Annotated in this window: 47 protein-coding genes and 1 tRNA gene (2 of these 48 cut by a window edge); 18 read left to right on the forward strand and 30 right to left on the reverse strand. The window is 69.0% G+C overall.

The genetic code is table 11. The features are described from left to right. The 4 genes in view from BLO63_RS17805 to BLO63_RS17820 are tightly spaced (at most 9 nt apart) and all read right to left on the reverse strand, a layout consistent with a single transcriptional unit that may run on beyond the window. On the reverse strand, nt 1–2702 hold the beginning of the coding sequence (locus BLO63_RS17805) for a type I polyketide synthase (protein ID WP_244517952.1). The gene continues 6244 nt to the left of window position 1, outside the view; only the first 2702 of its 8946 coding nucleotides appear in the window; the start codon lies at nt 2700–2702; its stop codon lies beyond the left edge, outside the window. Beyond that, on the reverse strand, nt 2695–4836 hold the full coding sequence (locus BLO63_RS17810; RefSeq protein ID WP_091443402.1) for an AMP-binding protein: 2142 nt from the start codon (nt 4834–4836) through the stop codon (nt 2695–2697). The genes BLO63_RS17805 and BLO63_RS17810 overlap by 8 nt, the downstream gene beginning before the upstream one ends. Continuing rightward, nucleotides 4833–7610, reverse strand: a complete 2778-nt coding sequence (locus BLO63_RS17815) for an ATP-binding cassette domain-containing protein (RefSeq protein ID WP_091443405.1) — start codon at nt 7608–7610, stop codon at nt 4833–4835. The genes BLO63_RS17810 and BLO63_RS17815 overlap by 4 nt, the downstream gene beginning before the upstream one ends. A 9-nt stretch (nt 7611–7619) precedes the next feature. Continuing rightward, nucleotides 7620–8489 carry a thioesterase II family protein gene (locus BLO63_RS17820; RefSeq protein ID WP_091443407.1) on the reverse strand — a complete coding sequence of 290 codons (870 nt, stop codon included), beginning with the start codon at nt 8487–8489 and terminating at the stop codon, nt 7620–7622. 164 nt (nt 8490–8653) lie between these two features. Between BLO63_RS17820 and BLO63_RS17825 the strand changes: the two genes are divergently transcribed. The 8 genes from BLO63_RS17825 to BLO63_RS17860 all read left to right on the forward strand — a co-directional run bounded on the left by BLO63_RS17825 (nt 8654) and on the right by BLO63_RS17860 (nt 27414). Continuing rightward, nucleotides 8654–9520: a phytanoyl-CoA dioxygenase family protein gene (locus BLO63_RS17825; RefSeq protein WP_091443410.1), complete on the forward strand. Its 867-nt coding sequence runs from the start codon at nt 8654–8656 to the stop codon at nt 9518–9520. Nucleotides 9521–10030: 510 nt separating this feature from the next. Then, a complete protein-coding gene (locus BLO63_RS17830) occupies nt 10031–10348 on the forward strand; it encodes an antibiotic biosynthesis monooxygenase family protein (protein ID WP_198291162.1) in 318 nt (105 codons plus the stop codon). 229 nt (nt 10349–10577) lie between these two features. Next, nucleotides 10578–13730, forward strand: coding sequence for a non-ribosomal peptide synthetase (locus tag BLO63_RS17835; RefSeq protein WP_280138070.1), 3153 nt, complete (start codon nt 10578–10580; stop codon nt 13728–13730). Nucleotides 13731–13758: 28 nt separating this feature from the next. Further along, nucleotides 13759–20727 carry a non-ribosomal peptide synthetase gene (locus BLO63_RS17840; RefSeq protein ID WP_091443414.1) on the forward strand — a complete coding sequence of 2323 codons (6969 nt, stop codon included), beginning with the start codon at nt 13759–13761 and terminating at the stop codon, nt 20725–20727. 96 nt (nt 20728–20823) lie between these two features. After that, complete coding sequence (locus tag BLO63_RS17845; protein ID WP_091443417.1) at nt 20824–22410, forward strand: efflux transporter outer membrane subunit; 1587 nt, start codon at nt 20824–20826, stop codon at nt 22408–22410. After that, the gene (locus BLO63_RS17850; protein WP_091443418.1) at nt 22407–23519 is read left to right on the forward strand and encodes an efflux RND transporter periplasmic adaptor subunit; all 1113 of its coding nucleotides are present in this window, start codon (nt 22407–22409) and stop codon (nt 23517–23519) included. Before BLO63_RS17845 ends, BLO63_RS17850 begins: the two co-directional genes overlap by 4 nt. A 12-nt stretch (nt 23520–23531) precedes the next feature. Beyond that, nucleotides 23532–26603 (forward strand): efflux RND transporter permease subunit, encoded by a 3072-nt coding sequence (locus BLO63_RS17855; RefSeq protein WP_091443421.1) that lies wholly within the window; start codon nt 23532–23534, stop codon nt 26601–26603. A gap of 1 nt (nt 26604) precedes the next feature. Continuing rightward, on the forward strand, nt 26605–27414 hold the full coding sequence (locus BLO63_RS17860; RefSeq protein ID WP_091443423.1) for a 4'-phosphopantetheinyl transferase family protein: 810 nt from the start codon (nt 26605–26607) through the stop codon (nt 27412–27414). Nucleotides 27415–27458: 44 nt separating this feature from the next. On the opposite strand, the gene BLO63_RS17865 is transcribed toward BLO63_RS17860, so the two are convergent. The 8 genes from BLO63_RS17865 to soxY form a co-directional block, all read right to left on the reverse strand. Next, nucleotides 27459–27872, reverse strand: coding sequence for a CBS domain-containing protein (locus BLO63_RS17865; RefSeq protein WP_091443426.1), 414 nt, complete (start codon nt 27870–27872; stop codon nt 27459–27461). 62 nt (nt 27873–27934) lie between these two features. Further along, on the reverse strand, nt 27935–29203 hold the full coding sequence (locus BLO63_RS17870; protein ID WP_162841838.1) for an FAD-dependent oxidoreductase: 1269 nt from the start codon (nt 29201–29203) through the stop codon (nt 27935–27937). An 8-nt stretch (nt 29204–29211) separates the two neighbouring features. Continuing rightward, complete coding sequence (locus tag BLO63_RS17875; RefSeq protein ID WP_091443431.1) at nt 29212–29733, reverse strand: DsrE family protein; 522 nt, start codon at nt 29731–29733, stop codon at nt 29212–29214. 52 nt (nt 29734–29785) lie between these two features. After that, nucleotides 29786–30457, reverse strand: a complete 672-nt coding sequence (locus BLO63_RS17880) for a c-type cytochrome (protein WP_091443434.1) — start codon at nt 30455–30457, stop codon at nt 29786–29788. Next, the gene (gene soxC, locus BLO63_RS17885) at nt 30441–31718 is read right to left on the reverse strand and encodes a sulfite dehydrogenase (protein WP_091443437.1); all 1278 of its coding nucleotides are present in this window, start codon (nt 31716–31718) and stop codon (nt 30441–30443) included. Before soxC ends, BLO63_RS17880 begins: the two co-directional genes overlap by 17 nt. Before the next feature lie 75 nt (nt 31719–31793). Beyond that, a complete protein-coding gene (gene soxB, locus BLO63_RS17890) occupies nt 31794–33488 on the reverse strand; it encodes a thiosulfohydrolase SoxB (RefSeq protein ID WP_091443440.1) in 1695 nt (564 codons plus the stop codon). 49 nt (nt 33489–33537) lie between these two features. Next, complete coding sequence (soxZ, locus tag BLO63_RS17895) at nt 33538–33867, reverse strand: thiosulfate oxidation carrier complex protein SoxZ (RefSeq protein WP_091443443.1); 330 nt, start codon at nt 33865–33867, stop codon at nt 33538–33540. Nucleotides 33868–33932: 65 nt separating this feature from the next. Then, nucleotides 33933–34397 carry a thiosulfate oxidation carrier protein SoxY gene (gene soxY / locus BLO63_RS17900; protein WP_091443446.1) on the reverse strand — a complete coding sequence of 155 codons (465 nt, stop codon included), beginning with the start codon at nt 34395–34397 and terminating at the stop codon, nt 33933–33935. 226 nt (nt 34398–34623) lie between these two features. On the opposite strand from soxY, the gene soxA reads away from it, so the two are divergent. Both soxA and soxX read left to right on the forward strand, forming a co-directional pair. After that, nucleotides 34624–35493: a sulfur oxidation c-type cytochrome SoxA gene (soxA, locus tag BLO63_RS17905; RefSeq protein ID WP_091443449.1), complete on the forward strand. Its 870-nt coding sequence runs from the start codon at nt 34624–34626 to the stop codon at nt 35491–35493. A gap of 11 nt (nt 35494–35504) precedes the next feature. After that, nucleotides 35505–36140, forward strand: a complete 636-nt coding sequence (gene soxX / locus BLO63_RS17910) for a sulfur oxidation c-type cytochrome SoxX (RefSeq protein WP_091443453.1) — start codon at nt 35505–35507, stop codon at nt 36138–36140. Here the strand turns inward: soxX and BLO63_RS17915 are convergent, their stop codons facing one another. Beyond that, nucleotides 36141–36698, reverse strand: a complete 558-nt coding sequence (locus BLO63_RS17915) for a SoxW family protein (protein WP_205409358.1) — start codon at nt 36696–36698, stop codon at nt 36141–36143. It lies immediately after the preceding gene. Between the two features lie 25 nt (nt 36699–36723). After that, nucleotides 36724–37449: a cytochrome c biogenesis CcdA family protein gene (locus tag BLO63_RS17920; protein ID WP_091443456.1), complete on the reverse strand. Its 726-nt coding sequence runs from the start codon at nt 37447–37449 to the stop codon at nt 36724–36726. Between the two features lie 36 nt (nt 37450–37485). Here BLO63_RS17920 and BLO63_RS17925 point away from each other — a divergent pair, with 36 nt between their 5' ends. The 3 genes from BLO63_RS17925 to BLO63_RS17935 all read left to right on the forward strand — a co-directional run bounded on the left by BLO63_RS17925 (nt 37486) and on the right by BLO63_RS17935 (nt 39575). Next, complete coding sequence (locus BLO63_RS17925) at nt 37486–37968, forward strand: thioredoxin fold domain-containing protein (protein ID WP_244517946.1); 483 nt, start codon at nt 37486–37488, stop codon at nt 37966–37968. Nucleotides 37969–38021: 53 nt separating this feature from the next. Beyond that, the gene (locus tag BLO63_RS17930; protein WP_091443590.1) at nt 38022–38387 is read left to right on the forward strand and encodes an ArsR/SmtB family transcription factor; all 366 of its coding nucleotides are present in this window, start codon (nt 38022–38024) and stop codon (nt 38385–38387) included. 69 nt (nt 38388–38456) lie between these two features. Then, nucleotides 38457–39575, forward strand: coding sequence for a YeeE/YedE family protein (locus tag BLO63_RS17935; RefSeq protein WP_091443461.1), 1119 nt, complete (start codon nt 38457–38459; stop codon nt 39573–39575). 22 nt (nt 39576–39597) lie between these two features. Here BLO63_RS17935 and BLO63_RS17940 read toward each other — a convergent pair whose 3' ends face one another. The 5 genes from BLO63_RS17940 to BLO63_RS17955 all read right to left on the reverse strand — a co-directional run bounded on the left by BLO63_RS17940 (nt 39598) and on the right by BLO63_RS17955 (nt 42018). After that, a complete protein-coding gene (locus tag BLO63_RS17940) occupies nt 39598–40068 on the reverse strand; it encodes a thioredoxin family protein (RefSeq protein WP_091443464.1) in 471 nt (156 codons plus the stop codon). 32 nt (nt 40069–40100) lie between these two features. Further along, nucleotides 40101–40610, reverse strand: a complete 510-nt coding sequence (locus tag BLO63_RS21210; protein ID WP_244517947.1) for a TlpA family protein disulfide reductase — start codon at nt 40608–40610, stop codon at nt 40101–40103. After that, nucleotides 40523–40882 carry a prolipoprotein diacylglyceryl transferase family protein gene (locus BLO63_RS21500; RefSeq protein WP_342028885.1) on the reverse strand — a complete coding sequence of 120 codons (360 nt, stop codon included), beginning with the start codon at nt 40880–40882 and terminating at the stop codon, nt 40523–40525. Before BLO63_RS21500 ends, BLO63_RS21210 begins: the two co-directional genes overlap by 88 nt. 64 nt (nt 40883–40946) lie before the next feature. Beyond that, a complete protein-coding gene (locus BLO63_RS17950; RefSeq protein ID WP_091443466.1) occupies nt 40947–41360 on the reverse strand; it encodes an ArsR/SmtB family transcription factor in 414 nt (137 codons plus the stop codon). 4 nt (nt 41361–41364) lie between these two features. Further along, on the reverse strand, nt 41365–42018 hold the full coding sequence (locus BLO63_RS17955; RefSeq protein ID WP_091443469.1) for a peroxiredoxin: 654 nt from the start codon (nt 42016–42018) through the stop codon (nt 41365–41367). A 99-nt stretch (nt 42019–42117) separates the two neighbouring features. Between BLO63_RS17955 and BLO63_RS17960 the strand changes: the two genes are divergently transcribed. The 3 genes from BLO63_RS17960 (at nt 42118) to BLO63_RS17970 (ending at nt 45600) form a co-directional block, all read left to right on the forward strand. Continuing rightward, nucleotides 42118–43053 carry an MBL fold metallo-hydrolase gene (locus BLO63_RS17960; protein WP_091443473.1) on the forward strand — a complete coding sequence of 312 codons (936 nt, stop codon included), beginning with the start codon at nt 42118–42120 and terminating at the stop codon, nt 43051–43053. A gap of 70 nt (nt 43054–43123) precedes the next feature. Next, entirely contained in the window at nt 43124–44815 is a 1692-nt protein-coding gene (locus BLO63_RS17965) for a bifunctional protein tyrosine phosphatase family protein/NAD(P)/FAD-dependent oxidoreductase (RefSeq protein ID WP_091443477.1), read from the forward strand. Then, nucleotides 44815–45600: a sulfite exporter TauE/SafE family protein gene (locus tag BLO63_RS17970; RefSeq protein WP_091443480.1), complete on the forward strand. Its 786-nt coding sequence runs from the start codon at nt 44815–44817 to the stop codon at nt 45598–45600. Before BLO63_RS17965 ends, BLO63_RS17970 begins: the two co-directional genes overlap by 1 nt. Before the next feature lie 98 nt (nt 45601–45698). Here BLO63_RS17970 and BLO63_RS17975 read toward each other — a convergent pair. The 10 genes from BLO63_RS17975 to BLO63_RS18020 all read right to left on the reverse strand — a co-directional run bounded on the left by BLO63_RS17975 (nt 45699) and on the right by BLO63_RS18020 (nt 53798). After that, nucleotides 45699–45773 (reverse strand) — tRNA-Gly (locus BLO63_RS17975). Nucleotides 45774–45922: 149 nt separating this feature from the next. Further along, complete coding sequence (locus BLO63_RS17980; protein WP_091443485.1) at nt 45923–46798, reverse strand: Pnap_2097 family protein; 876 nt, start codon at nt 46796–46798, stop codon at nt 45923–45925. Then, nucleotides 46795–48060 carry an MSMEG_0569 family flavin-dependent oxidoreductase gene (locus tag BLO63_RS17985; RefSeq protein ID WP_091443488.1) on the reverse strand — a complete coding sequence of 422 codons (1266 nt, stop codon included), beginning with the start codon at nt 48058–48060 and terminating at the stop codon, nt 46795–46797. Before BLO63_RS17985 ends, BLO63_RS17980 begins: the two co-directional genes overlap by 4 nt. 14 nt (nt 48061–48074) lie before the next feature. Continuing rightward, nucleotides 48075–48362, reverse strand: coding sequence for an MSMEG_0570 family nitrogen starvation response protein (locus BLO63_RS17990; protein ID WP_091443492.1), 288 nt, complete (start codon nt 48360–48362; stop codon nt 48075–48077). After that, nucleotides 48355–49512 carry an MSMEG_0565 family glycosyltransferase gene (locus BLO63_RS17995; protein WP_091443495.1) on the reverse strand — a complete coding sequence of 386 codons (1158 nt, stop codon included), beginning with the start codon at nt 49510–49512 and terminating at the stop codon, nt 48355–48357. Before BLO63_RS17995 ends, BLO63_RS17990 begins: the two co-directional genes overlap by 8 nt. Beyond that, complete coding sequence (locus BLO63_RS18000) at nt 49509–50513, reverse strand: sll0787 family AIR synthase-like protein (protein ID WP_091443498.1); 1005 nt, start codon at nt 50511–50513, stop codon at nt 49509–49511. Before BLO63_RS18000 ends, BLO63_RS17995 begins: the two co-directional genes overlap by 4 nt. 1 nt (nt 50514) lies before the next feature. Next, nucleotides 50515–51057: an MSMEG_0567/Sll0786 family nitrogen starvation N-acetyltransferase gene (locus BLO63_RS18005; protein ID WP_205409360.1), complete on the reverse strand. Its 543-nt coding sequence runs from the start codon at nt 51055–51057 to the stop codon at nt 50515–50517. After that, nucleotides 51054–52241 (reverse strand): MSMEG_0568 family radical SAM protein, encoded by a 1188-nt coding sequence (locus tag BLO63_RS18010; protein WP_091443592.1) that lies wholly within the window; start codon nt 52239–52241, stop codon nt 51054–51056. The genes BLO63_RS18005 and BLO63_RS18010 overlap by 4 nt, the downstream gene beginning before the upstream one ends. Continuing rightward, complete coding sequence (locus tag BLO63_RS18015; protein ID WP_091443506.1) at nt 52219–53235, reverse strand: Nit6803 family nitrilase; 1017 nt, start codon at nt 53233–53235, stop codon at nt 52219–52221. The genes BLO63_RS18010 and BLO63_RS18015 overlap by 23 nt, the downstream gene beginning before the upstream one ends. A gap of 80 nt (nt 53236–53315) precedes the next feature. Next, a complete protein-coding gene (locus tag BLO63_RS18020; protein WP_091443510.1) occupies nt 53316–53798 on the reverse strand; it encodes an MSMEG_0572/Sll0783 family nitrogen starvation response protein in 483 nt (160 codons plus the stop codon). A 398-nt stretch (nt 53799–54196) separates the two neighbouring features. Here BLO63_RS18020 and BLO63_RS18025 point away from each other — a divergent pair, with 398 nt between their 5' ends. Beyond that, entirely contained in the window at nt 54197–55582 is a 1386-nt protein-coding gene (locus tag BLO63_RS18025) for an aminotransferase-like domain-containing protein (RefSeq protein ID WP_091443514.1), read from the forward strand. 125 nt (nt 55583–55707) lie between these two features. Here BLO63_RS18025 and BLO63_RS18030 read toward each other — a convergent pair whose 3' ends face one another. Continuing rightward, nucleotides 55708–56775, reverse strand: a complete 1068-nt coding sequence (locus BLO63_RS18030; RefSeq protein ID WP_091443517.1) for a threonine aldolase family protein — start codon at nt 56773–56775, stop codon at nt 55708–55710. Nucleotides 56776–56912: 137 nt separating this feature from the next. On the opposite strand from BLO63_RS18030, the gene BLO63_RS18035 reads away from it, so the two are divergent. Then, nucleotides 56913–57077, forward strand: the beginning of a protein-coding gene (locus tag BLO63_RS18035) for a bifunctional aminoglycoside phosphotransferase/ATP-binding protein (protein ID WP_091443520.1). The gene runs 1395 nt beyond the window's last position; 165 of the gene's 1560 nt are visible here — the first part of the coding sequence; the start codon lies at nt 56913–56915; its stop codon lies off the right edge, out of view.

Here is a 57077-nt window from a genome sequence, read left to right on the forward strand (position 1 = left end):
AGCGGCGCCACCGGCCGCCGGGAGGGAGCGTCAACCCAGTGGCGTTCGCCGGCGAAGGGATAGGGCGGCAGGTGCGCACGCGGCGCGCCGCTGGCCGGCCATTCCACGTCGAGGCCGGCGACGAACAGGCGGCACAGCGCCAGCGCCAGCGTCTCGCCCGCCGCGCGGTTGCGGCGGAGGGTCGGTGTGAAGCGGACGTCACGGCCCTCGAAGCCGGGGGCGCGCTGGGCGAAGCCGACCAGCGTCGCCGCCGGGCCGATTTCCACCACGACCTGCACGCCCTCGCCCGCCATCGTCTCGAGGCAGGCGCCGAAGCGCACCGGCTGACGGATCTGCCGCCCCCAATAGGCGGGATCGCGAAGATCGGCGGAAAGGTCGCCAGTGACGTTGGAGACCAAGGGCAGGCGCGGCGCCGACAGCGCCGCGCCGCGCACCTTCGCCTCGAACGGCGCCACCACGGAATCCATCAGGTGGGAATGGAAGGCGTGACTGGTGGCGATGCGCTGGCTGCGGATGCCCTGCGCGTCGAGAGCGGCGAGCAGGGCGGCCAGCGCCTCGCTCTCCCCCGACACCACCACCTCTTCCGGCGCGTTGAGCGCGGCGATGTCGAGCCGGGCGTCGTAAGGCTCCAGCAGCGGGGCGAGGCGTTCCCGCGTCGCGAACACGGCCGCCATCTCGCCCATGCGCGGCAGCGCGCCCATCAGCGCGCCCCGCGCCGCCACCAGATCGAGCGCCGCCTCGAAGGGCAGCATGCCGGCGACGCAGGCGGCGGACCATTCGCCCAGGCTGTGGCCGGCGAGCATATCGGGCACGATGCCGAACGCCTTGAGCCGCTCGGCCAGCGCGACTTCCAGCACGAACAGCGCCGGCTGCACCTCGGCGGTGTCGGTCAACGGCTCGCCTGCCGGGTCGAACATGCGCGCGGCGAGATCGACGCCGAGCTGCACGCCGGCCGCATCCACCCTGGCGCGGAAGGCCGGGTCGGCCTCGTAAAGCTCCGCTGCCATGCCGGGCCACTGGCTGCCCTGGCCGGAAAACAGGAAGGCGATTTTCGGTCGCTCGGCCATGGCTTGGCCGGTAGCGCCCAGCGGCGGCGTCTCGCCCTCGGCAATGGCGCGCAGGCCCGCCAGCGCCTCCTCATGGGTGCGCGCCAGCAGCGCGGCGCGATGGGGAAACCGCCCGCGCCCGGCGTTCAGCGCCGCGGCGATGCCGGCCAGCGAGGCCTGCGGATCGGCGGCCAGATGATCGGCCAGCCCGGCGGCCACCCGGCGCAGGGCCTCTGCATCCGGGACGGAGAAGGCAAGGATGGCCGGCAGCGGCGTGTCGTTGGCGGCCGCCTCGACCGGCGGGGCCTGTTCGAGAATGAGATGGGCGTTGGTGCCGGAAAAGCCGAAGCTGCTCACCCCGGCCCGGCGCGTATCGCCGTCGGGCCAGTCCATCGCCCGGTCGACGACGTGCACGGGGAGTTCGTTCCAGGCGATGCGCGGATTGGGCTCAGACTGGTGCAGCGTGGCCGGCAGCCGCCCGGCTTCCAGCGCCAGCACCATCTTGATCAGGCCGGCAATGCCGGCGGCGGCCTCCAGATGGCCGATATTGGTCTTGGCCGAGCCCAGCAGCAGCGGTGCGGCGCGCCCCTCGCCATAGGCGGCGGCGAGCGCCTGCACTTCGATCGGATCGCCCAGCGGCGTGCCGGTGCCATGGCACTCGACAGCCTGCACCTCCCGCGCCGACAGGCCGGCATCGGCCAGCGCGGCGGCGATCACCGCCCGCTGGGCGACGCCATTGGGGGCGGTGAGCGCGCTGGAATGGCCGTCATGATTGATCGCGGAACCACGGATGACGGCGCGGATGGCGTCGCCGTCGCGCAGGGCGTCGGAGAGGCGCTTCAGCACCACCAGCCCGCCGCCCTCGCCGCGCACATAGCCATCGGCGCCCACGTCGAAAGTGCGGCAGGCATGGCCGGGGCCCAGCATGCCGGCGGCGGCGAGCGCGGCGGTGACATCGGCGTCGAGTGTAAGGTTCACCCCGCCGGCCAGAGCGAGGTCGCATTCGTCGCTGCGCAGCGCGCGGCAGGCCGCATGCACCGCCACCAGCGAGGAGGAGCAGGCGGTGTCGATGACGAGGGCCGGGCCGGTGGCATCGAGCCAATGGCTGATGCGCCCTGCGGCGATCGAGCCGGCATTGCCGAGAATGGCGGCGGGCGACAGCGTGTCGGTCGCCTGAAACCGGGCCTCATATTCATTGGCGCCGAGGCCGAGGAAAACCCCGGTGGCGCGCGGCCGCCGGGCGGCATCGGCATAGCCGGCATCTTCCAGCGCCTGGAAGGCCAGCATCAGCGCCAGGCGATGCTGGGGGTCCATGGCCTCGGCCTCCATTGGCCGAAGGCCGAAGAAAGCGGGATCGAAGCGCTCCACCCCCTCGATATAGCCGCCGGGCGGCAATCCTTCGCGCTCCGGCCGGTCGGCGGGAGCGGCACGGACGGCGTCGTGTCCCTCGAACAGCAGCGCGCCATAGGCGGGGGCGGAGGCGGCCTCGGCGAAACGGGCGGCAAGGCCGATGATCGCCACCGGCTGGCGCGCCCGCGCCGTCTTGGCCCGCAGCGCGTCGATGCGCCCTTCCAGCGCCAGCATCAGATCGGTGATCTGTTCGGGGTGCAGCCGGCTCAGCCGGGTCAGCAGGCCCGCGCGCCGATCCTCAGTCATGGCCACGGGCGCCTCCCTCAATCAGCGACAACAGTTCTTCCAGGTCGCCGCCGGCACCCGGCGGCGGGGCTGGTATCGAAGGCGAGGCTTGCGCCGGGCTCGCCGGTGGCACCCCGGTCAGATGCGCCACCATGGCGGCAATGGTCGGGTGGTCGAAGGCGAGGGTCTGCGGCAGGGCACGGCCGAGATGGGTGCCGAGCGCCCCGGCGAGGTCGACCGCATCGAGCGAGGTGAGGCCGAGCTCGCCGACGCCGCGATCCACCGGCACGGCGGAGGCCGGCAGGGCAAGCCGGCCCGCCAGCCAGTCGCGCAGCCAGTGCTCCAGCGCCGGCGCCTCCATCGCAAGGGCCCTTGCCGGGGCGGCCGGCTGGGGTTCTCGCGCCGCGTCGAGAGCTTCTTGCCGCGCGCTGCGCCATTCGGCGATGACGGGCAGCGCGCCCTCGCGCCAGGCCTGCCGGTTGGCGGCGCGCTGGATCTTGCCGCTGGAGGTGCGCAGCACCGCGCCGGGTTCCACCAGCACGATGCGGGAGAGCTGGAGCTCCAGTGTCTGCCACACCGCCGCGCTGATGGCGCCGAACAGCGGCGCCGGGTCGGTGCGGCGCTGGGTGCGCTCCAACTCCTGCACCAGCACCACCTGCTCCCCGCCGGCCTCGCCGACCAGACCGAAGGCCGCGCCGCCGCCCGCGCGCAGCGCCGGATGCGCGCCCTGCGCCACCCGCTCGATATCCTGCGGGTAGTGATTGGCGCCGGAGAGGATGATGAGGTCCTTGATGCGGCCGGTGACGCACAGCTCGCCGTCGATCAGCGCCCCGAGGTCGCCGGTGCGCAGATATCCGGTCGGTTCGTCCTCGTCGGCCACCCGCACGCCAAAGGTGGCGGCGCTCTCCTCCGGCCGGCGCCAATAGCCGCCCGCGATGGTGGGGCCGCCGAGCCAGATCTCGCCCACCCGGTCGGGCGGCTGGCGGCGCCCGGTCTCAGGATCGACGATGGCGACCGCCACATCCGGCAGCGGCGCGCCGCTGCCCGGGATCAGGTGGCGCCGGGATGCCGCGCCCGCCTCGGCGATGCGCCCCGCCTCTAGCGCGGCGGCATCGAGGGGAAACAGCCGGGGCGCCACGCCCACGGGGCTGGCGGTGACGGCCAGCGTCGATTCGGCCAGCCCATAGGCGGGGGCGAACGTCTCGCGGCGAAAGCCGTGCGGGCCGAAGGCGGTAATGAAATCCTCCATCACCTGCGGATCGATCGGTTCGGCCGCGTTCATCGCCATGACGAGGGAGGCGAGGTCGAGCCCGGCGCGCGCCTCGGGCGGGATGCGGCGGGCGCACAGATCATAAGCGAAGCTGGGCGCCGCCGTGTGGGTGCCGCGGAAGCGGCTGATCGCCTCCAGCCACAGCAGCGGGCGCTGCAGGAAGCTGTTCGGCGCCATCTGCACGACCGGGCAGCCGGAATACAGCGTCTGCAGCAACCCGAAGATCAGGCCGAGATCATGGAAGGCCGGCAGCCATGTCACCATGGTGCTCGCCGGCGACAGGCCCCACGCTTCTTCCATCCGCGCCATGTCGGCCATGAGATTGGCGTGGCTCACCTCAACCCCCTTGGGCAGGGCGGTGGAGCCTGACGTGTACTGGATGAAGCAGGTGGCGGTGGGGTCTACCGCGCGCAGGGGAGTGGCCTGCGCCGGATCGCTGTCGATGTCGCCGACATCCTGCCAGCGGATCGCCGCCAGCTCAGGACTATCGGCCTGCCAGAGCGCGGACTGCTCGGCCACCCCGCCGCCGGTCAGGGCAATGGCGGCGCCGCTGTCGGTGGCCACCGCCTGCAGGCGCTGGATCAGCCGGTGCCGGCGCGGCGGGTTGATCGGCACGGCGAGGCGCCCCGACCACTGACAGGCGAGGAACGCCACCAGGAAGTCGACGCAGGGCTGAAACACCAGCAGCACCGGCGCGCCGGGTGCGCTCTCGCGCTCCAGAAAGCCGGCGACGCGGGCGGCCCGCGCCGCCAGTTCCGCCGCGCCGCAGCGCTCGAACACCGCGCCATGGCTGTCGAGGAAAGTGATGGACCAGCGGTCCTCGGGGCTCTCGGCCAGCGCCGCCAGCCGGGTGGCGATGGTACCAGCGGGAAGGACAGCGTTCATAGCGTCGGCACCTGCAGCTTCAGCCAGGCATAGTGCTTCATCATCGCCTCGTAGCGCGGTGTGAAGGTGGACACGATCCGCTGCTCGATCTCCGGATGGGCGGCCAGCAGCCCGCGCAGCGTGGCGTGGTCGATGGTCAGCAGATGACAGGGCTTGCGCGTGACCACGCGGGTGAACTCCTCGGCGTTCTCCAGTGCCGCGTTTTCACCCAGCGCATCGCCGGCCTCCAACACCTCTACCGACATGAAGGTGCCGTCGGGCAGGCGCACGCTCTGCTGCGCCTCGCCTTGGGTGATGAAGATCAGCCGGTTGGCCGGCTGGCCATCCTCGATCAGCACCGTGTCGGGGCCCACCGTTTCCACCGTCATGCGGGCGAGCAGGCGTTCAAGGAACTCGGCCGGCACACCCTGCAGCAGGGGGCGCTTGCGCAGCCGGTCGAGCAGCTGCTCGCGCGGCACGGCGCCTTCCGCCCCGGCGATCACACTGCGCTGCCACAGATCGGCATAGACGCCATCGGCGTCGAGCAGCGACTGGTGGGTGCCGCTCTCCACCACCCGGCCCGCCTTCACCACATAGACGAGATCGGCTTGCTCGCACTGGGTCAGGTCATGGGTGACGGCAACCACGGTGCGCCCCTGCGTGACCTTGCGCAGCGTCTCCTCCACCGCCACGCGGCTGGCCGGATCGAGTGCCGAGGTCGCTTCGTCGAGCAGCATAATCTGCGGGTCATGCAGGATGGCGCGGGCGATGGCGATGCGCTGGCGCTGCCCGCCCGAGAGCTTGCTGCCGCCCTCGCCGACATCGGTGTCGTAGCCGTCGGGCAGGGACATGATGATGGGATGGATGTCGGCGGCCTTGGCGGCAGCCTCGACCTCGGCATCGCTGGCGTCGAGCTTGCCCATGCGGATGTTCTCCCGCACCGAGGTCTGGAACAGGATGGTCTCCTGCGGCACCAGTGAGATAAGCGAGCGCACCTGCTCCTCCCCCAGAAGGCGCATGTCGACCCCGTTCACCCGGACATGGCCGCTGCCGGGCGAGAACTGGTTCTCGATCAGCCGCAGGATGGTGGACTTGCCCGAGCCGGACGGCCCGACCACCATCACCCGTCGCGGGCACTCGATGGTCAGCGACACCTTGTCGAGCGTCGGGGCGCTGCCGTCATAGCTGAAGCTCACCTCGTCGAAGCGCAGCGAATTCACCTTGCCGCCGATGGATTCCGGCCGCTCGGGATCGGGGGCGGCGTCGGGCTTGCCGAGCAGCGCCTGCACCCGCTCCAGCCCGCCGACGCCCTGGATCAGCAGCGGCAGCTGGGCGCCGATGAAGCCGGCGGCGCCGCCGATGGTGAGCAGAAGCGTGATGAAGGCGACGATCGTGCCCGAGGACACCTCGCCCTCGACCGACTGCATGGCGCCGAGGCCGATGACCAGCAGCTGCGCCGCGCTGACGCCGAAGCTGGTCATGCGGCCCACAAGGCCGGACGAGAAATACTGGTGGTAGCTCGCCTTGAACAGCCGGCCCAGTTGCCCGGTGAAGAGCTTGGCCTGCAGCTCGCGCAGGCCGAAGATGCGGATCACCCGCTGCATCAGCAGGGTTTCCTTGACCACATGGGCGACCTTGGCGTCCTCGGCGCCGCGCTCGTAATTGTAGCGCACGGCGCGCTTGCTGAAGCCCCTCGGCAGCCAGAACGCGATCAGCAGCGAGACCAGGGTGGCGATGGCGAGCTGGGTGTCCAGCGAGAAGGCCACCACCACCGAGCCGATCAGCATCAGCCCCTTGGAGAACAGGCCGGGCACCGCCCAGATCACCGCCTTCTCCACCACGGTGATGTCGTTGGAGAAATCGGCGATGATCTCGTCGGTGTCGGAACTGGCAAGCTCGCGCGCATCCATGTTGTTGATCTTGGCGAACATGCGCGCGCGCAGGTCATTGAGGATGCGCGGGCCGAGCTTGGCCACGGTGTAGTCGAGGATCACGCCGAAGAACGACGCCGCCAGGAAGCCCCAGGTCAGATAGGCGAGATAGGTGCGGATGACCGCGACATTGCTGGGCTTGATGCCCTCGTCGAACAGCGCCTGCAGCCAGAGCGGCACATAGACGGCATAGAGAATCTGCACCGCATTGGCGAGCAGGAACCAGAACAGCAGCAGCTTGTGCCGTGCCGCCGCCTTCGCCACCCACGCCAGCAAATGGGTCGGGCCCCTCTCGGGCGTGCCGGCGCGAATGGCGTCCTGCCATTTCAGCTCCAGCGCCCCGGCGGAGATGCCGGCCACGGCCAGGCTTGCGGCGTCCACATTGCCATTGGCGCCCATCTTGCGCCCGAACTTGATGAAGCCGCGCGGCCCCTTGGACTGCAGCAGATATTCGACGAAGGCCGCCGCCCGGCGCACATCCTTCTGGTCCACATCCGGCAGCAGCAGCCGGCTCGCCAGACCGTTGAGGTCATGCGCCTCGGTGCGCGGAATCCGCACCGGCGCGGGCTTCTTGCCATCCTCGCGCGCCACTTCCAGCAGCACCGAATGCAGCAGGCCGAGCCCCAGCAGGCCCCAGGCGCCGGTAGGCATCGCCAGCTTGTAGGTGAACAGGTGATGCGCCAGCCGCCGCACCGGGTCACGCCGGGCCTCTTCCGGATTGGCGGCCATGGCGGCGGCGATGAAGCCGCTGTCCGGCTTCATCGCCAGCCGGTCGCAGGCAAGCCCGTAGAGGCGCTGCAGCTTATGCTGCACCTCATCCTCGGTCTCGTGTTTCTTGAACCAGTCGAAATGCCGGTTGGACATGGCGGCTCTTTATGATTCGCGTGCGGGCAGGAAGAGGGCGGAGCGCCCGGCGAGCGTGTAGACCTCAGCGGCCGGGCGCGCGGAGGCGACCAGTTCACTGACGAGGCGGGCGAAGGCGGCGGTGGCGCCGCTCCAGGGAAAATGGCCGGCGTCCAGAGCGTGGAAGCCGACGGGCCCGGCGCACACCTCGCGCCACGCCTCGCATTCGGCGACGGACACCGAGGGGTCGGCGGTGAGGCGGATGACGGACGCCGCGCAGCGCAGCGGGGCTGCGTCGCCCAGCCGATAAGTCTCGCACGCTTCGAGATCCGCCCGCAGGGCCGTCTCTTCGCGCGCGCCGATGAGGTCGCCGAGGTCCGGCCCAATAGCGCCGAAGCACTCGCGCAGCTCGGCCAGCAGCACCGCCCGCGGGAGACGATGCAGCGGCGCCTCAAAGGGTGGGCGGCTTGGCGAGCGGAAGCCGGAGACGACCAGACGCAGCCGGGGCGCGCGGGCGGCATCGCCCCGCTCCAGCGCCAGCGCCGTCTCGAAGGCCAGCAGGGCGCCGAAACTGTTGCCCAGCAATGTGAGCCCCGCCCCTTGCGGCGCGAGGTCGGTTCCAAGCTCGGCGGCAATCTCCTCGGCGACGCGGGCCGCGAGATGGCGGGCGTCCGCCACCGGCGCTCCGGGAACATCGGGCGCGTGGCCGGGCAGCGCCACCGTGGCGATGGCGAGATGAGCGGGCAGGGCGGCGGCGAGGCCGAGGCAGGACAGGACGCTGCCGCCGGCATGGGGAAAGCAGATGAGCACCGGCGCCCCTGCCGGCCGGCGGACCCAGCGCAGCAAGGCGGGGGCAGCGGCTTCCGGTTGGGCCCGGCGGCTCGTCGGGATCAGATTCATGACAAAATTCGCCAATGGACAGCACCCACCGATGTGCCGCACCGTGGCCGCGCGGTGACCCATGACCGCTCCGTTGCACGGCTCGCCCTTCGCGCGGCGGGCGCTGCCCCACGGGGGAGTGTCCCGGGAAGACGGCTCAGCCGCACACATGTCCAGGAGGATTCATGCCGAACGACACCTCTCCCATCGACGAGGCCCTGATAGAGACCCTCGACCGCGACGGGGCCATCTGCCTCAGGGGCGCCTTCGGGCCGGAATGGGTCGATCTCGCGGCGGAGGGCATAAGGCGCAACATCGAGAGCCCCGGCGCCCTGTTCCAGAGCTTCTCGCCCAATGACAAGGGCGCGTTCTATTCCGACATCTGGTCGCGCCGGCACATTCCCGAGCTCGAAACCTTCGCGCTCGAATCGCCGTCCGCCGCCATCGCCGCCCGCTGCCTGCGCACGCCGGCCGTGCGGCTGCTGCAGGACACCTGGTTCTACAAGAGCCCCGGCACTCAGGCCCGCACGCCCTGGCACCACGACAATGTCGTGCTCGGCCCGTTCTGCTCCATCTGGGTCGCGCTCGACCCCATCCCGCGCGAAGCGGCGCTGGAGTTCGTCCGCGGCTCCCACCGCTGGAACAAGCTGTTCATGCCGGCGAACTTCTTCGAGGGCGAACAGGAGGCGCTGCCGGCGGTGGAGGAGTTCTACGCCCGCTATCACGGCGAATTCGACATTTCCGCCAGCGACACCTTCTCCCGCGTGCCCGACATCCAGGGCCACCGCGAGGAATACGACATTCTGAGCTGGGACATGGAGCCGGGCGACTGCCTCGTCTTCCACGCCCGCACGCTGCACGGCTCGCCGGGCAACACGCTCGACCATGACACACGCCGCATGGTGACGCGCTGGGTCGACGAGACGGCGGTACTGGCGCCGCACGGCCGGACCGTGGTCGACCGGTTGGTGGCCGAGGGCTTCGAAGTCGATCTCGCGGTCGGCGCGCCCATTCGTGGAAACCTCTTCCCGGTCCTCTCGCCCCTCGGCTGAGCGGCCAAGCGGCCGACGCGCGCCATATCCAAAGGGCGCCGCGCCCGGTCGGGCCGGCCGCCGGCTGCACCGACCGTCGCGATCCGTTGCGCAGCCGGCATCGTTCCGTGCAGGGACCAACAGGTGTGCGCCCTCGCCTCGGCGCGGATCGTGGCCTACTTCCTCTACGGAATCCATCAGCAGATACCCATCATCGCCCATGCAGCGCCGACACCCGAGCCGGCGACCGGCGCGGCCCGTCGCCCGGTGCCGACCGCGACGGCCGGCCTCGCGACAAGACCGTCGTCCTCGCTACACGCGGGGATTGATGTGTCGATGGAGACGAACTCGAAGTCGACTGAGCTAGACATGATACTCTGGTTGTGTGGAGCATTCGTGAATTGCTAGAACCTTATTGTTCGCCTTGCGAGAAAATACTGAGAACGGAACAAAAATAGACAGTTGCCGATCCCCCCTCCTCACTGTATGCCATCATTCGCAACTCTGGCTGGAGAAGATCCTGTGGCAAGTATGTTTATGACGATCTCTCGTTGTCACGTTAAGGCGGGTAGCGAGCAGGATGCGCGCGCGCTTCTCGAGAAGGAAATGCTCCCCAACGACGGCAAGAAGCCGGGCGACGTCATCGAAGGTCTGGTCGGTTTTGGACTTATGAAGTCCAAGAAGGACCCGTCCATGTATGGCATCGCGACTGTGTGGGAAAGCGAAGCTGCTTTCGACAAGATGGCAGCCAATCCCCGCGCCAAGGACGGCGGTGGCATCGTCGAGAAGCTGCAGAAGCTTTGCGACGGCGACATCAAGGGTGAAGGCTTCTACATCGAAAGCCTCTGATACTTCCGGCGGCGGCCACGGCCGCCGCCGGCTTCCTGCGTCGCCCGAGCTGGTGACGCAAGCATAGATTGTAGATTCTGGGTCATTTCGTGCATGGCAGGCACGGCTCGGCGCCTGCAGGCCCGGCGGTCTTTCGACGGCATACGGAATGAACGCCGAAAAGCAAATCCCGCGGCGTCTACATTTTGACGAACGCGCGGCACTGCACTTTTCTTCAAAAGGTTGTGATGTGGCCCGAGGTCCGATCGACGACATCTATGGCCTGACCGATCTGCAACGCGCGATACTGGTGCGATGCGTAAGTTATCCTGACCAACCACTCTTCATGGGCCAGTGGTGGGCCGTGCTGGCCGGCCCGCTCGACGCCGACGCCTTCGCTGCCGCCTGGTCCGCTGTCGTCCAGCGCCACAGCGCGCTGCGCTCGGGTTTTCACTGGGAGCTGAAGGGCGTGCCGGCCCAGGTGGTGGTCGCCGCACCCGCCTTCGAGGTCGAGCGTCTCGACTGGAGCATGCGCCATGACTGGCGCGCCGCCCTCGACGCGCTTCTGGACGAGGACCGAGCCACCCCGTTCGACCTGCGCCGCCCGCCGCTGATGCGGATACGCCTCGTCACCCTGGCACCCCACGGCCCTGCGCCGTGCCATCTTCTGGTGTGGACGCGCCATCACCTCGCGGTGGATGGCTGGTCGTTGGGTGAGATTCTGGACGAGGTGCTGGCCCTGTATCGCGGCGACACGCTGCCGCCGGCCCTCTCCTTCCGCCGCTATGTCGAATGGTGGCAAGGCCGCGACGACGCCGCGGCGCGGCGCCACTGGAGCGCAGCGCTTGCCGGCCACACGCCGGATTCGACGATCCGCAGCTCGACCGTTTCCGCCCCGCGCATCGGCGAGGCGCTTCATGTCCTCTCCCCCGCCCTCGCCGAGCGGCTTGCCGCACTGTCGCGGGCCGAGCGGCTCACGCTCAGCACTCTGGTGGAAGGCGCCTGGGGGCTGGTGCTGGCCCGCACCGAGGGCACCGACGACCTGGTGATGGGCTGCGTCGAGACGGTGCGCCCGCCCGAACTGCTGGGTGATCGCACCCAGCACATGGTGGGACCGCAGATCGGCGTGCTCCCCAGCCGCGTGCGCCGCGACGCCACGCCCCTGCGGCGCTGGCTGACTGAGTTGCAGCACGCCCGGGCCGCCGGCCGCGAGGCCGGGCCGCTGGGGCTCGACACCATGCGCGAGCTGCTCGCCCTGCCGAACGATGCTCTGCCGCTGCGCAGCCTGATCGCGGTGCAGACCTATCCGCTCGCGCTCGCCACCGCCTTCCGGGAAGCCGGGCTGGACATGCTCGCCAGCGGCGACGTCACCCTGCCGGACATGCCGCTCAACCTGATGGTGGAGATCGGCGAGGCCTTCGAGCTGCGCCTGATGGTTGACCAGCAGCATGTCTCGCTGGCGCAGGCGCGCCAACTTCTCGACATGCTCGCCACGGCGCTGGAGCGTCTCCCCGACCATCTCGATGCGCCCGCCAACGCGCTGGACGTGATGCCCGAGGCCGTAGGCCGGGACATCGCCGCCGCCCTGACCGGGCGGCCTCTGCCCGCGCCAACGGGCACGGCCCTCGACCTCATCCTGGCGCAGATGCGCGCGCGGCCGGAAGCGCCCGCCCTCATCGCCCAGGGCCGTGCCTGGTCCTATGGCGAGATGGGCGCTCGTGCCGCCGCCATTGCGGCCGGGCTTGCCGCGGCCGGAGTAAGGCCCGGCGACCGGGTAGCGGTCATGCTGGAGCATGGACCGGACGCGGTCGCCGCCATTCTCGGCATCCTCTGCGCCGGCGCCTCCTATGTGCCGCTCGACCCGGAGGCGCCGGCGGAGCGGCGGGCGATGATCCTCGAGAGCGCCGGTGTTGCCGCCCATGTCAGCCGCCGCACCCTCGCCGACAAGGTCAGCGGGCTTGCGACCCTGATGGTGGAGGACATCGCGCCGGAACCGGCCGATCTCGACGCAGTGACGCGGCCAGCGGTAACGGACGAGGCCTATGTCATCTTCACCTCCGGCTCCACCGGGCGGCCGAAGGGGGTCAGCGTCGGCCACGACAATCTGCGCACCCATGTGGCGGCCAGCGCGGCGGAGAATGCCGACCTGCCGATCGGCCGCTTCCTGCTGACCTTTCCGCTGTTCTTCGATGGTTCGGTGACTGGGCTGTTCTGCACCCTGTGCGAGGGCGGCACGCTGGTCTTGCCCGATGCCACGCAGGCCCGCGACGTCGACCGGCTGCTGGCGCTCATCCGCGAGAGCGCCGTCACCCATGTCTGCCTGACCCCCTCGCTCTGGGCGCTGCTGCTGGAGGCCGCCGGCCCGCAGGGCCTGCCCGGCCTGCGGATGGCCAAGGTGGCGGCGGAGCCCTGCCCGCCGGCCCTGGTGTCCGCCCATGCCGCCCGCGCCGCCAATGCCGTGCTGTGCAACGAATACGGGCCGACCGAGGCCACGGTCTGGGTTTGCGTCGAGCGCTGCCGGCCGGAGACAACAGGCGCCAGCGTCGCCATCGGCCACCCCATTCCCGGCACGCGCCTGCATGTGGTGGATGCCGAGGGCCGGCCCTGCCCGTTCGGCACCATCGGCGAACTGGTGGTGAGCGGCCCTGCCGTCGCCCGCTTCTATATCGGCGCGGAGGCGGGAGTCGTCCTGCGCACCCCGCTCGGCGGCACGGGCGCCGCCCCTGCCTACCGTACCGGCGACCGGGTTTCGCTCGACTTTGACGGACGCCTGTTCTTCCATGGCCGCCGCGACCGGCAGGTGAAGATAGCCGGCTATCGCGTCGAGCCCGGCGAAGTCGAGGCCGCGCTTCAGGCCTTGCCCGGTATTGTCGACGTGGCGGTGCTGGCGGACGAGCCCGAGGGCCGGCCGGCCCGCCTCGTCGCCCACATCGGCGCCGGGCCGTCCACGCCCGACGATGAGGCGTTGCGCCGGCTTCTCGCCGCCCGGCTGCCGGCCTACATGATCCCGCACGCCTTTCTCCGCCAGGCCCGCCTGCCGCGTACGGCCAATGGCAAGGTGGACTTGGCCGCTCTTCCGCCCGCGCCGATTGCCGACAGCGTCGAGGCCCCGCCTGAGGGCGCCTTCGAGACCGCGCTCGCCGCCTTGTGGAGCGAGGCGCTGGGAGGCGTCCGGATCGGGCGGCACGCTCATTTCTTCGCTCTCGGCGGCAGTTCGCTGCTCGCCATGCAGATGATCGCCCGGGTGCGCCGGGAACTGGCGCCTGCCGCGACCCTGGCCGATCTGTTCGAGGCGCCGGAACTCGCGGCGCTGGCGGAGCGGCTGGCGGCGGCGGCGAACCGGCCCGAACCCGGCCCCACCCTCGCCGGGCGCCAGCGCGCCCGGGTGGAGTTGCCCTCGTGACCCTCCTCCCCGTGGCGGGAGACCGCTGATGGCGAGCGGCTACATTGCCGGCCTCTCCTTCGGCCAGCGGCAGATCCGCATGGCGGAGCTGCTGCGGCCGGGACGCACCTTGTTCGCCATGCCGCTGCTGGCGCGGCTCTCGGGGCAGGTGGATGAGGCGGCGCTGCGCGCCGCGCTCGCCGCGCTGATCCGCCGCCATGACAGCCTGCGCGCCAGCTTTCCCCTGGTGGACGGCGCCCCGGTGCAGGCGGTGGCCGATGAGGTCGCGCTCCCCCTGACCGTGGTCGCCACGGAGCTGCCCTTCGCCAGCCCGGCCTTCGCGGCACTGATGGCGACAAGGGCCCAGGCTCTGGTGGACGCGCCTTTCGACCTGTCGGCCGGCCCGCTCGCCCGCTTCCTGCTGCTGCGCGCCGCCGATGACGGGGCGGCGCTGGTGGCGGTGTTTCATCACATCATCTGCGACGGCGCCTCGCTCGACCTCTTCCTCGCCGAGCTGAAGGCCGGCTATGACGAGGCGTTGGGCGCCGGCACGGGGCCTCGCCCGGCGCTGCCGCTGCAATTCCCCGATGTCGCCGATTGGGAGCAGGAGAGTTTCGGCTCCGGTGGGCCGGCGCTGGATGCGGCTATGGCTGCGTGGCGCGAGGCGCTGCAGGGTGCCCCGGCGCGGCTCGATCTGCCCTATGACCGGCGGCCGGGCAGCCTGCACGGTGCCCCCTCGGCCCAGGCAGAACTGCACGTGCCGGGCGATGTCGGTGCACGGCTCGCGGCACTGGCCCGCCAGGAGGGCACCAGCGCATTCAGCCTCTACCTCGCCATCCTGTTCGCGGTGCTGAGGCGCTGGAGCGGGCTGGACGATCTCGTCATCACCATTCCCGCCGCGCGGCGCGACCGGCCCGAGCTCGCCGAGATGATCGGGCTGCTGGTCGATACGCTGCCGATCCGCGCCTTGCTGACGGCCGACACCCGCTTTCCCGCACTGGTGGCGCAGGTGCGCGACGCGCTGCGCGGCGCCATGGCGCATCGCGACCTGCCCTTCGAGCGCATCGTCGAGGCGAGCGGCGTCGAGCGGCGCGGCGAGGCGGCGCCCTTCCTGCAGGTGCTGTTCGGCGCGGCGCAGCCGCCCGCCGCCCCGCTCACCGCGTGCGACGGCACGGTTTTCGAGCCGCTGCCCGAGCAGCTCGACCAGGAGGCAAAGGCGGATCTGTCGGTGGTCTTCGCGAGCGGCGAGGACGGGCTGCGCCTGTGGTGCCGCTACGATGCCAGCCTGTTCGAGGCGCAGACCATAGAGGCCGTTCTCAGCGCCTTTGGCCGCCTCGCGCAGGCGCTCGCCGTCGAGCCGGACCAGCCGGTGCTGGAGGTGCCGCTACTCGCGCCCTCGGATGGCGCAGCGCTGGTGGCGCGCTTCAACCCCACCGCCCTTGCCTATGAGCGCGAGGCGAGTGCCATCGACCTGTTCTTCCGCGAGGCCGAGCGTCATCCCCACGCGCCAGCTATCGAGGAGAACGGCGTTGCCCTGAGTTATGGGGAACTCGCCGCCCGGGTGCGCCGGCTGGCGACGGTCCTTGCCGCGCGGGGCCTGGGGCAAGGCGACGTCGCCATCCTCGCTCTGCCGGTCTCCACCGCACTTATCGAGGCGCAGCTGGCGGTACTCACGCTCGGTGCGGCCCATGCCCCGATCGACCCGAGCTTTCCGGCCGAACAGCGCGACCAGCGCGCGCGCTGCGCCGGTGCCCGGCATGCCGTGGTGCTCGATCCCGCGCAGGCGACAGCCGGCTGCGCCACGCTCGACTGGGCGCAGCTCAAGGCCGAGGCGGACACCGCCGCGCCGCATCCGGGATGCGCGGTGAGCGCGCAGAGCCCGGCCTATGTGATGTTCACCTCCGGCTCCACCGGCGCGCCCAAGGGCGTGTGCGTGCCGCACCGCGCCATCGTGCGGCTGGCACGGGCACGCCGGCTGGCCGCGCCTGGGCTGCGCGCTGCCGTCTATTCCAACCCCGCCTTCGATGCCTCGACGCTGGAAATCTGGCTACCCCTGCTCAATGGCGGCACGCTGCTGCCGGTCGACCGCACCGTGGTGATGGACCCGCGCGCGCTGCGCCTGTTCCTGGCCGAGGCACGGGTGTCGCTGCTCTGGGTAACGGCCGGCCTGTTCCAGCAGATCGCCGCGCTCGACCCCGCCGCCTTCGCCGGCGAGCGCGTGGTCATAACAGGCGGCGACGTGGTCAACCCGGTGGCGGCAAGGGCCGTGCTGGCGGCGGGCCGCGACCAGGGGCTGGTGCTGCTCAATGGCTACGGCCCGACCGAGAACACCACCTTCAGCACGCTGTTCGACATTGCCGGCCTGCGCGAAGACGAGCTGAGCATCCCCATCGGCACGCCGATCTCCAACAGCACCGCCTATGTGCTGGACCCCACGGGCCGGCCGCTGCCGCCGGGTCTTGTGGGCGAGATCTGGCTGGGCGGCGACGGCCTCGCCCTCTTCTATGCCGGCGATGCGGCACTGACCGCCGAGCGCTTTCGCCCCGACCTGTTCGCCGGCGCGCCCGAGGCGCGCATGTACCGCACCGGCGACCTCGGCCGCTGGCGGGCGGACGGCAACATCGTCTTCCTCGGCCGCGCCGACAAGCAGGTGAAAGTGCGTGGCTTCCGCATCGAGCTCGGCGAGATCGAGGCGGTGCTGGCACTGCACCCGGCGGTCGGCGGCGCGGCGGTGCTCGCTCCCCGCCGTCCGAGCGGCGAGCGCGACCTCCTCGCCTATGTCGCGCCCAAGCCGGGCCTGACGCTGACCTTGGGAGAGTTGCGCGCCCATCTGGAGACCCGCCTGCCGCGGCAGATGCTGCCGCATGCCTTCATGGTGCTCGACACGCTGCCGCTGAACGCCAATGGCAAGGTCGATACGCGCGCGCTGCCGCCGATGGAACTGGTCGAAAGCCCGGCCGAGCCACCGCTGGAACCGCGCACGCCCGAGGAGCGGATTCTGGCCCGCATCTGGGGGGATCTGCTCGGCAGCGCCGCAGAGAGCGCCGAGAGCCGCCCGCTTGTGGGGGTACAGGACAATTTCTTCCATGTCGGCGGCGATTCCATTCTCACCATCCGGCTGGTGGCGCGGGCTTTTGAAGCCGGGCTCGACATCGAGCTGAAGGATGTTTTCGAGCAGCCGACGATCGAGGGCCTCGCCGCCATCGCGCTCCGCCGCAAGCGGGCGGTGCAGGCGCAGGGCCACGGCGCCCGCCACGGGGCGGAGCTGATCGCCGCCGCCTGCGATCCCGGCAATCCCTGCCGCTTCGTCAGCGTCACGGTCGCAGCGAAGGTCTCGGCGGTCGATCTCGGCTATGCCATCCAGCGCCTGGCCGAGCGGCACGACGCGCTGCGCCTCATCCGGGTGGAGGATGCGAGCGGACGCTCTTTGGCTGTCTCGGATTTCCTCCCCGCCGTGCCGGTGCGCTTCGTCGACGTGGCCGCGGGCACGCTCGACGACCTCGACGGTTGGATCACCGAACACGGCGCCCGGCTGGCGCGCGGTATCGACCTCGCATCGGGGGTGACCATCGCCGCAACGCTTGTGAAGCAGGTAGCCCCCTCGGGGACCGGCTCCACCGTGGTGCTGGCGCTGCATGAGGCGGTCGCGGACGATCGCGCTTTGCTGCTGCTGGCCACCGAGCTTGAAGCCGCGCTGGCGGCGGGACCCGACAGCGCCCGCCAGCCGGCGCCTTCGCTGAGCTTCTCCCATTGGCTCGCCTGGCTCGCCGACCACGCCGCCAGCCCCCGCGTGCGCGAGGCGGCGATCGCCTGCGAGGCCGCGCAGGCCGAGGCCCCGCCGGATGGGTTCGCCGCCACCGCCCCCACTTTTGCCGCCGCGCAGCGGCTGCTGGATGCTGGCACCTCGCGCCTGCTGCTGGAGGAACTGCCGGGACGGCTCGGGCTGTCGCTGCTGGATGTCCTGCTCGTCGCGCTCGGCGAGGCGGTGGGCGGCGCTCCTGCCATCGAGCTGGTGGACGGCCGCCGCACCCTGCCCGCCGGCGCGCCGGAAGCCGCCGGCCTCGTCGCCAATCTCGACACGCTGCTGCCGCTGCAGGCCTGCGCACCGGGCCGCGCGCTCGATCTGCGGCTGCGCGAGGCCAAGATGGCCCGCCAGCGCGCCGAGCCACTCGGCCTCGCCTTCAGCGCCGTGCGTTCGGCCTTCCGCCTCGCCGCACCCACCATCAGCCTCGCCTTGCTGCCGGCCCCGGCGCAGGACCCGGCGATCCGCCTGCATCCGCACATGCCGAACGTCTCGGCCTCCATCCGCGCCGGCCTCACCGTGCGCGTGACGGGCGGGCGCCTCGCACTCGGCTGGTCGCAGGCCGCGCCCGCCCCGACGGCGCAGGCCCGGCTGGACGCGATCGCGCAGGCGCTGCACGCCATCGCGCAGTGGGCGCAGGGACAGACGGGGCCGCTGCTCACGCCGGGCGACTTCCCCCTCGCCGGCCTCGACGCGCCGACGTTGGGCACGCTGGCCGGCACCCTCGGCGATATCGAAGACATCTACCCGCTCTCGCCGATGCAGGAGGCGATGCTGCTGCATTCGCTGAGCCGGCAGGGCTCGGCGGTGAATTTCGAGCAGAGCTGCATGCGCTTCAGCGGCACGCTCGACATCGCCGCCCTGCGCAAGGCCTGGGCGCTGGTGTTCGAGCGCCACCCGGTGTTGCGCACGGTGTTCCGCTGGCGCGGGCTGGAGCGCCCGCTGCAGCTGGTTCGCCGCAACGCCCGCCCGCCGGTGGAGCTGGAAACCTGGCCAGTATTCAGTGCCGAGCGTCTGGAACAGCGGCTGGCGGAAGACCGCGCCGAGGGCTTCGATCTGGAGGCCGGTCCGCTCGCCCGGCTGATCCTGATCCGGGTGAGCGCGAGCGAGGCCTATCTCATCGCCAGCTTCCACCACATGCTGGCGGATGGCTGGTGCCTCGCCCAGCTGGAACGTGAGGCCCGCGCCGCCTATGAGGCGTTCCGGCGCGGCATTCCGCCGGCGCTGCCGCCGCCGGCGCGTTTTCGCGATTTCATCGCCTGGACCGCCACGCTCGAACGCGACGGCATGCGCGCCGCTTTCGTCCCGCTTCTCGCCGGGGCGCCGCCCCAGCCGGCGTTGCTCGCGGCGGGCAACGGCGCGGCCGCCTATGTCACGGTCCGCCGCCAGCTTTCAGTGGCGCAGAGCAAGGCGCTGAGCGACCTCTCCCGCCGGCGCGGCCTCACCATAGCTGCTCTGGCGCATCTGGCCTGGGGGCTGTGGACGGCGGCCCGGCGCGGCGTCGACGACACGGTCTTCTGCACCACGGTTTCCGGCCGGCCGCCACAGGTGCCGGGCGTCGAGCAGATGGTCGGCCTGTTCATCAACAACCTGCCGGTGCGCCTGCGCTTCACGCCCGAAGCGCCGCTGCTCACGCTGGCGCAGGAAATGCAGCGCCAGATCGCCGCGCTGCAGTCGCAGGCGCAGCTGTCGCTGATGGAGGTGGCCGAGGCCGCCGGCCTTGGCGACCGCGCCTCCTCGCTCTTCGACACCCTGCTGGTAGTGGAGAACATGCCGGCCGGCTCGGACGCCTGGACCGGCGCCGGCGGGCTGCGGGTGGAAAGCGTGCACAACGCGCTGAAATCCGCCTACAGCCTCACCGGCGTGGTCGTGCCGGGCGAGCGCATTGGCCTGTCGCTCGTGCTGCCGGACACGGATGGCACCGCCGAAGCTCTCGGTGAGGAAATGATCACCGCGTTCGCCGCGCTGTTCGCCGCCCTTCCCGGCGCCATCGAGCAAACGGTCGCAAGGGTGCCGCTCCCCGCCGCCGCCCCGGTTGCCCGCGCGGTGGAGGACGGCGCGCCGGCGGAACGCGTGCAGGCGGAGGGGCAGGCGCCCACGCCCGTCCACGCCAATGCCATCGAGGCGGCGGCGCTCGACGTGCTCTCGGCCATCCTCGGCCGCCGGCTGGGCGTCACGGATGACGTGCTCGATGCCGGGCTGACCTCGCTCGGCCTGGCAACGGCAGCCGCCCGCCTGTCCGAGCGCCTTCGCCGCCCGGTGCCGGTCACGGCGCTGATCGAGCACCGCAGCGCTGCTGGACTGGCCCGCGCCCTCTCGCGCGCAGGCACCTCGGAGCCGGCATGGGACGCGGTGGTGCCGCTCACCGGCGGAGACGGCGAGCCGTTCATCTGCGTCCATCCCATCGCCGGTGATGTCAGCGCTTTTCTCGACCTCGCCCGCGCCTTTCCGCCCGAGACCGCCTTCTGGGCGATTCAGGCGCCGGGGCTGGAGCCGGGTCAGCAGGCGCCGGAAAGTGTTGCGGCGCTGGCGGAGGCAAACCTTGCCGCGCTGGCCCGCCGGGGTGTGCCGGCCCCGCGCTTTCTCGGCGGCTATTCCTTCGGCGGCATCGTCGCCTATGAGATGGCGTGCCAGCTCAGCGCGCGCGGCACCCCGCCCGAAAGGCTCGTCATCATCGACACCCCCGCCCCGCTCGGCAGCCGCTCCGTGCTGCCGCCGGACCCGGAACACGCACAGGCGCACTGGTTGCTGCGGATGGCCGAGGTGCGCGCCCGCCACCACGGCACCCCGCTCGACCTCAACGTGGACGATCTGCTGCCGCTGGACGAGAAGGCCCGCTTCGCCTTCGCGCGGGAACGGATGAGCGCCGCCGGGCTGATCGCCCCGGAATCCGATGCCGCCTCGCTTGGCCGCGCCTATCGCGCCAGCCGCGCCCTCTATGAGGCTTTCCTGGCCTATGCTCCTGCATCGGGCGCGCCGCGCGACCTGCCGCTGTGCCTGGTGCGTGCCGGCAGCCCGCATCAGGGCGACCTCAGCGAGGCCGATCGGGCGATTCTCTCAACGCCCGACATGGGCTGGTCTCGCCTTAATGATCGCCTGCTCGGCGTGGAAACGGTCGGGGGCGATCATGTGTCCATGCTGTCCGGCGCGGGGGCGGTACAAACGGCTGGGGTCATCGCTTCTTTTCTCGACATGTCCTTCCCTGTGCGCAGGTAGGATGACGCCATGGGCGCCCCCCCGATTCGCACGCGACAGACAAACGAACATGGTCCCCGGGAACGTGGTCACCGCCATGCGCGCCCGGCCGTCGCCATGGCGCTCGCGCGGCTGAGCGCCCTTGCCGCCCCGCTGCTGCTGGCCGGCTGCATGGTGGGGCCGAATTTCCAGGCGCCGCCAGCGCCCGCCGTGGGCGGCTACACCGTGGAACCGCGGCTCAAGCCGGCCATGGCGACCGATGTGGTGGGCGGCGCCCCACAGAGCTTCGTCAACGCGCTCGATGTCGGGGGGCAGTGGTGGCGGGAATTCAACTCGCCGCAGATCAACGCCTTCGTCGAGGAGTCGGTGCGCAACCACCCGGATGTGCGGGCGGCGCAATATGCCCTGCGCGCGGCGCGGGAGACGACGCTGCAGGTGCGCGGCCAGTTCCTGCCGCAGGTGAGCGGCAACGTCTCGGCCACGCGTGAGCAGATCACCGCCGCCTCCGGCGGAACGACGGGCGCCCCAACGCTCTACAATCTCTACGAGACGACGGTGAACGTCTCCTACACGCTCGATGTGTTCGGTGGCATTCGTCGGCAGGTGGAATCGGCCGAGGCGCAGGCGCAGTATCAGCGCTTCGAGATGGAGGCGACCTATCTCACCCTCGTCGCCAATGTCGTCACCACCGCCATCAACGATGCCTCGCTGCGCGCCCAGATCGCCGCGACACAGGCGATCGTCGAAGCGGAGACCGACCAGCTGCGCCGCGTTCAGCGCCAGTTCGAGGTGGGCGCCGTCTCGCAGGCCGACGTGCTCGCCCAGCAGACGACGCTGGCGCAGACTCAGGCCACCATGCCGCCGCTGCAGAAGCAGCTGGCGCAGGGCCGCAACCAGCTCATGGCCTATCTCGGCCGGCTGCCCAGCGAAGACCGCGGCGAAAGCGTCGATCTCCGCAGCCTGCGCCTGCCGCGCAAGCTGCCGGTGAGCCTGCCCTCCGACCTCGTGCGGCAGCGGCCCGACATTCGCCAGGCGGAGGCGACGCTGCATCAGGCGGCGGCGACGGTGGGCGTCAACACGGCCAATTTGCTGCCTCAGTTCACCCTCACCCCCTCGGTGAGTTCGCAGGCGCTGACCGTCGGCCAGCTGTTCACGCCGCAGGGCCTCGCCTGGACCGCCGCCGCCAGCATCGCCCAGACGCTGATGGACGGCGCCCAGCTCTACCGCACCAAGGAAGCCAGCGTCGCCGCCTTCGAGCAGGACTATGCGCTGTACCAGAGCACGGTGCTCACCGCCTTCCAGAATGTGGCGGACGCGCTGCGCGCCGTGCAGTACGACGCCGCGACCCTGCGCGCCCAGGCGCTGGCGGAACAGTCGGCGCTCGACAGCCTGAAGATGGCGCAGGAGCAGTTCAAGGTCGGCGCCATCGGCTACGCCATCGTCATTGAGGCGCAGCAGGCCTATCAGAACGCCGTCATCGCCCGCATCCAGGCCCAGGCCTTGCGCTACAACGACACGGTGGCGCTGTTCCAGGCGCTGGGCGGCGGCTGGTGGAACCGCGTCGACGAGACCAGCGACGCCGCCATTCGCAATGGCGGCTATTTCGAAGGGCCGGATGGGCCCGCCCTCGCCGCGACGCGGCCGGGCCTGCCTGACCTGCCGCCCACGCCCGAGCCCGGCACTGCCAAGGAGAAATCCCGGTGAGCAAACCGCGTGTCATCTTGTGGCTGGCCGTCGCCGCCCTCGCCGGCGGGGCCTTCTATATCGTCAAAGAGCGCATGGCTCCGGCCGGCGCTCCGGCCCATGGCGGCGCCCCGGCGCAGACGGTGGCGGCGCAGACGGCTGGGATGCAGACATGGCAACCGACCATGGAGCTGGTGGGCGAGCTGCGGGCCTCCGAGGGCGCCGATCTCTCGCTCCAGGTCTCCGGCATCGTGGAATCGCTGTCCTTCGAATCCGGACAGACGGTGCAGGCCGGCACGCCGCTGCTGCAGCTGGTCGCGGAGGACCAGGTCGCCAAGCTCGCCTCGCTCAAGGCGACCGCCGAACTCAACGCCATCATCCTGAAGCGCGATATCGAGCAGCTGAAGATCAAGGCGGTGAGCCAGGCCACGGTCGATACCGACGAGGCCAATCTGAAAAACTCGCAGGCACTAGTGAAGCAGCAGGAGGCGCTGGTCTCCTATTACACGCTCAAGGCGCCGTTCACTGGACGGCTGGGCATTCGCAATGTCGATCTCGGGCAGTATCTGAGCGCCGGCACCGCCATCGTTACCCTCCAGGCGCTCGACCCGCTCTTCGCCGACTTCTTCGTGCCGCAGAAGTTCTTCGGGAAACTGAAGGTGGGCGAGCCGGTGAAGGTGACTGTGGATGGGTATCCCGGCCAGTCCTTTGCCGGCGCGGTCAGCGCGATCAATTCCAAGGTCGAAAGCGGCAGCCGCAATGTGAAGGTACGGGCGACGCTGGCGAACCCGGACGGCAAGCTGGTGCCCGGCATGTTCGCCAAGGTCGCCCTCGACGTCGGCGCCGCCGAGCGGTTCGTCACCCTGCCGCAGACGGCCATCGTCGCCAATCCCTATGGCTCGACCGTGTTCGTGCTGGAGAAGACCCCTGACGGCAAGGGGCTGGTGGCGCGCGAGACCTTCGTCAAGCTGGGGCAGGCGCGCGGCGACTTCATCGCCGTCACCTCCGGGCTGAGCGAGGGCGAGACGGTGGTGGTGGCCGGCCAGATCAAGCTGCGCAACGGCACTCCCGCCGTGGTCGACAACAGCCACATTCCCAAGGTCGAGCTTGATCCGAGCGTGTCGGACTGACAGGAGCGGACAATGCCCATCACCGACATTTTCGTCCGCCGCCCGGTGCTCTCGCTGGTGGTCAGCGCGCTGATCCTGGTGATCGGCGTGCGCGCGATGTTCGCGCTGCCGATCCTGCAATATCCGGAGATGCAGAACGGCGTGGTGACGGTGACGACCACCTATGCCGGCGCCGATTCCGACATCATCGCCGGCTTCATCACCTCGCCGCTGGAAAACGTGATCGCCCAGGCCAACGGCATCGACTACATGACCTCGTCCAGCCAGACAGGCGTCAGCTCGATCACGGTCAACCTGCGGCTGAACTACAATACCGGCGATGCGCTGACCGAGATCAGCACCAAGGTCAGCTCGGTGCTGAACCAGCTGCCGAACGGCACCCAGCAGCCGATCCTCGCGCTGAAGACCGGCTCGACCATCGATGCCATGTACATCGCCTTCTCCAGCACGGTGCTGGCTGAGAACGAGGTGACGGACTATGTCGCCCGGGTGGTGCAGCCCAAGCTGCAGGCGGTGGCCGGCGTGCAGGTGGCGGAAATACTCGGCGGCAAGAACTTCGCCATGCGCGCCTGGCTCGACCCGGACAAATTGGCCTCGCTCGGCCTTACCGCCACCGATGTGGCGACCGCGCTTGAGACCAACGACTACATCGCCGGCGTCGGCACCACCAAGGGCCGGCTGATCCAGGTGAAGCTCTCCGCCGCCACCAATCTGCATTCGGTGGAGGAGTTCCGCGAGCTCATCATCAAGAACGTCGACGGCGCGGTGGTTCGACTGAAAGACGTGGCGGACGTCACGCTCGGCAGCGACGACTACGATTCCCGCACCAGCTTCGACGGCAAGTCCGCCGTCTATATCGGCATCCAGGTGGCGCCCTCGGCCAATCTCCTGAATGTCGTCGCCGGCGTGCGGGAGATGCTGCCGACCATCTTCGCCGATTTGCCGACCGGCCTTTCCGGCACCGTGCTCTACGACGCCACCGATTTCGTCAACACCTCGATCCACGAGGTGGTCAGCTCGCTGTTCGAGGCAGCGCTGATCGTCACGCTCGTCGTGTTCGTGTTCCTCGGCTCCTGGCGCTCGGTGTTCATCCCCATCGTCGCCATCCCGCTCTCGCTGATCGGCAGCTTCGCGCTGATGCTGGCCTTCGGCTTCTCCATCAACCTGCTGACCCTGCTCGCTCTGGTGCTGGCCATCGGCCTAGTGGTGGATGACGCCATCATCGTGGTGGAGGGGGTGAACCGCCACATGGAGCAGGGCCTCAAGCCGGTGGACGCCGCCATCGCCGCGGCGCGGGAGCTGGCGGGGCCGATCATCGCCATGACCGCGGTGCTGATTGCCGTCTATGTGCCGGTCGGTTTCCAGGGCGGCCTCACCGGCTCGCTGTTCACCGAATTCGCCTTCACCCTGGTGGCGGCGGTGATGGTGTCGGCGGTCATCGCCCTGACGCTGTCGCCGATGAGCTGCGCCTATCTGCTGGCGCCCTACGACCCTTCCGCCCGCACGGTGGAGGCGCGCATGGTCCGCACCATCGACGGCGCGATGAAGGCCGTCACCCGGGTCTACCGCGCCGCGCTCTCCGCCTCGCTGCACGTGCTGCCCCTCACCGTGCTGTTCGGCGCCCTCGTGCTGTCGAGCATCTACTGGCTCTATTCCAACTCCACCTCCCAGCTGGCACCGCCGGAGGATGAGGGGGTGATCCTCACCATGATGACGGCGGCGCCGAACGCGACGCTGGAGCAGCGCGAATTCTACGTGCAGCAGATCTACGACATTCTCGACAAGCGGCCGGAAACCGACCTCGTCTTCCAGATCGACATGCCCGGGCAGGTCATCGGCGGCTGGGTGCTCAAGCCCTGGGACGAGCGCAGCGTCTCGGCGCTGGCGCTTGCCCCGCTGATCCAGCAGGAGTTCAACAAGATCGCCGGCGTGCGCGTCGCCGCCTTCCAGCTGCCGCCCCTGCCGGGTAGCAGCGGCCTGCCGATCCAGTTCGTGCTGAAATCCAACGACACCTATGAGCGGCTCTACGAGGCCTCTCAGAACTTCCTCGCCGAGGCGATGAAGAGCGGCAAGTTCATCTTTCTCGACAGCGACATGAAGATCGACCAGCCGCATGCCGCCATCCATTTCGACCGCGACAAGGTGTCGGCGCTGGGGCTGAACATGAGCGATGTCGGCGCCGCCATGGCGACCATGCTGGGCGGCAACTACGCCAATTATTTCGATCTCGGCGGCAAGTCCTACAAGGTCATCCCGCAGGTCAGGCAGCAGCACCGGCTCAACACCGACCAGTTGCTGAACTATTACATCAAGGCCTCCGACGGCACATCGGTCCCGCTGTCCACCATCGCCTGGATCGAAACGAAGACCGTGCCGCAGTCGCTCAACCATTTCCAGCAGCTCAATTCCTCGACCATCGCCGGCATCGCCATGCCCGGCGTGTCGGACGGCGAGGCGCTGGCGGAGCTTGAGGCCATCGCCGCCCGCTCGCTGCCTTCGGGCTACAGCTATGATTTCGCTGGTTCCTCGCGCCAGCTCGAGCAGGAATCGAACGGCTTCGTCACCACCTTCGCGCTGGCGCTGGTCATCATCTTCCTGGTGCTGTCGGCGCTGTTCAACAGCTTCCGCGATCCGCTCGTCATCCTGGTTTCGGTGCCGATGTCGCTGGCCGGCGCGCTGGTGTTCATCTGGCTCGGCATTGGCGGCGCCACCATCAACATCTACACCCAGGTGGGCCTGGTCACGCTCATGGGACTGGTGAGCAAGCACGGCATCCTGATGGTGGAAGTGGCCAATACGCTGCGCAAACAGGGCCTTGCCAAGCGCGAAGCGGTGATCGAGGCGGCGACCATCCGCCTGCGGCCGATCCTGATGACCACGGCGGCGATGGTGCTGGGCGTCACGCCGCTCATCATCGCCACCGGCGCCGGCGCCAATTCGCGCTACAATATGGGTCTGGTCATCGCCTCCGGGCTTTCCATCGGCACGCTGTTCACGCTGTTCGTGGTGCCCGCCTTCTACCTGCTGCTGAGCCATCGCGACGAGACCGCGCCGGCGACAGCGGCGACGTCCGCCTCGGCGTGAGATGACCGCCCTCGACACCGGCCCTTCGGTCTTCGCGCGCGAGGCCGCCTTCAACCTCCACGTCGGCGGCCGCACCCTCGCCTGCGCCATGTCGCTGGTGGACGCGCCGCTGGAGGCGCTGGACGCGGCGGTGCCCGAGAAGCTCGCCCCCGAGGAGGCGGCGCTGCTGACCGAGCGGCTCGCCCCCGCCCGGCGCCAGTCGCTGCTCGCCGGACGATGGGCGGCGAAGAACGCCCTTGGACGTCTCGCCCCCGGTACCGCCGCCCGCGACATCCGTATCCTGCCGGGCCTGCTCGGGCAGCCGGTGGCGACGCTGCCGGGCCGGGCCAATCTGCAGGTCACGCTGGCCCATGCCGGCAATGCGGCGCTCGCCGTGGCGCATCCCGAATCCTGCCCGATGGGGGTGGACCTGGAGCGCGCCAGGCCGGAGCAGCTCGGCGCGCTGCGTGAACAGACGACGCCGCGCGAGCGGGAACGAGCGCACGCCGCCCTGCCCTCAGATGAAGCCCAGCGCCTGCTGCTGCTATGGTGCCTGAAGGAAGCGCTGTCCAAGGCGCTGCGCTGCGGGCTGACCGTGCCGTTCCGCCTTCTGGAGGTGGCGAGCCTCGCGCCCCTTCCGGGCTGCGTGCGGGCCCGTTTCGAGAATTTCGCCCAGTATGAGGGCACCGCCTGCACCGCCGGCCCCTTTGCCCTGGCGGTGGTGCGCCCGCACATGGCGCACTGGGAGGACGGCAACGGGCCCGCCCCTCCCGTCCTCCTGCAGGACTGGCTGGCCGAGCTCGCCTCGCGGCATGAAGCCACCAGCCCATAACTCCGGGCAGCCGGGAAGGCTGATCCCTCAGGATCGCCACGGCGCTATGAGGTGAACGGCTGCCGTCCTATCGCAGCCGCGACAACGTCCTGCGTCAACAGAACCCGTCCCACATCGCCATCGACCACCAAGACCGCGCGCAGGTTCTCCGCATTCATCCGTTGCACGACGGTCGCTAATCGATCGCGGCTGGAGCATTGCGGCACGTCATCAGTCGACCCGGATCGGGCGACAAGCACGGCTTGGCAACCCGTCCCGAACCCGGGCCGCGCGACATAATCAACAATGTCGCGTTCGGTGAGCAGGGCGATCGCGCGACGATGGCCATCGATGAGCACGAGGGCTGGCAGGCCCGCAAAGCCCATCAACGCAACGGCGGATTCAATCGGCTCATCCGCCGCCAGCTCAATGGCGGGCGCGGCATTGCCGCACAGAATATCGCGGACGAGAAGCGTCATACCGCCCTCTTGGTTCCAGCAGACGTCGTTGGATCCCAAATACAGTTGTGCACCAGGTTAAACTACTTGAATATCTCTTTCTTAAGATTAGAAAAAAAGGCGGAACTATCGTCTGCGTTTGCTTCTCGCACTTCACTCGTCTCGCGCAGACCTGATACGGTATCTTCATATGATTCGAACGCGTCAGAAATCGCCGTAAAACGGACCGTCGATTTCACGCCGTCATCTTTCGCCAGGAGGCTCCAGCACAGACTCTCATAGTGCGGCGGGCCGCTGTGTTCACCGAGCAACTCGGTCGCCACCGCGCGTGCCGCAACCGCGGCCTGGCTATTGGCGGCAGAAGCGGATTTCGGCATCTGTCCGGCGTGCGCGGCATCGCCGAGCACGAAGATGCGCGGATCGAAGACGGAGCGCATGTCCTGCGCCCCTACCGGGCAGAAGCCCGTCGCGTCCGCGAGCGCGGATGCAACCGCAATCTGCGGTGCCGTCTGCACCGGGATCACGTTCACCAGCGCACAGTCGCGATAGGTTTCGAAACCTGTCTCGACACTCATGGTCGATGGATCGACCCGTTTGACGCCTTCATGGATGGAAGGCGGCAGCCACTCGATCATGCCTGGATAGTAGTTCTGCCAGGCATCGAGAAACAACGCCATCTTTGCGAAGCGTTCCTTGGCATCGACGATGAAAATCCGGCATTCGCCGCGTCCTGACGCCTTCAGCGCCGCGGCCATCATTGACGCCCGCTCATAGGGCGCGGGAGGGCATCGCGACGGATCGGGCGGAGGCAGGATCACGATCCGCCCGCCGTCCGGGATCGCGTCGAGCTGCCGCTTCAGCAGATGGAACTGTTCGGCTCCCTTCCAGGCGTGCGGCATGACGGCGGCGGCCTCTCGGCTCCACCCCGGCACGCTGTCATAATCGAGCCCAATGCCGGGGGCAACGATGGCCAGTTCATAGCCGAGCCGGCTACCATCTGCGAGGATCACCTCCCGGCGGTCGCGGTCGAGCCGCACGGCGCGTGCCGCCACCCATCTTATGCCGGAGCGGCGGGCGAGCGCGTCATAGCCGGACCAGATCTCCTGCATCTCGGCCATCCCGCCGAGCACAAGGTTCGAGCGATAGAGCGCGAGATAGCCCGGCGCCGGCTCGACCAACACGATCTCGGCCGCGCCCCTGAGAAGAGCGGCGGCATAGGTGGCAAAGGAAGCGCCCGCCACGCCGGCGCCAATAATGACAACGCGCGCCGGCGCCGCCCGTGCCACATGCGGCAGGGCGAGCCCGCCAAGAACGCCCAGTATCAGCGCGCGCCGCGTCTGCGAGGTCGGCACCGGCCGCCTCATCCGACCTTCATATAGGCGAAGCCCTTGCCCTGGAGCGCGGCGCAGGTGGCGACGCCGGAAGGCACGAAGGAGATGAAGTCGGCCTGCTTCGCGCGGGAGAGGTCGAGCTGGTTCCGCTTGAAGGTGATCTCGCAGAGATAGACCTTGAGGCCGGTCTTCGAGATCGCCTCGGCGCGGGCGAACAATTCCGGCGGGAGCTTTTCATCGGCCCACATGGTGCCGTCGAGACTATCGAGGAAGAACTTGATGCCGCCGGCATGCACCACCAGCACGATCTGCAGGGCGAACGGGTCCGCCCCGTAGACGGAATAATGGTTGCCGATATTGTTCAGCGTCTGGGCGAAGCGGTCGGGATCGCCATAGTCACAATGGTAGAGGCAGGCGACCTCGGCGTCTTTCTGGATGTCCTCCAGCTGGACCCGCGCGGGCGCAGCGGCGGCCCTGTCGACGGTGAGCGCGGCACCGCCCGCGGCGAGGCCGGCCATCATGGTTCGGCGGTTCAGCTCCAGCTTTGGCATGGCGTTCTCCTACCTGAGGGGCGGCCGCAGCAGCAGGCGTGCCGCAACAGCTTCATTCGACCGCGCCGGCGGGCTTGTCGCCTTCCTTCCCGGCATCGGGCGTCACGTCGAGCACTGCGGCATGGCTCGTGATCTCGACCTTGGGCTTGCAGTCCTTCATGCAGGGAGTGGCTTTCCAGAATGCCTTTTCCGTGGTCTCCCGGTCGTCATCGTAGAAATTGGGCCGGTTGGGCAAGGCCACCGTCGGAAAGTTCTCCTTCGTCAGCACATAGTCGTCCGGCACCACGTCGTTGAGATAGAGGAGATAGGCGACGATGGCATAGACCTCGTCCGGCTGCAGCGTCTGCGCGGCGCCGAACGGCATGGCGCGGTGCACATAGTCGAACACTGTCGAGGTGTCGGGCCAGAAGGAGCCGATGGTCTTTTCCGGCCGTTCGGATGTCAGCGTGCCCTGTCCGCCGGCCAGCACCGGCCAGCGGCCGACCCCCTCGCCGAATTCGCCATGGCAGGCGGCGCAGTTGTTCTGGAACAGTTCTTCGCCCTGCGACACCGAGCCCTGGCCCTCGGGCAGGCCGAGGCCATCCGGGCGCACGTCGATGTCCCAGGCCTTGATCTCCTCCGGCAGCGCCGGCCGGCCGAGCTTCACCGCGTCCGCACTGGCAAGGCCCGTGAAGGCCAGGAGAACGGCGCCCGCGACAGCGAAGGACCTAGCTGACCTCGACATTCTCCGCCTCCCCGTTGCTGCGCACCAGCCAGGTCTGGATGCCGTTATTGTGGTAAATCGAGTTTACGCCGCGCACGGCGCGAAGCTCCGCCTTGGTCGGCTGCACATAGCCGGTGTCGTCCATGGCGCGGGACTGCAGCAGCAGTTCCTCGCCGTTCCAGTCGACATCGAGATAGAAGCGGGTCATGGAGCGCGGCAGCGCCGGCCCCTCGATCCGGGCGGTCGTCCAGTTCTTGCCGCCGTCCAGGGTAACGTCGACCCGGGTGACGGTGCCGCGCCCCGACCAGGCGACACCGGAGATCACGTTCGGCCCCCTGGCGTGCAGCGGCGCCTGCGGGCTCGGGCTGGTGACGACCGATTTGGCGTCCATGATGAAGGTGAAACGGCGCGAGCGGCCATCGGCGAGAAGGTCGGTATATTTCGAGGTTTCCTCGCGCTGGCCCCAGGGCTGATCGCCGACTTCGATCCGGCGCAGCCACTTGATCCACATATTGCCTTCCCAGCCGGGGACGACGAGGCGCAGCGGATAGCCCTGTTCGGGGCGCAGCGCCTCGCCATTCATCGCCCAGGCGACGAGGCAGTCGTCCATCGCCTTTTCCAGCGGGATCGAGCGCGTCATGGCCGAGGCATCGGCGCCCTCGGCGAGCACCCATTTGCCCTTCGGCTTCACCCCCGCCGCTTCGAGGAAGGCCCGCAGCGGCACGCCGGTATAGACGACATTGTGGATCATGCCGTGGGTGTACTGGCAGCCATTGAGCTGGGCGCCGCGCCATTCCATGCCGCTATTGGCGGCGCATTCGAGGAAGTAGACGCGGTTGGTGCGCCCCGGCATGCGCTTGATGTCCTCCATGGTGAACACCAGCGGCTTGTCGACCAGTCCATGGATCATGAAGCGGTGACGCGTCGGATCGATCTCCGCCTCGCCGCCATGATGACGCACGAAGCACAGCCCGTTCGGGGTGATGATGCCGTCGAGGGCATAGAGGGGGGTGAAGCTTACCGAGCTTTCGCTGCTGGCGGTGAGCCACGTAACCTCCCGCCGGACGACGTCTTTCTCGAACGGCGAGGGAACACCATAGGGGTGGTTGTTCACGCCGGCACCGAGCGCCTGCGTCCAGGGCGGCAGGTTGACGATATCAGGGTCCGGCGTCGCCTCGGCGGCGGCAGGTTGCACCCCGACGGCCGCGCAGGCACCGGCAAGGCCGGCGAGGGTGAGAAAGCGGCGGCGATCCACACGCGATCCCGGCTTCATCTGGTTCATCGCATCCTCCCGGACGGATAGTCACATTCGAATTTATGAATTAATTGGGCGCGCATCGAAGCCTCCGCCGTCGCCTCAGGCACCGGAGACCTTGACCGAGGCCGTCGGCGCGATGTCGACAGTCCGGGTCGCGGCGACGTAGCGCTCCACCAGTTCCCAGATCGGGGGACCCTCCACGCCCTGGTTGACGCTGGCCCAGCCGGCGACGGCATAGGTTTTGGATGCGTCAAGCGGCTGACCGGTCTTGAGGTACGTCAGGTCGCTGATGCGCTTGCCCATGGGCTGGCCGATATCGATGGCGTACCCGACGCCGCCGACGCGCACCATGTCGCCGCCGCCCTGGAAATAGGGGTCGGCATTGAAGATGTTGTCGGCGACATCCTCCAGCACATCCTTGAGCTGCTGGCCGGTCATCATGTTGCGGTAGCAGGCGGGATAGGTGATGGCGGTGGCGTTGGCGATTGCCTCGAAGGTGATCGGATCGCCGGATCGCAACGTGCCGCCCCAGCGAAAACCGGGCGAGAGGGCGATTTCGGCGTCACGCTCCGTGAGCATGGCCTGGCAGATCATGTCGTCAAAGGTGCCGTTGAAATTTCCGCGCCGGTAGAGAAGGCTGCCCGCCTGGCCGACCACCCGGCCGAGATCGGCGGCATAGGGCGCGCGCAGCTCCTTCACCAGCGCCGCCATCTCCGGGTCGGGCGCGATGGCGTCGGAGAAGACCGGCAGCAGCCCGTAACGGAAGCCGGCCACCTTGCCGTCCCTCACGTCGAGGTCGAGCCGGGAGATGAACTTGCCGTGCGAGCCGGTGGCGATGAGGAGCGTCGAGCCGACCATGACCGGCGCCGGCAGGGCATCATGGGTGTGGCCGGTAAGGATCACGTCGATGCCCTTTACCCGGCCGGCGAGCTTGCGGTCGACATCGAAGCCATTATGCGAGAGCAGGACGACGACCTCGGCACCGGCGGCGCGGGCCTCGTCCACCTGCTTCTGCAGATCCTCCTCGCGCAGGCCGAATTCCCAATCGGGTATCATCCAGCGGGGATTGGAGATCGGCGTGCGCGGAAAGGCCTGGCCGATGACGGCGATCTTCGAGCCGCCGCGCTCGAACATCTTGCGCGCCTCGAAGACCGGCTCCTGCCATTCCATGCTGCGCACGTTCTGGGCGAGGAAGGCGAAGGGCGCCTTCTCGACGATCTCCTGGACGCGCGCCGTGCCATAGGTGAACTCCCAGTGTCCAACCATCGCGTCGAGGCCGAGCGCGCCGAAGACGCGCACCATATCCTCGCCCTTGGTCTGCAGCGAACTCCAGCTCCCCTGCAGCCCGTCGCCGCCGTCGAGCAGCAGGACATTGCCCTCACCGCGCGCGGCACGGATGGCCTTGATCAGCGTGGCGATGCGGTCGGCGCCACCCATGCGCCCATAGGTGCCGGCCAGCGTGTCGAAGTCGAGGCTGGTGAGTGCGTAGGCATCCGGGCCGCCGGCGGCGATCTTGTAGTAGGCGAGGAAGGCCTCGTCGACGAGGTGCGGCGGCAGGCCACGCGCCTCGCCCACGCCGATATTGACCGAGGGCTCGCGGAAATAGATCGGTTCGAGCTGCGCGTGCAGGTCGGTGGTGTGCAGGATGGTCAGCGTGCCCACGGGATCGAAGCGCAGTATGTCGTCCTGCGTCATCTTTCCCGCGCGGGCCGCCTGGGCGAAGGCGCCGCGAGCGCCGGATGCAAGCATACCGGCAGCCATCGCGGCGATCACGAAATCGCGGCGTGAAATCATCTGGCGAGTCTTCCCTGCTGGGCGCCGGCATGCGGCCGACGCAGACGGATCAGGCGACGGTGAGCTTGGCGCCCGCCGTCTGCTCGGAGCCGTCATCGTCCTTCCAGGTGAAGGTGAATTCGCCCGATTCCGACGCCTTGTAGAAAAAGGCCTGATAGGGATTTGCTGAAACGGAGGTAAACCAATCCGCCTCGAAGAAGGTTTTGCCGTTGAAGCTGGCGGTGAACCTGTTGATGATGGCGCGCGGGATGGGCTTACCCGTGGAATCCTTGCGCTGTCCCGTTTCCATCTCGTGTGAGATGAGAGTCTTGATCTCGATGATCTCGCCGGCCTTGGCCCCGGAAGGCACCTTGATGCGCGGCTTGGACTTGATGGCCATGTTGGCGTTTCCTTGTCGTTTCCCCTGGCGTCTTTGCGCGTGGCCGCAAGGGCCATACGGGTCGTTCAGCCGCCGCAACCACCGATGGTCACCTTCACCTGCGCCTTGGCGGTGTAGAGCGCACCATTGGACATCTCGGCCACGGCGACCACGTTCTGCGTCTGGGCGAGGCGCATGCGGACCGAGGCCGCCGCCTTGCCGGATTGCGGGGTGAACCGGTAGGTCACGACCTGCGGCAGCGGGTTGCCATCGGCGAAGACGTGAACCGCCTTGACATAGTCGCCATCAGTCATCGGGCTTTCCACATCGATATTGAGCGGCACGACGAGGCCGTTCTCGGCGATCTCGGGCAGGTCGAGCTTGATCTTGCCGTCCGCCATCGGCTTGTCGCCATAGAGCTTCTTCAGCTCGGCAGCGACCGCTTCCTCGGTGGCCAGGACCAGGCGCGGAGCCAGCGCCGCCGCCAGCAGCGCGGTCAGTCCAAGCCCCATGGTTTCCCGTCGCGACGGAGTCCAACTGCGAAGTTGCATCAGGCGTCCTCCTGCTGGCGTCGAGCACCAGCGCTTTGTTTTTGCTTTGATTTTGTCGTCAGCGAGCCTTTTTGGCCGGCAGCGAACATACATATTGTGATATTAAATTTTTTGAATGTAAAGTGGGCTATCGAGCGATCGCCAAAGCCTATCATCGCTCGCCACGCAGGCCGCTTCAACACTCTCGCGAGAAGGGTGCGGCGCGGCTCAACAGCTGGGGAAGCACATGCCCAAGGAACCGATACGACTCAAGGAGTGCCTGCGGCCCACCCGGCGATTCATCGCCGGCTGCCTCGCCCTCTGCCTCCTCGCCCTGCCCTTCATCCTCACCACCGCGCAGGGCGCGGAGGACGAAAGCGAAAAGGAGATCGAACGCTACCGCCAGATGATCGAGGACCCGATGGCCAATCCGGGCTACCTCAATGTTGATCGCGGCGAAGTGCTGTGGAGCGAGCCGCGCGGGACGAAGAATGTCTCGCTGGAGAGCTGCGATCTTGGCGAGGGACCGGGCAAGCTGGAGGGCGCCTACGCCCATCTGCCGCGCTATTTCGCCGATGCGGACAAGGTGATGGATCTTGAGCAGCGCCTGCTCTGGTGCATGCAGACGATCCAAGGCTTCGACACCAAGCCGATCGTCGCCAAGCCGTTCTCCGGCCCTGGCCGGACCTCCGACATGGAGGACCTCGTCGCCTTCATCGCCAACAAGTCGGACGGCATGAAGATCGACGTCGCGCTCGCGACGCCGCAGGAACAGGAAATGTACGCGATCGGCGAGGCGCTGTTCTTCCGCCGCTCCTCGATCAACGATTTTTCCTGCTCAACCTGCCATGGCGACGCGGGAAAGCGCATCCGCCTGCAAGCGCTGCCGCAGCTCGACGTGCCGGGCAAGGACGCGCAGCTCACCATGGGCACCTGGCCGACCTATCGCGTCTCGCAGAGCGCGCTGCGCACCATGCAGCACCGCATGTGGGACTGCTACCGGCAGATGCGGATGCCGCCGCCCGATTATGGCTCGGACGTCGTGACCGCGCTCACCCTCTACCTGACCAAACAGGCCGAGGGCGGTGAGCTCAAAGTGCCGTCGATCAAGCGCTGAGGGAGGCGAAGATGACCGTTCACACCTTTCTGACGCGCGCGGCGCTGACCGGCGCGGTGCTCCTCTCCCCCTTCGCCGCCACGGCGCAGGACGCGGCCAAGACTCCCACCGTTGATCCCGCGCGCGTCGACGCGGTGGTCAAGGCAGGGTTCACCAAGCTGCCGGAGGGCTGGGACGCCCGCCTCCAGCAGGACGAGACGCAACGCATCTGCTCGCTCACCCGCAACAACCCCTCGCCCGAACAGGCGAACGCGATTCTGAAGGCGGAGGAAGTGCGGATCATCTTCCCGCAGGGGTCCGTCCTCGGCGACTGGAAGGAGGGCGCCAAGGTTGCCCAGAACGGGCGCGGCGGGCAGTTCAGCGATCCCCCGGGCACGGTCAGCGGCGGCAATTGCTATGCCTGCCACCAGCTCGACCCGAAGGAGGTGAGCTATGGCACGCTCGGGCCCAGCCTCACCGGCTATGGTCGCGAGCGCAAATTCGACCCGGAGGACGCCAAGGCCGCCTTCGCCAAGGTCTATGACGCCCAGGCCTCGCTCGCCTGTTCCAGCATGCCACGCTTCGGCACCAACGGCGTGCTGACCGAACAGCAGATCAAGGATGTCGTCGCCTATCTGTTCGACCCGGAATCGCCGGTCAACAAATAGTCACGGCGCCTTCTGCGCCGCCAGCCACGCCTCGAAGCCGACGCTCTCATAGGCGCCGGCTTCGACATAGCGGAACATGGCGAGGAATTCCGGCTTGGGCAGCAGGCCCGGTAGCCGGGCGACCTCGAACACCTTGCCGTCCCGCGCGCCGAAGAACTGGAAGGTGGGTGTCGCCCTCACCGCATACTGACCCGCAAGGGCCTTCTCCGACAGCGTTGCGCCCCCGAAGACCGTCACCTCGCGGGCGCCGAAAATGTCGAGATGGACGACGCTGAAATGGTCGCGCACATAGGTTTCGATCGCTGGATCGGCGAAATACTCCGTGTGCAGCCGCTTGCAGAGCGGGCAGCCGCGCTGGCTCCACTGCAGCGCGAAGCGCTTTTCCGCCGCCGTCGCGGCCGCGAAATCCTCGGACAGGTCGAGGAAGCTCTCCTCATACCAGTCCTGCACGTAGAGACCGTCATCGCCGAGGCGCGCGGCAGCAAGGCCGGCGGCGGGCGCCAGAAGGAGCGCACCCGGCCCAAGGGCGAGCGCGCGGCGGGTCAGGCGACTATTCATGATCGACTCCAGAGCGTGGCGCACCTCATCCGATCGCGCCAAGGGTGGGGAAAGCATCGAGCAGCCAAGCGGACAGTTGCGGCATCCAGCCGCCGATGAAGACGACGCCGGTGGCGACCAGCAGCACGCCGGAGGCCTTCTCGACCAGACCGAGGCGCGAGCGCATCGCCGCCGACCAGCGCAGGAAGCCGGTCGAGAACGCCGCGGCGGCGACGAAGGGCAGGCCGATCCCGGCGGCATAGGCCGACAGCAGGAGCACGCCCTTGGCGAGCGAATCCTCGGTGCCGGCGAGGATGAGGATCATCGACAGGATAGGCCCGACGCAGGGTGTCCAGCCAAAGCCGAAGGCAAGCCCGACCAGATAAGCCCCGACCGGCCCGGCGGGCGCACGCGCCACATCCGGGGCCACCCGGCGGTAAAGGAGTGGAAGGCGCAGCAGACCGAGGAAATGCAGACCGAAAAGGATCAGCATCGCGCCCGCCACCAGGGTCAGCACCGGCGCGTGCACGGCGAGCCACTGGCCGATCTGCGTGGCGGTGGCGCCGAGCAGGATGAAGACGCTGGAAAAGCCGGCGACGAAGGCGGCCGAAAGCGCGACCAGCCGCCCGCGCGTCACTCCCTCACCCGACAGGCCGCGCCCCGCCCCACCGAGAAAGCCGAGATAGGCCGGCACCAGCGGCAGCACGCAGGGCGAAACGAAAGACAGGAGGCCAGCCCCGAAGGCCCCCGGCAGGGTGATGTCTAGCGACACGGCGTTTCCCCACGGCCCGCTCCGCTCTGCGGCGGATTGACCATCGAATTCATATTCGAATGCGTTTATATAATGAAGACGAGGCGACGTCACCGGGCGGAGATCATGCAGGCGCGGTTTCACGGTAATCTGAGCGACAAGCGCCGCGCGGCTCTGGCCCGCGTCGCCATTGTCATCGCGGCCGGCATGGTGGCGTGCGGCGCGCGGGCGGATGCGGCGCGCGCGGCCGAATTACTGATGTTCGAACAGGCGGGCTGCGCCTGGTGCCAGCGTTTTGAGCGCGAGATCGCGCCCGTCTATCCCCACACCGAGGAAGGGCGGCTGGCGCCGTTGCGCCGGATCGAGCTCGGCGACGAGGAAGCGGCGCTCGCCGATCTTACCGCGCCGGTGCGCTACGCCCCGACCTTCGTGCTGGTCGAGGACGGGCGGGAAGTCGGCCGCATTCCCGGCTATGCTGGCGAGGAGGCCTTCTGGGGTCTGCTCGCGGCGATGACGAAGAAACTGCCCCGGACTCCGTGACGCTGTTGCGCCAGGTGAGAGTCCAGTAAGCTGGAGTTGAAAGCGACGTGGTGATGACCGGAATTGTCTCGAAACGCCTAGAGGACGAGCTGCGCGACGGCCCGGAGGTTTCGCCCGAGCTTGACCGCCTGATGCGCAATGCGCGCGAGGCCAGTGACTTCCTCAAGGCGGTGTCGCACGAGAACCGCCTGCTTCTGCTGTGCCTGCTGGCAGAACGCGAGCGGTCCGTCACCGAGCTGGAGAACATCCTGTCGCTGCGCCAGCCGACCGTCTCGCAGCAACTCGCCCGACTGCGGCTGGACGACCTCGTCAGCACTCGTCGGGATGGCAAGACAGTCTATTACAGCCTGGCCGACGAGGATGTGCGCCGTCTGATCAGCGTAATCTACGACATCTTCTGCGGAGCCAAGGAAGACTGAGCCGCTTAAGCGCCGGCCGAGACGGGCACCAATGCCCGCGGGAGCCATGGGACGGGAGGACCAGGCGCAATGGACGACCTCAATGCATGGTGGGCCGCCCTTGCCGGCCTCGCCATCGGCGCGGCCGTGGGTTTCACCACCCGCCGCGCCCGCCTCTGCAGCTTCGGCGCCATCGAGGACGCGCTGGTCGGTTCCGACACGCGCCGCCTGCGCGTCTTCGGCCTGGCCCTCGGCATCGCCCTCGCCGGCACGCAGTTCCTCGTGCTGACCGGCCTGCTCGATCCGCAGGCGACTTCGTATGTCCCCAGCGCCTTGCCCTGGATCGGCATCGCGGTGGGTGGAGTGATGTTCGGCCTCGGCATGGCGCTGGTCGGCACCTGCGCGTTTGGCAGCTGCATCCGGCTCGGCTCCGGCGATCTGCGCAGCCTGGTCGTGCTTCTCGTTTTCGGCGTGACGGCCTACGCCATGCTGCGCGGCACGCTGGCTGACTACCGGATCGGCTTCGGCGAGGCCTGGGCTCTCGCGATCCCGCGTTCCGGCCTGGCGGACCTGCCGGCGCTGGCCGAGCCTGTTCTTGGCCCCTCAAGCCGCGCCGTTCTGGCGGCGATCCTGGCGTCGGTCCTCATCGCGTTGGCGATGACCGATGCTCGGCTGCGCAAGGCGCGGCGCCTGCTCGTGGCAGGGGCGACGCTCGGCGCCGGTGTCGTCTGTGGCTGGCTGGCGACGCAATATCTGGTCGACGAGTTCCTGCAGGCGGCACGGCCGCAGAGCCTGACCTTCGTCTCGCCGGTGGCGATCACCCTGCACGGGATGCTGCTCGACGGTGCCACGCTGCTGAATTTCGGCACCGGCTCGATCGCCGGCGTGATCCTCGGGGCCCTCGCCGCCGCGCGGGTGGGTGACGAGTTCCGCTGGGAAGCCTTCGACGATGCGCGCGAGATGAAACGCCATCTGCTGGGCGCGGTGCTGATGGGCGCCGGCGGCGTGCTGTGCGGCGGCTGCACCATCGGGCAGGGAATCACTGCCGGTTCTCTGCTCGCCTTGTCCTTCCCGCTCGCGGTTGGCGGCATGATGCTCGGCGCCCGGCTCGGTATTGCCTTTCTGGTCGAGGGGCGCGCACTGTTTTTTCTCCCGCGCCGGCCCACCGCCCGTTCGCGCCTCGGCGGAGGGCGGCGGGCACGTTCATGAGCGCAGTTCCGCTCTGCAGCACTCATCCCGTGTAGGGCCGCAGCCGGTTCAGCAGCGCATCTTCCGGGAAGGCGCCGACAAGCCGCGTGCCGGGCTGTTCGGCGCGCGCGCGGGCATCGGCAACGAACAGGGTTGGAGGCCCCTCGGCCGCCAGAAGGCGCAGCAGCGCGCGGGACTCCCCGTTGCTGGCGGTAACGTCCACCTTGACCAGCGGCACCCGGCGCAGCGCGGTACGGACGCGGGCGGAGGCCAGCACCGTCGCGTCGACCGCTTTGCAGATCGGGCACCAGCGGGCGGACACATAAACCAGCACATTCGCATGGCGCCCCGACAGAAAGGCCAGGGCCGAGCCGAAATCGGCGACGCTGGCGACGCTCGTCCGGGCCACCGCCGCGTCGGCCCGTCCCGCCGGCAGCCCGGCCAACGCCAGCAGCAGGGCGCGGCGGCTGAGGGCCGGCAGGGCGACGCTGTGCGCGAGGGGGCGTGGGCTCATGGCGTTCCCCCTGTTGGTGATGCAAGGCAGAGTCAGCGGGCGGAGGCGTCAATGCCGGCCTGCAGCAGCTCCGGCGAAATCTCCCCGACATGCAGGTCGGCCAGCGTGCCGTCGGCGCGCAGGAACAGGGTGACGGGTATGCCGGCGACAGCATAATGGCGCTGGACCTGCAGCGCCGGGTCGAGCAGCACATGCGTGAGGGCGAGCCCCTCGCCCGAGAGATAGCCGCGGATGCGCTCGGGCCCCTCCGCCTGGTTGACGAAGACGAACGCCACCGCGTGGTTCGCGGCCGCCGCGCCCGCCAGCAGCGGCATTTCGCGCCGGCAGGGCGGGCACCATGTCGCCCAGAGGTTGACCACGACCGGGCGCCCGCGAAAATCGCTGATCGCCAGCGGAGGCCCGTCCATCTGCTCCAGCGCGACCGTCGGCGCGGCCTTGCCCAGCGTCGCCCGGGTCAGTTCGCCGATGCCGCCCCAGAACAGCAGGCCGAGGGCGGCGGCGGCGGCAAGCGACGCGGCTGCCCGCCATGAGCGGATGGCCAAAGCGCCCACAGCACTGGCATGTGCGCGAAGCCCCCCTGCCAGACGGAAAGGATCCGCGCCGGATCCTGCGAGAAACTGCCCCAGTGCTGTGCGACATGACCCATCCGGGCGCCGAGCAGACCGGCCAGAAGCGCCCACCATGCCGCGCGCCCCAGGCCGGGGGCGAACCGGCGGTCGAGCAGCGTGGCCAGCAGCAGGAACGCCGAAAGGCCGAGAATCGCGGCAAGCCGGTCGCCCGCAAAGATCAGTGGGCCGAGGCTTATGGTTGGCATGAAGGGCGGGCTCCGGGCTCGAACGGTCGAGCGCGGCAGGTTCACAGCCCAGCTTAAGCGAGGCTTAAGCCGCCGGCCCGCCGGGCCGCACGATACGGGCGAACTGCGCGGCGCTGCGGTTGCGGGGGCGCGGCGCGGCGGCCGGCTCCACCACCAGCGGGGCCGGCGGCGGTGTCAGAATCGTCGCGTCGCCGGCACCGAACTGCGCTTCGATGCTGCGCACGCACAGCGCAACGCTGGCATCGGCCAGCCGGTAGAACACCTGCTTGGCCGCCCGCCGCGTGGCGACGAGCCCGGCCCGCCGCAGCTCGCCGAGCTGCTGGCTGAGCGCGGGCTGGCCGATGCCGGTGGCGGCGTCGATTTCGCCCACCGTCATCTCGCCGGTCTGGAGGTGCGACAGGATCATCAGCCGCTGCGGCTGCCCATAGCTGCGCAGCTTCTCGACCGCCTTGTCGGCTTCCTCGCGGGTCAGCGGCATGGCGTTATCCTTGGTCGAGCGTGCGGCAGAACCAGGCCGGGTCCTCGTCCGCGAGCGCCGTCTCGTCGGAGAGCGGGCGCAGCACGGGGTCGCCGGGCTCCCAGCCCTCGGGCGTGACCGCGTCCCCCGGCTCGACCCGCTTGAGCGCGGCGGCGAGGCGCAGCATTTCCCGCGCCGAGCGACCGACCGACATCGGGTACCAGCTGATGGCGCGGACGATGCCTTCCGGGTCGATGAAATAGCTCGCCCGCACGGTGGAGGAATCCTGGGCCGTCTCGTCCAGCATGCCATAGGCGCGGGAGATGACGAGCGAGGTGTCCTCCACCACCGGGAAGGGGACGTCGACACCGAAAGCGCCGCGGATCGCTCGCAGCCAGCCGAGATGCGAAAACAGGCTGTCCACCGACAACCCAAGCAGCGCCACGCCGAGCGCCTCGAATTGCGGCGCGAGCCGGGCCAGTGCGATGAACTCGCTGGTGCAGACCGGGGTGAAGTCCGCCGGGTGCGAGAACAGCACCAGCCAGCGGCCGCGATAGTCACTGAGCTCAACCTGCCCCTGGGTCGAGCGGGCGCTGAACACCGGCGCGGCATCGCCGATCCGCAGCGGACGCGGCGCGGACACGGCGATTCGGCTTTCGGAAGGAAGTTCCCCTGTCATGCCCTCTGATTGCCCTTAGCGAGAAAGTGACGCAATACGGATTTACAATTACACACATTATGTAAATATGAAATCAATGAAACCGTCGGAGGGACGTCCATGCCCACTGCCATCGCCGATCCGCATCTCGACCAGGCCGCCGCCCAGATCCGCGCCGCCGGCGCGAGCGCCAACCGCCTTGCTGTCGAGGCCTTCTTCGACGAGCCGACCAACACGGCGAGTTATGTGATCCACGACCCGGCCACCCGGCGGGCCGCCATCGTCGACAGCGTGCTGGATTTCGACGCGGCTGCGGGCCGCACCTCCACCGCCTCAGCGGATGCCATGATCGCCTTCGTGCGGGAGAAGGGGCTGACGGTCGACTGGCTGCTAGAGACCCACGCCCATGCCGACCATCTGTCGGCCGCGCCCTATATCCAGCGCGAGCTCGGCGGCAAGCTGGCCATCGGGCGCGAGATCATCACCGTCCAGAACGTATTCGGGAAGATCTTCAACTTCGGCACCGAATTCGCCCGCGACGGCTCCGAATTTGACCGGCTGTTCGAGGATGGCGACACCTTTGCCATCGGGTCCATCCCCGCCATCGTGCTGCATGTTCCCGGCCACACGCCCGCCGACATGGCCTATGTGATCGGCGATGTCGTGTTCACCGGCGACACGCTGTTCATGCCGGACTTCGGCACCGCCCGTGCCGACTTCCCCGGCGGCAATGCCCGCCAGCTCTACCACTCGATCCGTCGCCTGCTGGCGCTGCCGGACGAGACGCGGTTGTTCCTGTGCCACGACTACAAGGCGCCCGGCCGCGATAGCTATGCGTGGGAGACCACGGTCGGCGCCGAGCGCGCCGGCAACATCCACGCCCGCGACGGCGTGGACGAGGACGCCTTCGTCGACATGCGCACCAAGCGCGACGCGACCCTCGCCATGCCCAAGCTCATCCTGCCCTCGGTGCAGGTGAACATGCGCGCCGGCCACCTGCCCGAGCCGGAAGAGAACGGGCGACGCTACCTGAAACTCCCTCTCGACACGCTCTGAAACGGCGACCGGCCGGCGCGCCAACGCCGGCTGGTCGCCGCGTCGCTCCCAACACGATTGAGGAAACCCCATGACGCCGAAACAGATCGTGCCGGAATTTCACGTGTGCGGCCCGTTGGACGACGCCTCGCTCGCGCGGGCTGCCGCCGGCGGCTTCCGCGCCATCATCTGCACCCGGCCCGATGGCGAGGAGCCGGGACAATTGCCGGCGGGCGAGGTTGCCATCCTAGCCGAGGCGCTCGGCATGGCCTTCGTTCATATCCCGGTGACGCCCGGCAGCTATACCGAGGCTGACGTGGCCGAGATGCGCGCCATGCTCGACCGGCTACCCGGCCCGGTGCTCGGCTATTGCCGCACCGGCAACAGGGCGGCGACGCTGTGGGCGCTCGCGCAGGCGGACCGGCAGCACCCGGACGCGATTCTCGCGCTGACGTCTGCCGCCGGCATCGACGTCTCCGGCCAGCGGGCCCGGCTCGCCGCGCGCGCCGACGCGCCCCGCCCCGGCGCGCCCAAGACCTATGACGTGGTCATCGTCGGCGGCGGGGCGGCCGGCATCGCCACCGCCTCCAGCCTGTTGAAGCGCCGGCCCTCGCTCGACATCGCCATCGTCGAGCCAGCGGAGTGCCATTTCTACCAGCCGGGCTGGACCATGGTCGGGGCTGGCGTGTTCAAGCCGGAAACCACCCGCGTGCCGATGGGCGCGGTGATGCCCGACGCCGTCACCTGGATCCGCCAGGCCGCCGCCGGCTTCCTCCCCGAGGCACGCGAGGTGGCGCTCGCGGATGATTCGTCCGTGCGCTACCGCGCGCTGGTCGCCGCGCCCGGCCTGCGGCTGGCCTGGGAGGCCATTCCCGGCCTGCCGGACGCGCTCGGGCGCAACGGCGTGACGTCCAATTACCGCTTCGACCTCGCGCCCTACACGTTCGGCCTCGCCAGCACGGTGAAGGCGGGCCGCGCGCTGTTCACCCAGCCGGCCATGCCGATCAAATGCGCCGGCGCCCCGCAGAAGGCCATGTACCTGTCCTGCGACATCTGGCGCGGTGCCGGCGTGCTGCCGCGCATGGAGGTGGAGTTCCACAATGCAGGGGGCGTGCTGTTCGGCGTGCCGGCCTATGTACCGGCGCTGATGGAGTATGTGGAGCGCTATGGCATCGACCTGAATTTCGGTTCAACCCTCGTCGCCGTCGACGGCGAGGCGCAGGTCGCGACCTTCGAGCGCAAAGGTGCAGATGGCGCCACCGAGCGGGTCGAGCGCTCCTTCGACATGCTGCACGCCGTGCCGCCACAGAAGCCGTTGGATGTTGTGGCCACCAGCCCGCTGGCGGGAGCGGGCGGCTGGATCGAGGTGGATCCGGCAACGCTGCGCCATGCGCGCCACCCGGACGTCTTCGCCCTCGGCGACGCCACCAACACGCCGAACGCCAAGACCGCCGCCGCCGCCCGCAAGCAGGCGCCCGTCGTGGCGGTGAACGTGCTTGCGGCGTTGGACGGCAAGGCGCCGGCCGCCCAATATGACGGCTATGGCTCCTGCCCGCTCACCGTCGAGCGCGGCAGGATCGTGCTGGCCGAATTCGGCTATGGCGGTGCGCTGCTGCCCACCTTCCCGCGCTGGATTCTCGACGGCACCCGCCCCACCCGTCTCGCCTGGCTCCTAAAGGACCGCATGCTGCCGCCGATCTACTGGCACGCCATGCTGAAGGGCCGCGAATGGCTGTGCGAGCCTCAGCCGCTTGCTGCGGCGCCCGGCCGCGAGGCCGCCTGATGCTGGAGCCGCTGCAATACGGCCTTGGCGCCGGTGCCGGCGTTCTCGTCGGCTTCACCCTCGGGCTGGTCGGCGGCGGCGGCTCCATCCTCGCCGTGCCGCTGATGGTCTATCTCGTCGGCGTGCGCAATCCGCACATCGCCATCGGCACCAGCGCCTTCGCGGTCGCCATCAACGCGGCGGCGGGCCTGCTCAGCCATGCCCGCGCCGGCACGGTGAAGTGGCGCTGCGGTGGCATGTACGCCACCGCCGGGATCGTCGGAGCCTTTGCCGGGTCGAGCCTGGGCAAGCTTATCGCTGGCGAGAAGCTGCTCTTTCTGTTCGCCCTGCTCATGCTGGTGGTCGGCGTCCTGATGCTGCGCGGGCGCGGAAATCCGGCCGAGCCGGGGGCGGAATGCAACCGAGCGAAGGCGCCGAAGGTGCTCGGCTTCGGCCTCGGCACCGGCGCCTTTTCCGGCTTCTTCGGCATTGGCGGCGGTTTCCTCATCGTCCCCGGCCTGATCGGCTCCACCGGCATGCCGATCCTCAACGCGGTCGGCACCTCGCTGGTGGCCGTCACCGCCTTCGGCCTCACAACCGCCTTCAATTATGCACTGTCCGGGCTGGTGAACTGGCCGCTGGCCTTTACCTTCATCGCGGGCGGAGCACTCGGCAGCGTCGCCGGCATGAAGCTCGCCCAGCGCCTCTCTGGTCGCACAGGGCGCCTCACCACCGTGTTCGCGACGCTGATCTTCGCGGTGGCGAGCTACATGCTGTTCAAAAGCGCCTCGACCCTGCTGGCCTGATCCCCTCAGCCGGCGCGCCGTCGCCGTTGAACGACACATCCATGCCGAAAACGCCCCGAAGGGCGTTTTTTGACTATCTGATTTTCTTTGGGAAAAACTGGAGCGGGCGATGGGATTCGAACCCACGACCCCAACCTTGGCAAGGTTGTGCTCTACCCCTGAGCTACACCCGCCCGCTCCGCCGTCCCGCGCCGCTTTGTCTGCGGCCCCGAACGGGCCGTCTCTATGCCCCAGCCTCGCGGAGAATGCAACGGGGTTTCGCAGATTTCTCACAGGCCGATGACAGCGCCGGTTTCAGTCCGGCGCGACGGGCTTTTCCCGCTCAAAGCGCACGGCGGGTAAACGCGTCGGCGAGGCCGGTGCCGTCGCCGGCCCGCTCCAGCCGGCAGTGATGAAACAGCTCACCCGCCTGGCGTTCGGCCTTCAGCCGGCGCACCACGACCCGTTCGCCGGGATCGATATTGCCGTGGAAATACACCTCGCGCACACGCGTGGTCGCCAGCGGCGCGCGGCGGCCGTCGAACTGCCATTCGGCCTGGTCGATGAAGGCGATGAAGCTGGAGAAATAGAGAAAGCCGGCGCCGTTGAAATCCTGCGCCGGGCAGGGGTCGATCTCCAGCACTGCTTCCTGATCGTGGGACTGGCTGCATTCAAATCGTGCGTCCTGCGACGTGCGCCCGGCCCGGAAGGCGGCGGCTCGGGCGGCAAGCGCCGAATCGCTCCGGCCTCCACCCGTGCGGGTCGGCGCAGGCAAGCCATCCAGCGCCACCCGCGCCACCGTATGGTTGCCGCCGCCCGGCGCCCGGCGCACGAAAGCAGACACCAGATGCACCGTGCCGACAACACGCCCACAGCAGGTGAGGTCATGCCGGCTGGCGCATTGGGTGCGGGAGATGCGGCGCAATTGGCTGCGCAGCGTCAGCCGGTCATTCTCACCCAGCGAGGCGAAGTCCGCATTCTCCACCGCCAGCGCGCTGAACGCGGCGTAGACCGGCGCACCGTCGGCAGCGCGGAAGTCGGGCACGGCGCGGCCGGCCAGACGCGCCAGCCCCATCCAGTGGCGATGGCCCAGTTCCTTGAGCAGCCACGTTTCCGAGAGCCCGCCGAGGCAGAGCTGCGGCATGCCGAGCAGCACCGTATCTTCCACGACGGGCGCCGGGGTAGCGGCGAACGACCCGGGAGGGAGGACGAGGTTCATGCGGCGCTTCCCCGCCGGGCCTGCCGCGCCCGCGCGTCGATATGGGCGACGATGTGCGCGGCATCGCGCCCGACGCTGCCGAAGCGGCCGGAGCCCCAGGTGTGCAACCAGGGCAGGCCGATGAAATACACGCCCTCGCGCGCCGTGATGCCGCGACGGTGCTGGGGATGGCCGGCGCCGTTGAACACCGGCGCGTCGAGCCAGTGGAAATCGGGCCGGAAACCGATGCACCAGACGATCGAGGCGATGCCGGTGACGGCGAGGTCAAGCACCCGGCGCTCCTCCGGCGGCTGCCAGACCGGCTCGTAGACCGACGGCGGCGGCGCCTCCAGCCCCTTCGCGGCGATATGCCGGTCGATGGCGGCGTTGATGCCGTTATAGGTTCTGTCGGCCTCGTCGAGTGCCGATGCAAGGTTCGGCTCGAAAAGGAGTCTTTCCCCGTCAACGTCGCGCAGTGCGCCGTAGAGCTCCATGCCCTCAAGGGCAAATTTGCGCAGGTCGATGTCGCGCCCGCCATCGCGGCCGGTGACATAATGGTTGGTGTTGTCGCGCACGCCTTCGCGCAGCGGGTGCTCTTCCACAGGCATGTCGTAATAGCCCATGTCGGCAAGCCAGGTGACGACGTCGCGGCCGCGGTAAAAGCGGGCGCAGCGCGGGGCATTGCCCACCGCCAGGAACACCTTGCGGCCGGCCAGGTGCAGATCCTCGGCGATCTGCGCGCCGGACTGGCCTGAGCCGACCACCAGCACCGGGCCGTCGCGAAGCTGGCCGGCATTGCGGTACTGCGCCGAGTGGATCTGCACGATCGCCGGGGGCAGCCGCTCGGCCATGCGCGGCACGATCGGCTCGTGATAGCCGCCCGACGCCACAACCACATTGTCGGCGCTGAAATCGCCCGCGCTGGTGGCGACGAGAAAGCCACCCTCCGGCCGGGGCGTCACCCGCCGCACGCTCACACCCTCGCGAATCGGTGGATCGACCTTGGTCCGGAACTCTCTGAGATAATTAAGGATTTCGTCCTTTTTCATGAAGCCGTCCGGCTCCGGGCCGGCATAGGGATGGCCGGGCAGGTCGCACTGCCAATTGGGCGTGACAAGGCAGAAATTGTCCCAGCGCTGAGTTTCCCAGGCGTGCATCGCCCGGTGCTTTTCGATCACCAGATGGTCGATGCCCTGCCGGGAGAGATGATAGCTGGTCGACAGGCCGGCCTGTCCGCCGCCGACGATGACGACCGTATAATGCGCGACGCGGTTCTCGTTCATGGGGTCTCTCCGGCTCAGTCGTCGAAGGATTCGACGGCGACGCGGGCGTCGGGATGGGTGGAATAGGCGCGGCCTGCGGCCTCCAGCCGAACGAGCTGACCCAGTGCGCGCGAGCAGGGAAAGCCGTAGCGCGCCTCGACGCGATCGCTGGCGATGGTGAGCGCCTCACGCGATTTCGCAAGGAATTCCAGCAGCTTGTAACTCTCACCGGGGACGAAATAGTCCTTGATGACCAGCGAGGGCGAGTAGCAGGCCTCGACCGTGCCGTCCGGCCAGCGGATGGAGAAGCGCATTTCAGGCATGGGCGGGCTCCGCGAGGGTCTCGTAGATGGGCAGGTGGGCTCGCGCGGTGGCGGCCCAGTCGAAACGGGCGGCGGCCTGCGGCCCCTTTTTCGCAAGGCGCGCTAGGGTTTGCGGCTGCAGGGCCAGCATCAGCGCGTCGGCGATCGAGGCGGGATGAAGCGGATCGCACCACACGGTTTCGTTCTCGCCGATATGCTCGGTGAAGGGGGCTATGCGCGAGACCACGGTCGGCACGCCGCAGGCCATCGCCTCCAGAGCCACCAGGCCGAAACCCTCCTTCACCGAGGGGAAGGCGAGCACGTCGGCGAGGCGGTAGAGCGCCGGCATATCGGCCTGCGCCTGCGGCCCGGCGCGGATCACCGCCTCCGCCGGCAGGCCGAACGAAGCCAACAACGCTTTGAATTCATTGAGATAATCGTGATGGTCGAGCACGCTGGCCCCGCCGGCGATGACGAGCTGGGCGCGCGGGTGCATGGCCCGGAGCTGAATGAAGGCCTCCAGGATGCGGCAGCTGTTCTTGCGCGCCTCGACCCCGCCGACGCTGAGCACGACGGGGCCGGAGCCGAGGCCGAGACGGGCCGCCAGCGCCGCCTCCCGGCCGTCGGGGACGGGCGTGAAGCGCTTGATATCAATGCCGTTTCCGACCAGCGTGGCCTCGATTCCGAACGTCTCGGCGAGCAGATCCTGCCAGAGATGGCTGACGACGAAATGCTGATCGGCGGCGAGAATCGATCGATTTTGCAAGGCGTTAAGCGCGGGGTCGCGGAAGGCGTCGATATGGTGGACCGTGCGGGCGAAGCCGGGGATGAGGCCGCGCTCCTTCAGCGTCGCCAGGGCGTTGGCCGAGATGCCGTCCTGGGCGTGAAACACGTCGAAGCGGCGGTTCGCTACTTCGTTGAAATAGCTTACATATTCGTCGATGCGCTGGCGCACCATCGCCGCCACGTCGCCCGGTGCCGGCGCGGCGGGGACGCTCACCGTCGCGCACAGGCTCGGTCGGAAAAAACCCGCGCCGCGCGGATCCGGCGCATGCACCACCGCCTCGAAACCCAGTCGTACCAACGCTTCGCCGAGTTCCAGCGCGTGGACGACGCCGCCGCGCGGGTTGGTGGAATGGGCGAGAAGGGCGATGCGCAGCGGCCGCGTCATGCCGCGTCCTCCGCCGGCCCGCAGCCGATGAGCGGCGCACGGGAAAAATCCCATATCGTCTCGCGGCTTAGGCCCTGTCTCACCGTGACCTTCCGCTCCGCCGTCACGGTGCCGATGGCGGCCGCGGCGATGCCGCGTTCAGCGAGGGTGATCAGGACGATTGGGAGGACGGTCAGTGCGATGGGAATGATGTAGCCGAAGCTCGGGAAGGTCATCAGCCAGCGCACGGGATCGACCCCCTCGGGCGCCGGCACCGCGTCGAGGTCGATCTCGATGCCGACCCCGGACCCCTCCGCCAGCATGGCGGCGGTGCCGACGATTCCCGCCTGGCTGATGTCCTTGCCGGCGCAAGCGAGCCCGGCCTCGGCGAGGCGCGGCAGCAGGTCGAGATCGCCGCGCAGCCGCTCCGCCGGGGCGCCGGTGGCGGCGTCCCAGTTGGAAAAGGGCTCGCGGTAGCGCCCGCGCAGGTCGATCGCCGCCACCAGCACCTCGCCGGGGCGGGCGTCGAAGGAGGTGAGGAGCTTGGTCGCCCGGCCGAGCACGGCGACGGAGAGCTGGCCGCGATCGCTCGCCAGATTGGTATGGCCGCCGACAATGGGCACGCCGAAGCGCTGCGAGGCGGCGCGCAGCCCCTCCAGCACCGGGGCGGCGCCGTCCTCTCCCTTCGCCCACACCGCATCCACCACCGCGAGCGGGCGCCCGCCCATGGCGGCGATGTCGGAGAGGTTGACCATCACCCCGCACCAGCCGGCGAACCAGGGGTCGATGGCGACGAACTCGTTCATGAAGCCTTCGATGGCGAACAGCAGATAGCCCTCGCCATCGGGGATCGCCGCGCAGTCGTCGCCGACGCGGATGGCCTCGCGCCCGTCAAAGCCGAGCCGGGCGGCGGCGCGAGCGATATCGGCCTTGGAGGCGAGGCCGGAAGAGGCGCGTAGCCGGCTCACCACCTCGGAGAAGGCGTTGTCGGAGAAGGTGGTGGTCGGCGCGCGCGCTTGCATGTCACGCCGCCCGTCTTGGCTGGGCGTGGAAGCCGGTTTCGGCATCAAGGATCGGCGGGTAATGCGCGAGGTCGGCCTGCATCAGCACATGCGGCCGGCCGTGCAGTTGCTTTTCCTCGACCATGTTCCAGTGCAGGCGGCGGAACAGCAGCGCGTTCTGGGCCTGCACATGGGCCAGAAACCGGGTGCAGCCGCGGGCATGGGCGGAGGAAACGGCGAGGCGGATCAGCGCCGCGCCGAGCGCGCCGACCTTGCGATAGTCTTCCGCCACCGCGAGCCGCGAGCCCCACCACAGGCCCGGTTCGGCCTCGTGGATGCGCACCGTGCCGACCACATCGTCGGCCAGCAGGCCAAGCAGCGAGACGGCGACGATGGGAATGGCGGTGTCGTCGATCGTATCGCGGTCGTCGCCGGCGAACAGGCCCTGCTCGTCGCAGAACACCTCATGGCGCAGCCGCGCGGCGCCGCGCTTCTCCCAGGTCGCGGTGGCGAATTTCACCTGGAAATCGGCGGCGCGGAAGGGGCGGAAGGTGCCGTACATCATGCGCAGCCCCCCTGCCGCATCTCGCCTTGCCGCAAGTCACCTTGCCGCACGTCATCCCGGCCAAGCGCCTGCCGCTCATAGGTGGAGAGCGCCGAGCAGGCGCCGCATTTGGCGCAGCCGGCCTTCACCTCAATGGATTTCAGCCCCGTCGCCAGCAGCATCCCCGAGAGCGGGCCGAGGATGGAGTTCATGAAGGCGGGCGTGGGCGTCGGGTGGCTTTCCAGCGGCGTGCCTGAGATCGGCACGAAGGGCACCACGAAGGGATAGACCCCCATGCGGGTGAGCCGGTCGCAGACGGAAAGGATGTCCTCTCGGCTGTCGCCGAGCCCGGCGAGAATATAGGTCGACACCTGCCCGCGCCCGAACACCGGCACGGCGGCGGCAAACGCTGAGAAGTAGCGCCCCACCGACACCTGCGCCTTGCCGGGCATGATCGCCGCGCGGACCTCTTCGGTGCAGGCTTCCAGATGCATGCCGAGCGCGTCGGCGCCGGCCTCGAACATGCGGGCGAACCAGGCATCGTCGTCGGGCGGCTCGCACTGCACCTGGATCGGCAGGTTCACCGCCGCTTTCACCGCCGCCGCGCTCTCGCTGAGCATCGCCGCGCCACGGTCCTTGCCCGGCGGGGTGCCCGTGGTCATCACCATGTGCTTGACGCCATCCAGCTCGACGGCGGCTTTGGCGACTTCCGCCAGCTGGGTCGGGGTCTTGCGCTCGATGGTGCGGCCGGCGGCGAGCGACTGGCCGATGGCGCAGAACTGGCAGGTCTTGGTGCGGCTCTGGTAGCGGATGCAGCTTTGCAGCACCGTGGTCGCCAGCACGTCGCGCCCATGCAGCACGGCGATCTTGGAATAGGGAATGCCGTCCGCCGTGGAGAGCCCGTAGAATTTCGGCTGCAGCGGAAACGACACCTCGCCCAGCACCAGCCCGTCGCGGCTGATGCGGCTGCGGCCGAAAGCGTCCGGTTTCTCGACGAGATAGGGGCTCTCGAAGGCCGGCGCGGTGTGGACGGGGACCATCACCGTCATGCCGTCCAGCGTCATCGCCTTGTGGTCGGAAGGCCCGGCCCCGCCCCGGCGGCTATCCGCGCCGGCGCGGGGATCGACCAGCCGCACCCCGTAGGACTGCAACTCGTTGATCAGCTGCTGCGTCGGCAGCGGGCTAGGCCCGCTCGCCAGATCCATCGGCTTCATCGGAAACGCTCCCTGTCAGGACGGGGAAGGGGACATCGGCATCGGTGTGGACCGGCACGGCCGGGCGTGTGTCGTGGTTGAGGCTGAGCAGTTCCGGCCGGGCGTAATGGCCGACCGAATCCATCATCCGCTTGCGCTTGGTGATGAGCGCCATGTCGAGATCGGCGATCAGAATGCCCTCGCCCGTGGTGAGCGGGGGCACGACATGGCTGCCCTCGGGCGAGATGATCGCGCTCATGCAGCCACCGGTGAGGGCCTTGCGCAGCTTCTCGTCGGGGGAGATGCGGGCGATCTGTTCGTCGGTGAGCCAGCCGGTGGCGTTGACGACGAAGCAGCCCGATTCCAGCGCGTGGTGGCGGATCGTCACCTCGATCTGCTCGGCGAAGATCGGCCCGACCAGCGCGCCGGGGAACTGGGCGACGTGGATTTCCTCGTGCTGGGCCATCAGCGCGTAGCGGGCGAGCGGGTTGTAATGCTCCCAGCAGGCCAGCGCGCCGACGCGGCCCACAGCGGTGTCGACCACCTTCAGCCCGGCGCCGTCGCCCTGGCCCCAGATCATCCGCTCATGAAAGGTGGGGGTGATCTTGCGGCGCTTCAGCTTGAGCGCGCCATCGGCGTCGAAGATCAGCTGGGCATTGTAGAGCGAGCCATGGTCGCGCTCATTCACGCCCAGCACCACGACGACGCCGAGCCGGCGGGCGGCAGCCGACACCGCCTCCGTCACCGGGCCGGGGACGAGGACGGCGTTGTCATAGAGCCGCAGATGCTCCGCCCCGGTGAGCACGGGGGGCAGCACGAAGGAGAAATAGGGGTACCAGGGCAGGAAGGTCTCGGGGAACACGACAAGCTGCGCCCCTTTGCCGGCCGCCTCCTCCAGCGCCGCGAGCACGCGGGTGAGCGTGCCCTCCAGGCTGTCGAGGGAGGGGGCGATCTGCACCGCGCCGACGCGGACGATGCGTTTTTCGGCGCCGGGTCTTTCGACCATGTCGGTTCTCCTTGCCGTTGGCCGTCATCCCGGACGGCGGCACTGCCGCCGATCCGGGAGCGTGCCTTCGGCGCTGCGGATCACAGCGTCCAGGTATCGAGGATGAAGGCGTTCTCGCGGCGGTGCAGCAGCACGATGTCGAGCACATCCAGCGGGCTAATCGGCACGATGCCGGGGATCAGCGCGCCCTCGCCATGGCCGTACAGCGCCTGCAGGGCGAAGCGGCAGGCATAGACCTTGCCGCCATCGTTCAGGATCTTCTCGATGCGGTTGTTGAAGTTGAGATGGCCGGGAAAGGCCTCGTCGCCGAGCTTGGGGAAGCCACGCTGCACGCCCAGCGTGACGCCCGGCCCGTAGAGCAGCACCGAGGTCTCGAAGCCCTTCTGGATCAGGCGCGAGGCCTGCAGCAGGTTGACGAGGCCGATCGAGCCCTCGAAGGCGACGGTGTGGAAGGTGACGAGCGCCTTCTCGCCGGGGGCGGCCTTTACGTCTTCGAACTTCTTGTCCTCGTAATCGACGAGGATGTCGCCCTTGGCATGGGCCGGCACGGTGATGGTGGCCATGTCGCTCTCCTTGGATGGAACAGGCCGGCGGGAACCGGCCCCCAGAGGAAATGCAATCAAGATGCCAATTGATCGAACACCGAAAGAATCATCAAAACAATCAAATTACATACAATACTACATTCAATGTAGCTAAGCCGGCCGGAGTCGATCTGGCGAGATTGCGGGCGGACGCTTAGAGAAACGGCGGGATACTGCCCGCTTCCTGCGCAGGCGAGGGCGACGGCTCCGGTACCGCCCTTACGCAGCAAGTTGTGGACCAAGGGTGACAGGCCACCTTTGCAACATTATACAGTCAATCAGGGCGAGCTAGGATGAATGCCGTCCTCCCGGCCGTGCGGTGCGCTGCGGCCGTCCGGGATGACGACAGGTGCGGGATGACGACAGGTGAAAGACGCATGGCCGACTGGATTCCCGACCTCGCCCGCTCCGACAAGCCGCGCTACCTCGCCATTGCCGACCTGATCGGCGAGGACATCCGCGCCGGGCGGCTCGCCATCGGCGACCGGCTGCCGCCGCAGAGAAAGCTCGCGGCCAAGCTCGACATCGACTTCACCACCGTGGCGCGCGGCTATGTCGAAGCGCAGAAGCGGGGCCTGGTCGAATCCCGCGTCGGCCAGGGCACTTTCGTCACCGGCACGCCGCGCCCGAAGACCCGCACGGCGCGCGCGCCCAAGCCCGGCACCGTCGACCTATCGATGAACCTGCCGCCCGAGCCGGACGACCCGGCGCTGATCGAGCGCATGCAGGAGGGTCTCGCCGAGGTGGCGCGCGATCTGGTGGCCCTGCTTCGCTACCAGGGTTTTGGCGGGACCGTGGCGGACAAGGACGCCGCCTCGTCCTGGCTCGGCCGGCGGGCGCTGGTGCCGGCGCAGGAGCGCATCTTCGTCACCCCGGGCGCCCACCCCGCTCTGCTCGGCATTTTCGGCCTGCTGGCCCGGCCGGGCGATGTGATCCTGTGCGAGGCGATCACCTATCCCGGCGTGCGCGCCATCGCCGCCCAGCTCGGCATCAAGCTCGTCGGCCTGGCGATGGACCTTGACGGCATCGACCCCGATGCTTTTGCGAGCGCCTGCCGCGAGATGAGCCCGAAAGCGCTCTATCTCAACCCGACGCTGCAGAACCCGACCACGCTGACCATTCCCGAGGAGCGGCGCGAGGCGATCGCCAAGGTGGCGCGGCGCTTCGGCGTGCCGATCGTCGAGGACGACGCCTATGGCTTCGTGCCGCCGCACGGGCCGCCGCCACTGGCGGCCATCGCGCCTGATCTGACCTGGCACATTGCGGGGCTGGCCAAATGCATCGGCGCCGGGCTGCGCGCGGCCTATGTGGTCGCTCCCGAGGCCCGCGCCGGCTACCCCTTCGCCAGCGCCCTGCGCACCGCCAATGTGATGGCCTCGCCGCTCACCACCGCGCTGGCGACGCGCTGGATCGAGGACGGCACTGCCGACACGCTGCTGCGCTTCATCCGCTCGGAGACCGCCGCGCGGCAGGCGCTGGCGAGCGAGATTTTGCCCGCGGGCAGCTTCCGCGCCGACCCGCTGAGCTTCAACCTCTGGATCGAACTGCCGGCGCCGTGGACCCGCTCGGCCTTTGTCGGCCATATGCGCTCCACCGGCATCGGCGTGGTGGCGAGCGACGCCTTCACCGTCGCCGGCCCGGCGATCGAGGCGGTGCGGGTGTGCCTCGGCGGCCCGGCGACGCGGGCGCAGATCCGCTCGGCGCTGGATTTCATGGCGCACGCGCTGGAGGAATCGCCCGAGGTGGTGTCGGCTGTGATGTGAGCGGGCCGCTCACGCGCCCCTCATCCCCGGGCTTGACCCGGGGACCCAGCCCGGCCGGTCGCGCCAAGACTCAAAGTCTGGGTGGCCGGGTCAAGCCCGGCCATGAGGCGAGACGATAGGCCCCCTCACCCCAGCGCCCGCGCCGCCTCAACGAGCCGGTCGACATCGCCCTCCGACGTGGCGAAGGAGGTGACGAGGCGCACCACGCCCGCGCCCCAGCGATCGGTGTAGAAGCGGAAGCCCTGCGCCAGCAGGCCCTCGCAGATGGGTTGGGGCAGGCGGACGAACAGCATGTTCGCCTCCACCTCCCCCTGTATCTCCACCCCGGCAATCCCCGCGAGGCCGGCGGCCAGCCGCGCCGCCATCGCATTGGCGTGGCGGGCATTGGCGAGCCAGAGGTCGTCTGCGAGATAGGCGTCCATCTGCGCAGCGAGAAACCGCATCTTCGAGGCGAGGTGGCCGCCGCGCTTGCGGCGGAAGGCGAGCTCACTGGCGCGGGCGGGATCGAACAGCACGATCGCCTCCACCCCCAGCGCGCCATTCTTGGTGGCGCCGAAAGAGAGGATGTCCACCCCCGCCTTCCAGGTCATCTCAGCCGGGCTGGCGCCCAGCGCCGCCACCGCATTGGCAAAGCGCGAGCCGTCCATGTGCAGGGGCAGGCCGGCGGCGCGGCACACCGCGCCGAGGGTGGCGGTCTCCTCCATCGAATAGAGCGTGCCGAGTTCCGTGGCCTGGGTGATCGAGACGCAGGACGGCTGCACGCAATGCACGTCGCCGCGGTTGCGGCGGGCGGCGTCAGCCAGCGCTTCGGGATCGATCTTCGCGGCCGCGCCCGGCACATGCACCAGCTTGGCGCCGCCGGTGAAGAATTCCGGCGCGCCGCATTCATCATTCTCGATATGGCTGTCGGCATGGCAGAGCACCGCGCCCCAGGGCGGGGTAAGGACACTCAGCGAAAGCGCATTGGCGGCGGTGCCGGTCGAGACCAGCAGCACGCTCACCTCGCGCTCGAACAGGGCGGAGAGCTTTGCCTCGACGCGGGCGGAGATCTCGTCGGCGCCATAGGAGGGCATCGGCCCGTCATTGGCGGCGGCGAGCGCGGCCAGAATGGCGGGGGAGATGCCGGCGACATTGTCGCTGCCGAAGCCGGGCGGGCGGGAGGCGGACGGAGAGGCTGCGGGGGTCTCGGTCACGGCATGTCCTGATCATGGGCGGCGCAGGCCCCAAGGGCGACACCCGCACGCCCCTGCTTGTCAAGTGCGCGCGGGAGGCGTTCCGTGCGTCAGTTGCCGGATGGCGCCTTCCGGCGGGGTTGGTTTAAGTGGACCGCATGAGTGCTGCCAGAAGTGCCAATGACCACGTCGTCGCCGACCAGGAGGCGGTGTTCGCCCTGCTCGCCGACCCCGCCACCTATGGCGTCAGCGAACCCGTCCGCCGCATCGACACCCATGGCGCGGTGGTGTTTCTCGCCGGCGCCGATGTCTACAAGGTGAAG

It is taken from the genome of Ancylobacter rudongensis (assembly GCF_900100155.1).
In the GTDB taxonomy this organism is placed as follows: Bacteria; Pseudomonadota; Alphaproteobacteria; order Rhizobiales; family Xanthobacteraceae; genus Ancylobacter; species Ancylobacter rudongensis.

What these genes read in the sequence shown, in the direction of transcription:
- soxZ (WP_091443443.1), bottom strand. Translation starts at nt 33,867, where the DNA reads ATGGCCATCAAGTCCAAGCCGCGCATCAAGGTGCCTTCCGGGGCCAAG.
- BLO63_RS17980 (WP_091443485.1), bottom strand. Translation starts at nt 46,798, where the DNA reads ATGAACCTCGTCCTCCCTCCCGGGTCGTTCGCCGCTACCCCGGCGCCC.
- BLO63_RS17860 (WP_091443423.1), top strand. Translation starts at nt 26,605, where the DNA reads ATGACCGCCCTCGACACCGGCCCTTCGGTCTTCGCGCGCGAGGCCGCC.
- BLO63_RS17915 (WP_205409358.1), bottom strand. Translation starts at nt 36,698, where the DNA reads ATGAATAGTCGCCTGACCCGCCGCGCGCTCGCCCTTGGGCCGGGTGCG.
- BLO63_RS17855 (WP_091443421.1), top strand. Translation starts at nt 23,532, where the DNA reads ATGCCCATCACCGACATTTTCGTCCGCCGCCCGGTGCTCTCGCTGGTG.
- soxC (WP_091443437.1), bottom strand. Translation starts at nt 31,718, where the DNA reads ATGAACCAGATGAAGCCGGGATCGCGTGTGGATCGCCGCCGCTTTCTC.
- BLO63_RS17970 (WP_091443480.1), top strand. Translation starts at nt 44,815, where the DNA reads ATGCTGGAGCCGCTGCAATACGGCCTTGGCGCCGGTGCCGGCGTTCTC.
- BLO63_RS17875 (WP_091443431.1), bottom strand. Translation starts at nt 29,733, where the DNA reads ATGCCAAAGCTGGAGCTGAACCGCCGAACCATGATGGCCGGCCTCGCC.
- BLO63_RS18025 (WP_091443514.1), top strand. Translation starts at nt 54,197, where the DNA reads ATGGCCGACTGGATTCCCGACCTCGCCCGCTCCGACAAGCCGCGCTAC.
- soxB (WP_091443440.1), bottom strand. Translation starts at nt 33,488, where the DNA reads ATGATTTCACGCCGCGATTTCGTGATCGCCGCGATGGCTGCCGGTATG.
- BLO63_RS17845 (WP_091443417.1), top strand. Translation starts at nt 20,824, where the DNA reads ATGGCGCTCGCGCGGCTGAGCGCCCTTGCCGCCCCGCTGCTGCTGGCC.
- BLO63_RS17810 (WP_091443402.1), bottom strand. Translation starts at nt 4,836, where the DNA reads ATGAACGCTGTCCTTCCCGCTGGTACCATCGCCACCCGGCTGGCGGCG.
- BLO63_RS17840 (WP_091443414.1), top strand. Translation starts at nt 13,759, where the DNA reads ATGGCGAGCGGCTACATTGCCGGCCTCTCCTTCGGCCAGCGGCAGATC.
- BLO63_RS17825 (WP_091443410.1), top strand. Translation starts at nt 8,654, where the DNA reads ATGCCGAACGACACCTCTCCCATCGACGAGGCCCTGATAGAGACCCTC.
- soxA (WP_091443449.1), top strand. Translation starts at nt 34,624, where the DNA reads ATGCCCAAGGAACCGATACGACTCAAGGAGTGCCTGCGGCCCACCCGG.
- BLO63_RS17990 (WP_091443492.1), bottom strand. Translation starts at nt 48,362, where the DNA reads ATGCCTGAAATGCGCTTCTCCATCCGCTGGCCGGACGGCACGGTCGAG.
- BLO63_RS17820 (WP_091443407.1), bottom strand. Translation starts at nt 8,489, where the DNA reads ATGAATCTGATCCCGACGAGCCGCCGGGCCCAACCGGAAGCCGCTGCC.
- BLO63_RS17995 (WP_091443495.1), bottom strand. Translation starts at nt 49,512, where the DNA reads ATGACGCGGCCGCTGCGCATCGCCCTTCTCGCCCATTCCACCAACCCG.
- BLO63_RS17880 (WP_091443434.1), bottom strand. Translation starts at nt 30,457, where the DNA reads ATGTCGAGGTCAGCTAGGTCCTTCGCTGTCGCGGGCGCCGTTCTCCTG.
- BLO63_RS17830 (WP_198291162.1), top strand. Translation starts at nt 10,031, where the DNA reads ATGTTTATGACGATCTCTCGTTGTCACGTTAAGGCGGGTAGCGAGCAG.
- BLO63_RS17965 (WP_091443477.1), top strand. Translation starts at nt 43,124, where the DNA reads ATGACGCCGAAACAGATCGTGCCGGAATTTCACGTGTGCGGCCCGTTG.
- BLO63_RS17940 (WP_091443464.1), bottom strand. Translation starts at nt 40,068, where the DNA reads ATGAGCCCACGCCCCCTCGCGCACAGCGTCGCCCTGCCGGCCCTCAGC.
- BLO63_RS17865 (WP_091443426.1), bottom strand. Translation starts at nt 27,872, where the DNA reads ATGACGCTTCTCGTCCGCGATATTCTGTGCGGCAATGCCGCGCCCGCC.
- BLO63_RS17985 (WP_091443488.1), bottom strand. Translation starts at nt 48,060, where the DNA reads ATGAACGAGAACCGCGTCGCGCATTATACGGTCGTCATCGTCGGCGGC.
- BLO63_RS18020 (WP_091443510.1), bottom strand. Translation starts at nt 53,798, where the DNA reads ATGGCCACCATCACCGTGCCGGCCCATGCCAAGGGCGACATCCTCGTC.
- BLO63_RS17930 (WP_091443590.1), top strand. Translation starts at nt 38,022, where the DNA reads ATGACCGGAATTGTCTCGAAACGCCTAGAGGACGAGCTGCGCGACGGC.
- BLO63_RS18010 (WP_091443592.1), bottom strand. Translation starts at nt 52,241, where the DNA reads ATGGATCTGGCGAGCGGGCCTAGCCCGCTGCCGACGCAGCAGCTGATC.
- BLO63_RS18005 (WP_205409360.1), bottom strand. Translation starts at nt 51,057, where the DNA reads ATGATGTACGGCACCTTCCGCCCCTTCCGCGCCGCCGATTTCCAGGTG.
- BLO63_RS18015 (WP_091443506.1), bottom strand. Translation starts at nt 53,235, where the DNA reads ATGGTCGAAAGACCCGGCGCCGAAAAACGCATCGTCCGCGTCGGCGCG.
- BLO63_RS18000 (WP_091443498.1), bottom strand. Translation starts at nt 50,513, where the DNA reads ATGCAAGCGCGCGCGCCGACCACCACCTTCTCCGACAACGCCTTCTCC.
- BLO63_RS21500 (WP_342028885.1), bottom strand. Translation starts at nt 40,882, where the DNA reads ATGCCAACCATAAGCCTCGGCCCACTGATCTTTGCGGGCGACCGGCTT.
- BLO63_RS17815 (WP_091443405.1), bottom strand. Translation starts at nt 7,610, where the DNA reads ATGTCCAACCGGCATTTCGACTGGTTCAAGAAACACGAGACCGAGGAT.
- BLO63_RS17955 (WP_091443469.1), bottom strand. Translation starts at nt 42,018, where the DNA reads ATGACAGGGGAACTTCCTTCCGAAAGCCGAATCGCCGTGTCCGCGCCG.
- BLO63_RS17960 (WP_091443473.1), top strand. Translation starts at nt 42,118, where the DNA reads ATGCCCACTGCCATCGCCGATCCGCATCTCGACCAGGCCGCCGCCCAG.
- soxX (WP_091443453.1), top strand. Translation starts at nt 35,505, where the DNA reads ATGACCGTTCACACCTTTCTGACGCGCGCGGCGCTGACCGGCGCGGTG.
- BLO63_RS17935 (WP_091443461.1), top strand. Translation starts at nt 38,457, where the DNA reads ATGGACGACCTCAATGCATGGTGGGCCGCCCTTGCCGGCCTCGCCATC.
- soxY (WP_091443446.1), bottom strand. Translation starts at nt 34,397, where the DNA reads ATGCAACTTCGCAGTTGGACTCCGTCGCGACGGGAAACCATGGGGCTT.
- BLO63_RS17950 (WP_091443466.1), bottom strand. Translation starts at nt 41,360, where the DNA reads ATGCCGCTGACCCGCGAGGAAGCCGACAAGGCGGTCGAGAAGCTGCGC.